Annotated in this window: 44 protein-coding genes (1 of these 44 running past the window's edge); 33 read left to right on the forward strand and 11 right to left on the reverse strand. The window is 60.5% G+C overall.

The features are described 5' to 3' along the window. From FHT29_RS10900 to folD, 18 genes are all read left to right on the forward strand, one after another. A protein-coding gene (locus FHT29_RS10900; protein WP_037203279.1) for a transglycosylase SLT domain-containing protein crosses the window boundary here: on the forward strand, nt 1–76 show its 3' portion. It extends 512 nt beyond the left edge of the window; the window shows 76 of its 588 coding nt (coding positions 513–588); its start codon lies beyond the left edge, outside the window; the stop codon is at nt 74–76. Between the two features lie 280 nt (nt 77–356). Beyond that, nucleotides 357–1,028 carry a winged helix-turn-helix domain-containing protein gene (locus tag FHT29_RS10905; RefSeq protein WP_037203280.1) on the forward strand — a complete coding sequence of 224 codons (672 nt, stop codon included), beginning with the start codon at nt 357–359 and terminating at the stop codon, nt 1,026–1,028. A gap of 272 nt (nt 1,029–1,300) precedes the next feature. Beyond that, nucleotides 1,301–2,566, forward strand: coding sequence for a flagellar hook protein FlgE (locus FHT29_RS10910; RefSeq protein ID WP_037203282.1), 1,266 nt, complete (start codon nt 1,301–1,303; stop codon nt 2,564–2,566). 37 nt (nt 2,567–2,603) lie between these two features. After that, complete coding sequence (gene flgK, locus FHT29_RS10915; RefSeq protein WP_047555967.1) at nt 2,604–4,079, forward strand: flagellar hook-associated protein FlgK; 1,476 nt, start codon at nt 2,604–2,606, stop codon at nt 4,077–4,079. A 3-nt stretch (nt 4,080–4,082) separates the two neighbouring features. Further along, on the forward strand, nt 4,083–5,126 hold the full coding sequence (locus FHT29_RS10920) for a flagellar hook-associated family protein (RefSeq protein ID WP_047555963.1): 1,044 nt from the start codon (nt 4,083–4,085) through the stop codon (nt 5,124–5,126). Nucleotides 5,127–5,163: 37 nt separating this feature from the next. Next, nucleotides 5,164–5,511 (forward strand): flagellar biosynthesis regulator FlaF, encoded by a 348-nt coding sequence (gene flaF, locus FHT29_RS10925; RefSeq protein ID WP_037203287.1) that lies wholly within the window; start codon nt 5,164–5,166, stop codon nt 5,509–5,511. Continuing rightward, nucleotides 5,508–5,960, forward strand: coding sequence for a flagellar biosynthesis repressor FlbT (gene flbT / locus FHT29_RS10930; RefSeq protein ID WP_037203289.1), 453 nt, complete (start codon nt 5,508–5,510; stop codon nt 5,958–5,960). Before flaF ends, flbT begins: the two co-directional genes overlap by 4 nt. Next, entirely contained in the window at nt 5,948–6,424 is a 477-nt protein-coding gene (gene flgD / locus FHT29_RS10935) for a flagellar hook assembly protein FlgD (protein WP_037203290.1), read from the forward strand. Before flbT ends, flgD begins: the two co-directional genes overlap by 13 nt. 45 nt (nt 6,425–6,469) lie before the next feature. After that, on the forward strand, nt 6,470–6,736 hold the full coding sequence (gene fliQ, locus FHT29_RS10940) for a flagellar biosynthesis protein FliQ (RefSeq protein ID WP_037203292.1): 267 nt from the start codon (nt 6,470–6,472) through the stop codon (nt 6,734–6,736). A gap of 149 nt (nt 6,737–6,885) precedes the next feature. Then, nucleotides 6,886–8,973 carry a flagellar biosynthesis protein FlhA gene (gene flhA / locus FHT29_RS10945; protein ID WP_037203293.1) on the forward strand — a complete coding sequence of 696 codons (2,088 nt, stop codon included), beginning with the start codon at nt 6,886–6,888 and terminating at the stop codon, nt 8,971–8,973. Beyond that, nucleotides 8,970–9,722 (forward strand): flagellar biosynthetic protein FliR, encoded by a 753-nt coding sequence (gene fliR, locus FHT29_RS10950; RefSeq protein ID WP_037203295.1) that lies wholly within the window; start codon nt 8,970–8,972, stop codon nt 9,720–9,722. The genes flhA and fliR overlap by 4 nt, the downstream gene beginning before the upstream one ends. Before the next feature lie 72 nt (nt 9,723–9,794). After that, nucleotides 9,795–10,214, forward strand: coding sequence for a hypothetical protein (locus tag FHT29_RS10955; RefSeq protein WP_047555960.1), 420 nt, complete (start codon nt 9,795–9,797; stop codon nt 10,212–10,214). A gap of 132 nt (nt 10,215–10,346) precedes the next feature. Then, nucleotides 10,347–10,943, forward strand: a complete 597-nt coding sequence (locus tag FHT29_RS10960) for a rod-binding protein (protein WP_037203298.1) — start codon at nt 10,347–10,349, stop codon at nt 10,941–10,943. Nucleotides 10,944–10,956: 13 nt separating this feature from the next. Further along, nucleotides 10,957–11,325 carry a hypothetical protein gene (locus FHT29_RS10965; protein WP_037203300.1) on the forward strand — a complete coding sequence of 123 codons (369 nt, stop codon included), beginning with the start codon at nt 10,957–10,959 and terminating at the stop codon, nt 11,323–11,325. Then, nucleotides 11,322–11,849, forward strand: coding sequence for a hypothetical protein (locus FHT29_RS10970; RefSeq protein WP_037203301.1), 528 nt, complete (start codon nt 11,322–11,324; stop codon nt 11,847–11,849). The genes FHT29_RS10965 and FHT29_RS10970 overlap by 4 nt, the downstream gene beginning before the upstream one ends. A 261-nt stretch (nt 11,850–12,110) precedes the next feature. Further along, complete coding sequence (locus FHT29_RS10975) at nt 12,111–12,950, forward strand: WecB/TagA/CpsF family glycosyltransferase (protein ID WP_037203344.1); 840 nt, start codon at nt 12,111–12,113, stop codon at nt 12,948–12,950. A gap of 100 nt (nt 12,951–13,050) precedes the next feature. Further along, nucleotides 13,051–14,967, forward strand: a complete 1,917-nt coding sequence (locus FHT29_RS10980; RefSeq protein WP_047555954.1) for a succinoglycan biosynthesis transport protein — start codon at nt 13,051–13,053, stop codon at nt 14,965–14,967. Between the two features lie 117 nt (nt 14,968–15,084). Continuing rightward, complete coding sequence (gene folD, locus FHT29_RS10985) at nt 15,085–15,984, forward strand: bifunctional methylenetetrahydrofolate dehydrogenase/methenyltetrahydrofolate cyclohydrolase FolD (RefSeq protein WP_168599666.1); 900 nt, start codon at nt 15,085–15,087, stop codon at nt 15,982–15,984. A 7-nt stretch (nt 15,985–15,991) separates the two neighbouring features. On the opposite strand, the gene FHT29_RS10990 is transcribed toward folD, so the two are convergent. After that, nucleotides 15,992–17,017, reverse strand: coding sequence for a substrate-binding domain-containing protein (locus FHT29_RS10990; RefSeq protein ID WP_037199059.1), 1,026 nt, complete (start codon nt 17,015–17,017; stop codon nt 15,992–15,994). A gap of 308 nt (nt 17,018–17,325) precedes the next feature. Here FHT29_RS10990 and FHT29_RS10995 point away from each other — a divergent pair, with 308 nt between their 5' ends. The 6 genes from FHT29_RS10995 to FHT29_RS11020 all read left to right on the forward strand — a co-directional run bounded on the left by FHT29_RS10995 (nt 17,326) and on the right by FHT29_RS11020 (nt 24,347). Further along, complete coding sequence (locus FHT29_RS10995) at nt 17,326–18,687, forward strand: ABC transporter substrate-binding protein (protein WP_047560956.1); 1,362 nt, start codon at nt 17,326–17,328, stop codon at nt 18,685–18,687. 123 nt (nt 18,688–18,810) lie between these two features. Beyond that, complete coding sequence (locus FHT29_RS11000) at nt 18,811–19,827, forward strand: sugar ABC transporter permease (protein ID WP_037199056.1); 1,017 nt, start codon at nt 18,811–18,813, stop codon at nt 19,825–19,827. Nucleotide 19,828: 1 nt separating this feature from the next. Beyond that, a complete protein-coding gene (locus FHT29_RS11005; protein ID WP_037199054.1) occupies nt 19,829–20,992 on the forward strand; it encodes a carbohydrate ABC transporter permease in 1,164 nt (387 codons plus the stop codon). 36 nt (nt 20,993–21,028) lie between these two features. Further along, nucleotides 21,029–22,681, forward strand: a complete 1,653-nt coding sequence (locus FHT29_RS11010; protein ID WP_047560959.1) for an alpha-glucosidase — start codon at nt 21,029–21,031, stop codon at nt 22,679–22,681. Nucleotides 22,682–22,704: 23 nt separating this feature from the next. Next, nucleotides 22,705–23,796: a sn-glycerol-3-phosphate ABC transporter ATP-binding protein UgpC gene (ugpC, locus tag FHT29_RS11015; RefSeq protein ID WP_037199052.1), complete on the forward strand. Its 1,092-nt coding sequence runs from the start codon at nt 22,705–22,707 to the stop codon at nt 23,794–23,796. A gap of 197 nt (nt 23,797–23,993) precedes the next feature. Further along, a complete protein-coding gene (locus FHT29_RS11020) occupies nt 23,994–24,347 on the forward strand; it encodes a hypothetical protein (RefSeq protein WP_037199051.1) in 354 nt (117 codons plus the stop codon). A gap of 281 nt (nt 24,348–24,628) precedes the next feature. On the opposite strand, the gene FHT29_RS11025 is transcribed toward FHT29_RS11020, so the two are convergent. From FHT29_RS11025 to FHT29_RS11055, 7 genes are all read right to left on the reverse strand, one after another. Beyond that, complete coding sequence (locus FHT29_RS11025; RefSeq protein WP_131512198.1) at nt 24,629–26,683, reverse strand: glycosyl transferase; 2,055 nt, start codon at nt 26,681–26,683, stop codon at nt 24,629–24,631. Nucleotides 26,684–26,979: 296 nt separating this feature from the next. Then, complete coding sequence (locus tag FHT29_RS11030; RefSeq protein ID WP_168599667.1) at nt 26,980–34,875, reverse strand: hypothetical protein; 7,896 nt, start codon at nt 34,873–34,875, stop codon at nt 26,980–26,982. A gap of 430 nt (nt 34,876–35,305) precedes the next feature. Further along, nucleotides 35,306–37,126, reverse strand: a complete 1,821-nt coding sequence (gene edd / locus FHT29_RS11035; protein ID WP_037199048.1) for a phosphogluconate dehydratase — start codon at nt 37,124–37,126, stop codon at nt 35,306–35,308. Nucleotides 37,127–37,305: 179 nt separating this feature from the next. Next, nucleotides 37,306–38,004, reverse strand: a complete 699-nt coding sequence (gene pgl, locus FHT29_RS11040; RefSeq protein ID WP_047640443.1) for a 6-phosphogluconolactonase — start codon at nt 38,002–38,004, stop codon at nt 37,306–37,308. A 15-nt stretch (nt 38,005–38,019) separates the two neighbouring features. After that, nucleotides 38,020–39,495, reverse strand: a complete 1,476-nt coding sequence (zwf, locus tag FHT29_RS11045) for a glucose-6-phosphate dehydrogenase (protein WP_037199044.1) — start codon at nt 39,493–39,495, stop codon at nt 38,020–38,022. Between the two features lie 133 nt (nt 39,496–39,628). Further along, nucleotides 39,629–40,927 carry an FAD-binding oxidoreductase gene (locus FHT29_RS11050; protein WP_047640444.1) on the reverse strand — a complete coding sequence of 433 codons (1,299 nt, stop codon included), beginning with the start codon at nt 40,925–40,927 and terminating at the stop codon, nt 39,629–39,631. An 11-nt stretch (nt 40,928–40,938) separates the two neighbouring features. Then, nucleotides 40,939–42,375, reverse strand: a complete 1,437-nt coding sequence (locus FHT29_RS11055; protein WP_037199041.1) for a glutamine synthetase family protein — start codon at nt 42,373–42,375, stop codon at nt 40,939–40,941. A 137-nt stretch (nt 42,376–42,512) separates the two neighbouring features. Between FHT29_RS11055 and FHT29_RS11060 the strand changes: the two genes are divergently transcribed. The 3 genes from FHT29_RS11060 to FHT29_RS11070 all read left to right on the forward strand — a co-directional run bounded on the left by FHT29_RS11060 (nt 42,513) and on the right by FHT29_RS11070 (nt 46,850). Beyond that, nucleotides 42,513–43,694: an NAD(P)/FAD-dependent oxidoreductase gene (locus FHT29_RS11060; protein ID WP_047560979.1), complete on the forward strand. Its 1,182-nt coding sequence runs from the start codon at nt 42,513–42,515 to the stop codon at nt 43,692–43,694. Between the two features lie 155 nt (nt 43,695–43,849). Then, entirely contained in the window at nt 43,850–43,993 is a 144-nt protein-coding gene (locus tag FHT29_RS11065) for a hypothetical protein (protein WP_167669525.1), read from the forward strand. Nucleotides 43,994–44,312: 319 nt separating this feature from the next. Further along, a complete protein-coding gene (locus FHT29_RS11070; protein WP_047560982.1) occupies nt 44,313–46,850 on the forward strand; it encodes a methyl-accepting chemotaxis protein in 2,538 nt (845 codons plus the stop codon). Here FHT29_RS11070 and FHT29_RS11075 read toward each other — a convergent pair. Then, a complete protein-coding gene (locus FHT29_RS11075; protein ID WP_047560985.1) occupies nt 46,826–47,083 on the reverse strand; it encodes a hypothetical protein in 258 nt (85 codons plus the stop codon). The genes FHT29_RS11070 and FHT29_RS11075 overlap by 25 nt on opposite strands. An 87-nt stretch (nt 47,084–47,170) precedes the next feature. Between FHT29_RS11075 and FHT29_RS11080 the strand changes: the two genes are divergently transcribed. After that, entirely contained in the window at nt 47,171–48,043 is an 873-nt protein-coding gene (locus FHT29_RS11080) for a LysR family transcriptional regulator (protein WP_047560989.1), read from the forward strand. 33 nt (nt 48,044–48,076) lie between these two features. Here the strand turns inward: FHT29_RS11080 and FHT29_RS11085 are convergent, their stop codons facing one another. Then, entirely contained in the window at nt 48,077–49,075 is a 999-nt protein-coding gene (locus FHT29_RS11085; protein WP_037199033.1) for an aldo/keto reductase, read from the reverse strand. A gap of 324 nt (nt 49,076–49,399) precedes the next feature. Here FHT29_RS11085 and FHT29_RS11090 point away from each other — a divergent pair, with 324 nt between their 5' ends. The 4 genes from FHT29_RS11090 (at nt 49,400) to FHT29_RS11105 (ending at nt 53,593) form a co-directional block, all read left to right on the forward strand. Continuing rightward, a complete protein-coding gene (locus FHT29_RS11090; protein ID WP_234903768.1) occupies nt 49,400–50,488 on the forward strand; it encodes a polyamine ABC transporter substrate-binding protein in 1,089 nt (362 codons plus the stop codon). 229 nt (nt 50,489–50,717) lie between these two features. After that, nucleotides 50,718–51,860: an ABC transporter ATP-binding protein gene (locus FHT29_RS11095; RefSeq protein ID WP_168599668.1), complete on the forward strand. Its 1,143-nt coding sequence runs from the start codon at nt 50,718–50,720 to the stop codon at nt 51,858–51,860. Between the two features lie 2 nt (nt 51,861–51,862). After that, on the forward strand, nt 51,863–52,774 hold the full coding sequence (locus FHT29_RS11100) for an ABC transporter permease subunit (protein WP_168599669.1): 912 nt from the start codon (nt 51,863–51,865) through the stop codon (nt 52,772–52,774). Nucleotides 52,775–52,777: 3 nt separating this feature from the next. Further along, on the forward strand, nt 52,778–53,593 hold the full coding sequence (locus FHT29_RS11105; RefSeq protein WP_037199029.1) for an ABC transporter permease subunit: 816 nt from the start codon (nt 52,778–52,780) through the stop codon (nt 53,591–53,593). Nucleotides 53,594–53,614: 21 nt separating this feature from the next. On the opposite strand, the gene FHT29_RS11110 is transcribed toward FHT29_RS11105, so the two are convergent. Beyond that, nucleotides 53,615–55,519: an AsmA-like C-terminal region-containing protein gene (locus FHT29_RS11110; RefSeq protein WP_037199027.1), complete on the reverse strand. Its 1,905-nt coding sequence runs from the start codon at nt 55,517–55,519 to the stop codon at nt 53,615–53,617. A gap of 164 nt (nt 55,520–55,683) precedes the next feature. On the opposite strand from FHT29_RS11110, the gene FHT29_RS11115 reads away from it, so the two are divergent. Beyond that, nucleotides 55,684–57,636, forward strand: a complete 1,953-nt coding sequence (locus FHT29_RS11115; RefSeq protein ID WP_168599670.1) for an acetoacetate--CoA ligase — start codon at nt 55,684–55,686, stop codon at nt 57,634–57,636. The last annotated feature ends 35 nt before the right edge of the window (nt 57,637–57,671 follow it).

Genomic DNA, 57,671 nt, shown 5'->3' on the forward strand with positions numbered 1-57,671 from the left:
CCGCGTGATCGCCAATCTGGTTGCCACCGGCTATGGAAAATGGACGCCCAACGCGGCGACCTTCTGCCAGGACTAGACAACCTATAGGTTGCATACCCCTTCCGGTTAGCCGTCACTAACTCTTTCGATGGAGTTGACAGCCGCGAGATGGCCTGAATTACATATATTAATAATGTAATAACTAACTACTTTTTTATCGGTGTAAATTGCCGAGCACCTACTATATCTAGTGCAAATCGCCCCTCGAAAGTTAATCAATTATTAATTCCCGTCACTCATTTCCGACAGTTGTTCGTGATTCGCCCGATTCGTACCCATAGTTCATCGAAACACCACACTGATTCGGAGGCGGACGAATGATCGTAGTGGTTGATGAGCGAGAGCTTGTTAAAGACGGATATACTTCACTTTTTGGACGGGAAGGCATCCCATCCACGGGATTTGATCCTCGCGAATTTGGCGAATGGGTCACGACGGCGGCAGAGGGCGATATTGCGGCAGTCGAAGCATTTCTGATCGGGCAGGGACAGCACGTATACGAGCTTCCCAGGGCGATCCGTGATCGGACGATGGCGCCCGTCATCGCGGTCAGCGATCATCCCTCGCTCGAATCGACTCTTGCGCTTTTTGATTGTGGCGTCGACGATGTGGTCCGCAAGCCGGTGCATCCGCGGGAGATCCTAGCACGGGCCGCGGCAATCCGTCGTAGGCTCAAGGCAATCACCAACTATACCGATATCGGCGCGATTCGCATCTTTGCCGATGGGCGCGACCCGGAAATCAACGGTGATGTTTTTGCATTGCCGCGGCGTGAGCGGCGCATCCTGGAATACTTGATCGCCAATCGCGGCCGCCGGGTAACCAAGACGCAAATCTTCAATGCGATCTACGGCATCTTCGATGAGGAAGTCGAAGAAAATGTGGTGGAGAGCCATATCTCGAAGCTGCGCAAGAAGCTGCGCAAGAAGCTTGGTTTCGATCCGGTCGATTCCAAGCGCTTCCTGGGTTACTGCATCGATTGGAGCTGAAGCTCCCGATCCTGCCTCCAGTCAGTTGAATTCAAGCAGAAGCCCGAGAATCCAGCGATTCTCGGGCTTTTGCTTGAGCAGTCGTCAGGCTGTGTTTTCTTTCTAAGGTGCGTCGTCTCTTACCATTTGGCGTCTCGCTGATGCGCGGGCGGATGCAAGGCGACGCTCTTCGAAAAGTCGCCTCGCGATGAATGACTTTTCCTCCTCTCAGACAGCTTCACGCAAGGCCCGCCACCTACTCTCAGTCGCAAGAAGGAAAACGAGGATTCCAGATGAGCATTTTCGGTAGCATGAAAACCGCGGTTTCAGGGATGAACGCACAGGCGAATCGTTTGGGGACCGTTTCGGACAACATCGCCAACTCCAGCACGACAGGTTACAAAGAGGCGTCGACGAGCTTCTCCTCGCTCGTGCTGCCTTCTTCCGGCGGCAGCTACAATTCCGGCGGCGTGGAGACTTCGGTTCACTATGCGATTTCGCAACAGGGCAACGTGTCGGCCACCACTTCGAGCTCCGACCTTGCAATCCAGGGTAACGGCTTTTTCGTCGTTCAGAGCGCGGCGGGACAAACGTTTCTGACCCGCGCCGGCGACTTCTCGCCCGATGCCAGCGGCAACCTGGTCAATTCCGCCGGCTTTACGCTGATGGGCTATTCCGCCGCCGCTGGCTCCCCCTCGGTTGTTGTCAACGGCTTTGGTGGCATGGTGCCGATCAATGTCACCCAGAGTGGCGTAACAGCGGTCGCAACGACGACCGGCACCATGTCGGGCAATCTCAATTCCAATGCCAAGATCGCCACCAGCAGCGCGACCGGATATCTGCCGTCCGAAAACCAGGCGCCGGTCACCACCGACACGAGCAAGGCGTCGATCACAGGCTACGACAGTCAGGGCAACGCCGTCACCTTCGACGTCTATTACACCAAGACTGCGGACAACACCTGGGATGTCTCGATCTACAACAAGGCTGACGCCGCTTCGGGCGACACGCCGTTCCCCTATTCTTCAGGCCCCGTCGGCAGCACGACCCTGACGTTCGACAGCAATGGCGCGCTGACATCGGGCGGGACGTTCGACGTCACCTTCGGATCCAACTCGCAGACGATTGCCATGGATATGACCGGCTTCTCCCAGGTGGCCACCGATTTCAGCGCCACCGGCAAGATGAACGGTCAGGCTCCCAACCCGGTGACGAGCGTCACCGTCGGTAAGGATGGCACTGTCAACGCCGTCTACAAGGACAGCTCGACCAAGGCACTCTACCGCATTCCGCTCGCCACCGTGTCAAGCCCGGACAATCTGACCGTGGAAACCGGAAACGTCTATTCGGCGAATGGTGTGTCCGGCGTAACGGTCAGCGGTTGGCCTCAGAGCGGCGGGTTCGGTTACATCCAGTCCAACGCACTGGAGGAATCCAATGTCGACCTCGCAACGGAGCTGACGAATATGATCGTATCGCAGAAGAGCTACACCGCGAACTCGAAGGTCTTCCAGGCCGGTTCCGATCTTCTCGACGTTCTCGTCAACCTCCAACGTTAAACTCCAACGTTAAAACGGATAGGGTATCGAGTCAGTCATGTCGCTCACAACAGCACTCAATAACGCACAGGCGATATTCAACAATACCGGCGCGCAGAGCAGCGTCGTATCGAACAATATCTCCAATGCTAGCAACGCGGATTATTCGCGTCGCCAGGCGATGCTGACGACCGACATGTCTGGCGCGCAGGTGGTGAAGATCGCTCGCGCCGATGAGCCGGCGCTGCAGAAGGCCTATCTCGGCAACGCGTCGGCCGACGCTGCGCAACAACTGCTTCTGAAGGCCTATAACAGCCTTCAGTCAGCGACGATTGGCGGCAACGACAACGAGACCGCACCTGCGACCTACCTGTCTGCCTTTCAGACAGCGATGCAGACTTATGCGGGGTCGCCGTCCAGCACCACGGCGGCTCAATCCGCCATCAATGCAGCTCAAAGCCTTGCTACGGGGCTCAACGACGCCACGACCGTGGTGCAGAGCACCCGGGCCGATGCCGACAAGCAGATCGCGTCCGATGTCGATACGCTGAACGGTCTGTTGAATCAGTTTCAGACGGCAAACGACGCGGTCAAGTCCGCGACGGCAACCGCCGGGCCTACATCGAGCGCGGTCGCCGATGCGCTCGATCAACGCGATTCCGTCTTGAAGCAGATCTCGCAGATTGTCGGTGTGACGACGGTGACGCGCGCCAACAACGACGTGGCGCTCTACACCACAAACGGTGCGACCCTCTTCGAGACCATTCCGCGCTCGGTGACCTTTACGCCGACGAATTCCTACACGGCAGGCACTCCCGGCAACAATGTCTACATCGACGGTGTTGCATTGCCTGCGGGTCAGGGCGCCGCCACCACGGCGCAGGGTAGCCTCCAGGCGTCGTTGCAGGTTCGAGACGACGTCGCTCCGACCTACCAGAAACAACTCGATGAAATCGCGCGCGGTCTGGTAACGGTCTTCTCGGAGAAGAACCAGACGGATCCTACCGCAGCGGCGCAGACCGGTTTGTTTACCTGGAGCGACGGCACTGTTCCAACCAGCGCATCCGTCGTCACGGGTATGGCCGGCTCGATCACCGTCAACCCGGCATTGATCGCGTCGCAGGGCGGCAATCCGAACCTCCTGCGCGACGGCGGTATCAACGGGACGGACTATGTCGTCAACGCCAGCGGCGATAGCGGTTATTCCACCCAGCTGGATGCCTACATCACCGCCATGAACACGAAGATGGATTTCGACTCCACTGCGGGCTCCGACACCAGCGCCAGCCTCATGGATTACTCGTCCAGCTCTATCGGCTGGCTCGAGGGGCAGCGCAGCGCGGCGACGACGGCGGGTGAAAACACGTCTGCGGCACTGTCGCGCTCCTCAAGCGCCTATTCAAACGCGACCGGTGTCAATCTCGACGAAGAGCTGACGCTGATGATGGATATCGAACAGTCCTACAAGGCTGGAACCAAGATATTGAATGCAGTCAACGAGATGCTTCAATCGGTACTGGATATTGCGAGCTAAGCCATGAAACTTTCTTTCATTTCGAGCACAGCCATTCAGAACTCCATGCGTCAGACGATCCGTCAAGCGCAGAACGAGATGACGGATGCATCGACTGAGGCCACGACAGGTACCTATGCGGATATTGGCGTTTCGTTGGGCAGCGGCACGACGCAGAACGTTAATCTGACGAGGGAAGTGACGCGCATCGATTCGATCCTCAGCAGCAACTCGATCGCAAACCAGCGAATGACGTCGTCGCAGACTGCCTTGAGCGACATGAGTTCCCAGGCCCAGAAGTTCATGGATCAGTTGGTAGCGCTGCGCGGCAATACCGACGGTAGTAGCGTGTCGCTGACGCAGCAGACGGCCACGGCGACCATGTCCAGCTTCATTGCGGACGCCAATACCATGGTCAACGGCGAATATCTTTTTGCAGGCACCAACACCGACGTGCAGCCCGTGACAGACAACTCCGCGGCGGCGACCACGGCGATCCAGACAGCGTTGACGCAGTATGCCACGGACAATGGCACAACCGTTGACCAGCTCAGCGGCGCCCAGATGAAGGACTTCATCACGACCATTGTCGAGCCGATGGTCACGTCCGACAGTAGTTGGTCCAGCTGGTCGAGTGCGTCGGATCAGAACATGACCAACCGGATTAGTAACTCTGAAGTCATCGATTCGTCGACAAATGCGAATTCGTCGGGTATGCGCTATCTGGCACTCGCAACGACCGTTGCCAATTCGCTGATGAGTACGACGCCCAGTCTTGGTCAGGATGCATTGAATGCAGTCACCGACCAGGCGACCAGCTATGCGCGCCAGGCGATCGACGGACTTAACACCCAGGCGAGCCAGCTCGGCCTCTCTCAGTCGCGCCTGACGGATGCAAACACCGCTCTGAATGCCCAGAAGACCATTCTCAATACCAATATTGGCGACCTGACGGGAGTGGATCCCTACGAGGCTTCCACCAAGGTCAATAGCCTCGAGACGCAGCTTCAGACCGCTTACACCATCGTCTCGAAGATCCAACAGTTAAGCCTTGTAAATTACCTTTGATGATCAAAGGGAAGTAATGACCAGGAAGGATGCATGAATGTATCAGTTCTCATATGCGGAAGTCATGCAGGATGCAGTGGCCGACGCCAAAGAGCGAGAACGACAAGTTCTGGACCGGTCGATTGCCCTTCTCTCTGCGGCCCGTGATGCGGGGAAATACGGCCGTGAAGCGATTGAAGCCCTGTTCTATACGCGGCGCGTATGGGTCAGCTTTGTCGAGGACCTGAAAAGTCCGGAGAACCAGCTCAATGTCGAACTGCGCGCCAACTTAATTTCGATCGCCATCTGGATATTGAAGGAATGCGATCGGATCCGGCGGCGCCAGTCGGAAAACTATCAAGGCATCATCGATGTCACCACCATCATCAGGGATGGACTTAAATGAAAAGTACGCTTCGCATATCGCTTAAAGCCGGGGAAAAGATCTTTATCAATGGGGCTGTTCTGCGTGTCGATCGCAAGGTCGCCCTGGAATTCCTGAATGATGTGACCTTCCTCCTTGAAAACCACGTGCTTCAGCCAGAGGACGCCAACACCCCGCTGCGCCAGCTCTATTTCATCGCGCAGATGATCCTCATCAATCCCGAAGGCAAGGAACAGTCGACGACGATGTTCCGCAAGTCGATCGTCATGCTGCTGTCCTGCTTCCATAATGAGGAAGTGCTGGCCGAGTTGAAGCGTATCGACGGCCTCGTGGCCACCGGCCGCGCCTTCGATGCATTGAAGGCGATCCGCGGGCTCTATCCGGTCGAGGACAATATTCTGAATAATCAGGAGATGCCCGCGGCCACGATCGAACACATTCGCCGGGAGATTGCCCCATGGCAGCGGTAGATGCCGTCAACAGCAGCACGAGCGGTTCCTCCAAAACCGCTGCCGCAGCCTCGGCGAGCGCCACCCTGAATTATAACGACTTCCTGCAGCTCCTCATCGCACAGATGAAGAACCAGGATCCGACCTCTCCGATGGATGCCACCCAGCAGATATCACAGCTTGCCAGCTTCTCTCAGGTCGAGCAGCAGATCCAGACGAACTCACACCTCGAAACGGTGTTGCAGAACCAATGGATCTCGCAGGCGTCCGACTATATCGGCAAGCAAATCCAGAGCGCCGACGGCAAGGTCACGGGCACGATCAAGGAAGTAACCGTCTATTCGGACGGTGTCATCGCCCAGACCACGGCGGGCGACAAGGTCCTGATCCAGGCCGGTGTGACGATTGCCCCGGCTGGCACGGCCATTGATACGACGACATCATCGAGCGATACTGGCACCGGCGATTCGTCGAGTACGAACTAGAGCAGCAGCTCATGAGGAGCTGGCTGAACCTGAGGTGAAGATGTCATGAATGAAGCCGATGCATTGGATATCTTCCAGGCGGCGATCCGAACGGTGCTCGTGGCTTCCGGCCCGGCGGTTCTCGCGGCCATGATTGTCGGTCTGGTGATCGCCTTGATTCAGGCGCTGACCCAGGTGCAGGAGGCGACATTGACCTTCGTGCCGAAGATCGTCGCCGTCATGGTGACCATCGGCATCACGGCCCCTTTCGTCGGCTCGCAGATCTCGATCTTCACCAATCTTGTCTTTTCCCGAATCCAATCGGGCTTCTAGATCGGGGCCGGAGGCCGAAATGGCTTTCGGCTCATATGTTTCGCTGGCTGTAAGCCATTCTCGCACAAGCTTCGCCTCTTAAAGATCGGTTCGAATAGGGCAGGCGGATCAGCCGTTTGCCCCCTCTCATGAAGAGACGGAACCGGTCGATGGCACAACCACCCGCATTAGCACTCCCCAAAGCCAATCCAAGCGTTCGTGATATCGGGTTCGCCCTCGGTATCATGGTCATTCTTTGCGTGCTGTTCCTGCCGATCCCGCCGTTCCTGATCGATCTCGGGCTCGCCTTTTCGATCGCGCTTTCGGTGCTGATCCTGATGGTGGCATTGTGGATCAAGAAGCCGCTGGAGTTTTCGTCCTTCCCGACGATCCTTCTGATCGCCACGATGACGCGTCTGGCGCTGAACATCGCGACGACGCGTGTCATCCTCTCGCATGGCTATGAGGGGCATGACGCCGCGGGCGGCGTCATTGCGGGCTTCGCCAGCCTGGTGATGTCGGGCGATTTCGTCATCGGTCTGATCGTCTTCATGATCCTGATCACCATCAACTTCATCGTCATCACAAAGGGCGCGACGCGTATCGCCGAAGTCGGCGCCCGCTTCACCCTGGATGCCATCCCCGGCAAGCAGATGGCGATCGACGCCGATCTTTCGGCGGGCCTGATCGATGAGAAGGAGGCGCAGCGACGCCGTCGGGAACTGGAAGAGGAAAGCTCCTTTTTCGGCGCCATGGACGGTGCCTCCAAGTTCGTGCGCGGTGACGCGGTTGCCGGCCTTTTGATCACCTGCATCAATATCTTTGGCGGCATCATCATCGGCTATTTCCGTCACAGCATGCCGATCGGCCAGGCTGCGGACGTCTTCGTCAAGCTTTCGGTCGGCGATGGTCTGGTGTCGCAGATGCCGGCGCTGATCGTGTCTCTGGCCGCCGGCCTCCTCGTCTCGCGCGGCGGCACCTCCGGCTCCACCGATCAGGCCGTCATCAACCAGTTGAGCGGCTATCCGCGCGCGCTCGCCGTCTCGGCGGTCCTGATGGGTATTCTGGCCATCATGCCCGGCATGCCATTCGTGCCCTTCGTGTTCCTTGGCGGCCTGATGGCGGCCGGCGCCTGGTTCATTCCGCGCCAGGTCGAAGCCGAGAACAAGCTTCGCCGCGACGCCGAGGAACAGAAGGTGATGCAGACGAAGGAGATGGAGAAGGATTCGGTCAAGTCGGTTCTGAAGACCGCCGAGATCGAGTTGGCGCTTGGCAAGATCGTCTCCACCCGCCTGCTCGGCGCCCATCAGGAACTGGCCTTCCGTGTCGGCAAGATGCGCAAGAAGTTCGCGACGCAATACGGCTTCGTCGTCCCGGAGATCAAGGTGATCGACGACATGGCCATCGCCGACAAGTCGTATCAGATCCGCATCCACGGCACGACGATCGCCTCCAACGTGCTGCGCGTCGGCGAAGTGCTTGTCGTCACCGGCGCGGGCCGCAAACCCACCGTTCCGGGCGATGACATCCGCGAACCCGCCTTCGGCATGCCGGCCGTGTCCGTTCTCGAAGCCTTCACGGAGGATCTGAAGCGCGAAGGCTTCCAGCCGATCGACAATGTTTCCGTCGTGCTGACCCATATGAGCGAGGTCATTCGCAACAACCTGCCCGCACTTCTGTCCTACAAGGACGTGAAGATATTGATCGAACGTCTCGATCCCGAGTACAAGAAGCTCGCCGACGAGATCTGCTCGTCGCATATGTCCTATTCGGGCTTGCAGGCGGTGCTGAAGCTGCTGCTTGCCGAGCGCGTCTCGATCCGCAACCTGCATCTCATCCTTGAAGCCGTGGCCGAACTTGCGCCGCACGTGCGCAAGACGGAGCAGATCGTCGAGCATGTCCGCGTGCGCATGGCGCAGCAGCTCTGCGGCGATCTGGCCGACAACGGCGTATTGCGAGTGCTGCGCCTCGGCAGCAAATGGGACCTGGTCTTCCACCAGGCGCTTAAGCGCGATCAGAAGGGCGAGGTCGTCGAGTTTGACATCGATCCGCGCAGCCTCGAGGAGTTCAGCGAGCAGGCAGGCAAAGTTATCCGTGAATATATGGACCGAGGCATGCCCTTCGTTCTTGTCACGTCGCCGGAAACGCGCTCCTATGTGCGCATGATCATCGAACGCTTGTTCGCGACACTTCCGGTTCTGTCGCATGTGGAATTGGCCAAGGGGATCGAGATCAAGATTCTAGGTTCCATTTCATGATATCTGACCCCCAGGGTACCATTCTGGCGCTGTTCGTCGCCTTCTGCCGCATCGGCGGCTGCATGATGGTGCTTCCGGGGTTTTCGTCGGGCCGGGTGCCGACGCAGATTCGGCTGCTTATCTCGGTGGCCTTGTCGATGGCGATCCTGCCGCTGCTCTGGAATACGATCTATCCCGAAGTGTCGAAGAGCGGCGCGAGCTATATAGCGTTGATCTTCACCGAAGCGATCATCGGTCTGATGTACGGCATGATGGCCCGGATCTATACGCTGGGCCTGCAGTTCGCCGGTACGGTCATATCAATGATGATCGGCTTCAACGCTCCGGCCGGCGCTGATATGATCGAGGATTCAAGCGAGACCTCGATGACCAGCCTCATCAGCTTTTGCGGGCTGATGATTCTCTTCATCCTGGATTTTCATCACTACGTTCTGCAGGCGTTGGTCGATTCCTATTCCCTCATTCCCTTCGGCGGGCATATCGAGCCTCGGACCGCGCTGATCTCCATTACGGACGCGCTGGAAGCGACTTTCTTCATCATGCTGCGGCTGGCGAGCCCTTTTCTGCTTTACGGCCTGATGTTCCAGATCTCGATCGGCTTCATCAACAAGCTGGCGCCGCAGATACCGATCTATTTCATTTCCACGCCCTATCTTCTGATGGGCGGTTTGTTCATGCTCTATCTCAGTATGGCGACGATGATCAGCCAGTTCTCCAATGCGTTCCTCACCGTCTTCAACGGGCATTAGCGGATGAGCGGAAAGGCTGCGCATCGCACCTTGGACGGGCTCGGGAACGCACAGACGGTGGGCAGGTAGGCCATGGCGGAAAGAAGTCGTTCTGAAAAACTGAAGCGCCTCGTCGCGGTGCAGCGGCATCTGGAACGGATAGCCGAAAACGAGCTTGCCGATACGACGCGTCAGCGCGACGATGTCACCGCATCGATGGAAAGGGTGATGGATGCGATCAGCTCCGCCGACCCCATTCATATGGCGTTCTCCATACAGTATGCCGACCGCTATGGCCGCCTGACGATCAGGGATCAGCAGCTTGAAGGCATTCAGGAGCTGATTCAGATGAAGGTCCAGCAGGAACGCACCAAGGCTGACCGGCTGGAAGAGCATATGAACGACGCTCGGGAGCTCGAAACGCGTGAAGCTGACGATAATGCGGTCTACGACATCGTCGATCAGCACTTCGCCGCTGCAACGCCAGCCTCCAGCAAGGTTCAAAAACCATAATCACCGCGATCATGGAGCAGGATGTGCATCGTTGGGTTGCCCGCCTGCTCTGACCGTTTGATTCGACATGCCCTCCACGCGATCGATGCATCGTGTGTTTCCGGGGCATGCGATAGCAGAAGGAGACGTGACGTGGCTATTTCGCCTCCGAGTGATTTGGTTCTGGATGTCGTCAAGGCCGCCAATCCGACCGATGTCGAGGCCGCCCAGGCCAAGCTCGCCGCCAACAAGGCCGCTTTCGCCGCCACCAGCCTCGCCGAAAACGGCAATGGCTTCGGCGCGACATTCGATGCCCTTAATAGCGCTGCAACCCAGGCCGGCCTCAGCAACGCCAATACCCACACTGGCCCGACGAAGGTACCGCAGGTCTATCGCAAGTTCGAAGCCATGATGCTGCAGAATTTCGTGAAGAACATGCTGCCGAGCAGCGAGACGCTCTACGGCAAGGGTTCGGCTGGCGAGATCTGGAAAGGCATGATGGCCGAGCAGCTCGGCAACACGATCGCCAAGAATGGCGGCGTCGGCATCGCCGAAAAGATGTATCAGGAACAGGTCACCAAGATGCGCAATACCGGCGCCATCAATTCCGCGACCAATGAGAACGACAAGAAGATGGCCTTGAGCGCCGTCACGGATTTTCAGCGCAAGACGCTGGCCGCCGCTGACGACAGTAGCGATAGCGATACCAGCATCACCAATCAGAACACGCTGACGTCCCAGAAAGCATAAGCGAGGTAATACCATGGAAGTGATGTCGCAAGACTATCGGATCAAATCGGTCCTTGGCCGCCTGGAGATGATTATCGATAACGAGAACAATCGGATCGGCACCGACCCGGAGTTCGATCTGAAGGTGTCGAACGCTCACAAGAGCCGCTGCCTCTACGAATTGTCGATGCTGTTTCGGGATACCGATCCGGCGGAACTCGCCGTCGCTCATATCGAGCAACTTCATGGCCTGAAGAAGAAACTGGTTGTGAACGCGCGTCGCGTCGAGGCTCATCTCGAGGCCGTGCGCGCGGTCGCCGACATTCTGCGGAACGCGGTGCAGAACGCCGATGCGGACGGCACCTATTCGCAAGAGCAATTCCGCGTCCGTGAGGCTGGATGATCAAGCTCGTTCTCACCGGCCTGTGGGTCTGCGCCGTAACATTGGCCTCGGTCTATTTTTCGGTGCAGACGGCGACGGCGCCCGCGACCAGTCCTGACGATGCCAAGAAGGCACAGCAGGAACTGGTCAAGGGCGAATCGATCAATGTTCCCGTCATCGCCAACGGCCAGGTGACCGGCTATTTCCTGACCCGTATCTCCTTCATGATGGAGAAGGGCAAGGTAAACGCACTGCAGATACCCTTGCCGGAACTGACGACCGACGAGCTCTTTTCGCTGCTGATCGGCAACAAGGCGATCGATATCGCCCACGTCGAGAGCTTCGATGTCGCTGCCTTTCGCAGCGATCTGAAGAAGCGGATGAACGAACGGCTCGGCGGCGACTATGTTGCCGACGTGCTGATCGAACAGCTCGACTACCTCTCCAAGGAGGAAACTCATGGCGGCGAAAGCATCGGCAGGAAAACGGTCAAGCCGGTGAAGATCGTGAAGGATGCCACGACCGACAGCGCGACTGCTCACTAGATATCGGCTTGCCAAGGCGATAGCGCCGCCCCATCCGAGCGGCGGCAAACAACGATTTGCCGCCCGACGACAAAGTTAACAAACCCCTGACAATTTCAAGCAATTTAAAGGATTTATTCTAACGGAAGGTTGGAATTGCCTTGCTATAAGCACCTCCTGTGCATGCCTCTCTAGTTGCCGCGCCGACGAACGGCCGGGGAGGCGTGCCTTGTATCGCCGGCGCCGGATATGGTTGAGCGCTGCCGGCAGGAGGTTGTTGGATTGAATCCGGTCGCTGATTTTGCCGTACTCGCGTCACGCCGCATGATCTTCGATCTGCCGGTCTGCGATCTTGATTGGGAAGACGCGCTGACCTTCATCGATGAGCTCGCATCCCTGCCGGTCGGACATACCGCGATTTCCTTCGTCAATGCCCACAACATGCTGGTGATGCTGCGCGACGAGAGCTATCGCGAGGTTCTGGAGCGCAATCTCGTTTTGCCTGATGGCGTGGGTCTCGATATCGCCTCCCGGGTTGCCCACGGAGAGCCCTTTCCCGCCAATTTGAACGGCACCGATTTCGTACCGGCGCTGCTGACCTTCATGGAGCGGCCGAAGCGCATCGGTCTCGTGGGTGGCCGTCGCGCGATCGTCGAGAAGGCCGCGGAGAGAATGCGGCGACACGCGCCTTGGCATGAATTCATCGTCATCTCGGACGGCTTCTTCGATCCGGCGAGAAGCGACGCGGTAACCAGGGAAATCAGCCGACAGAAGATCGATGTGCTGATCGTCGGCATGGGAACGCCGCTGCAGGAAAAATGGGTTGCCGAAAATGTCGGTCCGCAGCATGCGCGGTTGGTGCTGACCGTTGGCGCGCTGTTCGATTTCTTTTCCGGAACGGTGCCGCGCGCTCCGGGGCTGGTACGCGCATTGCGCAGCGAATGGATGTTCCGCCTGCTGTTGGAACCGAACAGGCTGTGGCGGCGCTATGTCCTCGGCGTGCCGCTGTTCTTCTACCAGGTGATTCGGCACCAGTTCGGCCGCAAGGAGCGTATCCTTCGCGCAGAACCACAGGAAGCGCCGCAGCCGCTGCTCGTATCGCGAGATAAACTCGCGAGTTGATCACGCGCTGACGTGGCGTTAACCTTTTCTTTGGCATGAAAATTTAGAGTGGGTTAACCATTCGCATCGGTCCCCGACCATGCGCGCGAGATGACCTACCATGTCGGAAAGCAAAGCAAGGCTCGGATTTTACCCTGACGATGCGGAAGCCTTAGAGGTTTCGCGCCGGCCGCACCGGCGTGTCGCCTCCGATCGGGAAGACAATATACCCTCTGTTGCCTCCCATCTGCGTGCGGCCAACTCTGACGATCCACGCGATGTGGAGCTGCGCGCGATTCTGCGCAGAATGCTCCGCGGCGATCCCTATCCTGTCTCGGGTCGAAAGGCATTCGTGGAGGAAGGTGCGCAGCAGGCCCAGTCCCTGACCGAGCATATCACGAGCATTCTGAGCCATCGCTACATCGACGAGCCGGTCAGTCATCCGTCATCGGAGGCCGACGTCGATCTGCTGGAATTCGTGCCCGACCTGCTCGATGGCGGAACCGGGCTGCCGGCTCAGATCGCCACACCAGTCTCGCGCGAGCAAATCCCCCCGCGTCCTCGGACTTTTGGTGTTGGCTCCATCGGTTTTGTCATCGCAGCTTCGCTGGCGGGAGCGGCCATTCCGACGATGCTCGCGCCACCGCCGCTCTATATGTCGCAGACCGTCCTGCATGTTGAAGGGAAGGAGGGCCGCGCGCGCCAGGCATTGCTGGATGTAGCGGCAAAGCGCGCGGTCGCCCCTTCAGCCCTTTCCGACGTCGTCGCCAGGCTGAAGCTGGATCGCGATCCGGAATTTACCGGCAGCCGGGCGGGCGCTCTTGGCGTTGCCGTCGAACTCCTGTCCGGCAACGGCAATGCCTCCGATGCGCCGTCGCGCGCGCAAGCCGCTCTTCGCAAGGGCGTCGCCGTGAGCGTCGATGGCGCGGCCGGCCTCCTGCGCTTGGCTGTCACCACGGGCGATCCGGTCAGGTCCGCCGAGATCGCCAATCGGCTGGCTGTGGCCACGACGCATGATGCCGCCGTCGCGCAGGCGGCGGGAACACCAGCCGTTGGCGATATGGCAGCCGATAACAGTCGCAAGGAGCTCGAGCGTGCCTCGGCCGCACTCGCCGGCTTCAAGGCGCAGTATGGCGAAGACAGGATCGCGGCGGCACTGGCGTTGCAGGAGCAGCGGCAGCAGTTGGATGGCGACATCAAAGCGGCCGGTCTGGCGGTGCGTAGCGCCAAGGCGCGCGTTTCGGCGGTCAAATCCGCGACACCTGCTTCCGTCCTCGGCGGTGCATTGCCGGGCGATCTGGCATCGGCCGCCCTCGATGATCTGCGCAGCCGTTACAACGCCGCGAAGGCGCAGCTTACGCAGCTCTCGACGCAGCTTGGTCCCCGCCATCCCCGCCTGCTCGCGCAGCAGGCAACCGTCGATGATCTCACGGCCAGCATCCGCAGCCAGCTGCAACGGCTCGTCGTCAGCAGCGATGCAGCCTTGAAGACCGCCCTTGAAGACCAGCAGGCCCTTTCTGCGCGTATGACCGCTCTCAGCCAGAAGAGCGTCGATATTGACGTCGTCCGTCTCGCGCAATTGCAGGATGCCGTTGCCGCCGCGCAAAGCCGCTACGAGGCCGATCAGCAAAATCCCGTTATTGCTCCGCCAGAAGCCGGGGCGCCGTTGACCGTGGTGTCGCAGGCCGTCGCAGCCGCAGCGCCGCTGGACGACGGTCTTGTCGAGAATCAGGCGATCGGCTTCCTGGGAGGGCTCTGCCCGGCTCTTTGCCTGGTTTTCCTGCGTAAATGGCTTACTGGTGCCGCGCCGACGGAGCACGATACGGTCGTCGATACCACCACCGCTCTTCAGCAGGATATCGAGCTGGAGTTTCCGTCAACGCATGATGCTCCCGACGAACCTGTTGCGGCCCCTATGCCGGAAATTGGAAGCCAACCGGCCGGCGCCGATGAATGGACGCGTGTCCGTCAGGAACTGGCGTTCCTGCGTGCCAAGGTTCAAACCTATGCCGCGCACAGGCATGTCGGCCGCGGTTGATCGGCCCGCCGTTTTCTCCTTGCAATTACCACTTTCAGACACCATAGGGCGTTTGCAGGCAATTCCATCAGGCTGACGGCTTGTAGATTGCTGCCGAATTCATATCGGGAGACGAGCGTGACGACAGTGATCGACGGAAAGATTGCGGCGGCTTCGGTGATCGAGGCGGTGAAGGTTGCCGCCGGCGGGCTTGAGACGGAGACCGGTGTGAAGACCGGACTTGCAGTCGTCATCGTCGGCGACGATCCGGCCAGCCACGCCTATGTGAACTCCAAGAGCAAGATGGCCAAGGAATGCGGCTTCAACTCCATCCAGCACACGCTGCCGGCGGAAACGACGCAGGAAGAGCTGGCAAGGCTGGTGGCCTCCCTGAACGAGGATCCGTCCATTCACGGCATTCTGGTGCAGCTGCCGCTGCCGAAGCATCTGGATGCCGATGCGATCATCCAGTCGATCCGGCCGGAGAAGGATGTCGATGGGTTGCATGTGGTCAATGCCGGCAAGCTTGCGACCGGCGATCTCTCAACCGGACTGATCTCCTGCACGCCGGCCGGCGCCATGCTGTTGGTGCGGCGCATTCATGGCGAGGACCTGTCGGGGCTGAATGCCGTCGTCATCGGCCGCTCCAACCTGTTCGGCAAGCCGATGGCGCAATTGCTGCTCAATGCCAATGCAACGGTTACGACGGCGCATTCGCGCACCAAGGATCTGGCATCTGTGGCTCGCGGCGCTGATATCCTGGTGGCCGCGGTCGGTCGGCCTGAGATGGTCAAGGCCGATTGGATCAAGCCGGGCGCAACGGTCATCGATGTCGGCATCAACCGCATTGCCGCACCGGAGCGCGGCGAGGGCAAGACGCGGCTGGTCGGCGATGTTGCCTATGCGGAAGCCTCCGATGTCGCCGGCGCCATCACCCCGGTTCCGGGTGGTGTCGGGCCGATGACGATCGCCATGCTGATGGCCAATACCGTCATCGCCGCCCATCGGGCCGCCGGAAAGCAGCCGCCGAAGTTTTGAGCCTGCGTCAGTCGGCCGGCGCGACGCCGGTCGAAGCACGAACGATCAGCTCCGTCTTCCAGAGTTCCTGCGCCGGAAACGTCTCGCTATGCTTGATCTCACCGATCAGGCGTTCGGCAATGCGTATGCCGGCGGCGCGCAGCGACGAGCGCGTCGTCGTCAGCGGTACGGTGAAGCTTTCCGGCTTGAGCAAGGTCAGCACGTCGTCATGGGCGATCAGCGATATATCCTCGCCCAGCTTTAGCTTCGCCTGGTTGATGGCGCGAACCGCGCCGAGCGCCAGCACGGTACTGGAACAGAGAACTGCCGTGGGGCGCTGTTCGAGCTGCAGGATGCGCTCCATCTCGAACAGGCCCTGCTCATCGGTCATGGCAGTGTGACTGACGCGGGCTTCGTCCAAAGCCAGACCCCACTCGGCGAGCGCCGCCTCGACGCCGTTTTTCCGCCGAATGGCGAAATCGAGATAGATGGGGCCGTTCAACAGCGCAAAGCGCCTGTGCCCGAGCTGCAGCAGCAGCTTCGTGGCGTCATAGAACGCGGCTTCATTGTCGATGTCGAGGTAGGGATAATCCGGTTCCGAGCCGATGGACCGCCCATGCACGAGGAAGGGCATGGAGAGCGTCTTCAGCATTTCCAGGCGGGGATCGTGGCCGCGCATATAGTTGACGAACAGGGCATCGACATTGCCGCTGGCCGCCAGCCGCTTCAAGGCACCGACTTCGTCATTCGGATCCGCGGGCGTGAGCACGAAATGGAAATCGTGCCGCAGGGCCTCCTCGCCAAGCCCGGTCAGGAACTCGCTGAAATGTACGTCGGAAGAATTGCCTGGCGATGTCGGCATGACCAGCCCGATCGAGCCGGCCTTGCCCGTCGCGAGCCTTTGCGCCGCCTTGTTGGGCCGGTAGCCGGTTTCCCGAACCGCTTTGAGCACTCGCTCGCGGGTCTCGCGATTGACTTCCGGATATCCGTTCAAGGCGCGGCTGACTGTCGTCTGCGACAGCCCCAGCATTTGCGATAGCTGTTTCAGATTCACGTAATTCGGCTCCCAACTCCTCGCCCGCTAAGATGCCAACGTAACCTCCCGCGACGTCCACGGCTTCCAAAGCGCTTTCAAATATGTAGCAGGCGACGCGCCTGAAACAAGACAATTAGCAAAATATTGGGGCTTATTTTATGCTGCAGCGCGAGAAATGCTATGTATATTAGCCAAAATCCGAAAATCACTTGACTTTGTCCCGTCCTCAATGGATGAGAGAAGCAGCCAAAGCGCTTTGAGGAATGGAGCGCGCAGCGCGACAATGTGTTTCGGCTCGTGGATTTTATGTTTGGGAGGACAACCACATGAAGAAGTTGTTTTTGATGACTGTCGCTGTCGCCGCTCTGGTGGCGGGTACAGCGATGGCGGCCGATCTGAAGTTCCAGCCCGGCCAGGACTCCAAGTTCAATTGGAAGAGCTATGACGAATTCAAGGCCGCTCACGCCGATCTGAAGGGCGAGACGCTGACGATCTTCGGCCCCTGGCGGGGTGAGGACGAGGCACTCTTCACCAGCGTCCTGAATTATTTCACCGAAGCGACAGGCGTAAACGCCAAGTATTCGTCCTCGGAAAACTACGAGCAGCAGATCGTCATCGACACGCAGGCCGGTTCGCCGCCAAACGTCGCCATCCTGCCGCAGCCGGGTCTTTTCGCCAACCTGGCCAGCAAGGGCTATCTGACGCCGCTCGGTGACGAGCTGGGAAGCTGGGTGAAGACGAACTACGGCGCCGGCGACAGCTGGGTCGGCTACGGCACCTACAAGGGCAAGGACGGCAAGGACGCCTTCTACGCATTCCCCTACAAGGCCGACCTGAAGTCCCTTGTCTGGTACGTGCCTGAGAATTTCGACGAGGCCGGTTATAAGGTTCCCACCACTATGGAGGACCTTTTCAAGCTTTCCGACCAGATCGTCAAGGACGGCGGCACGCCCTGGTGCATCGGTCTCGGTTCGGGTGGCGCTACCGGCTGGCCGGCAACCGACTGGGTCGAGGATCTGATGCTGCGCTTGAACGCGCCGCAGGATTACGATCATTGGGTCGACAACACGCTGAAGTTCAACGATCCGAAGGTCGTCTCCGTCATCGAGGAATTCGGCAAGTTCGCCAAGAACGCGAAATATGTCGCCGGCGGCGTCGCAGCGGTTGCTTCGACCGATTTCCGTGATAGCCCGAAGGGTCTCTTCACGGTTCCGCCGAAGTGCTATCTGCACAAGCAGGCCTCCTTCATCCCGTCCTTCTTCCCGGAGGGCACCAAGCTTGGCCAGGATGCGGACTTCTTCTATTTCCCGCCCTATGCCGCGCATCCTGAACTCGGCAAGCCGGTCGAGGGTGCTGGCACGCTTGCTGCCATCACCAAGGACTCGAAGGCTGCCCGTGCCTTCATCCAGTTCCTGCAGACGCCGATCGCTCAGGAAGTCTGGATGGCGCAGTCCGGCTTCCTGACGCCGTACAAGGGTGTCAACACGGCGGCCTATGCCAACGATACCCTCCGCAAGGAAGGCGAAATCCTGACCACTGCGACGACCTTCCGCTTTGACGGATCTGACCTGATGCCGGGCAAGATCGGCGCGGGCTCGTTCTGGACCGGTATGGTCGACTTCGTCGGCGGCAAGTCCGCCAAGGACGTTGCCGACGAGATCCAGAAGTCCTGGGACGCCATCAAGTAAGACATCGCAAGCCAAGCGTCGCCGGCAGATACCGGCGACGCCATGCACCATGTTACGGCGCGCCCGCGAGGCGCGGTTGATGTCGGGCGGGTGGCCTCAAGCAGGTAAATTCGGGAGGGAAGGATGTTTTCGCAGATACTGTCGGCGATTGGGGCCATGATATTCGGCGTTGCCTTTTGCGCCGCTTATTTCTGGTTCTCCAACAAGCTTCTGGACATAATTTTTCCGGCAAAGGAGGGGACCGAGGTCCATACTGCCGCCGTCAACCTGACCCGCCGCGGCCTGATTCGGCCCTGGCTCTTCTTGGGTCCGGCGCTCTTCCTGCTGGCCGTCTACCTCGTCTATCCGGTGGTCGCGACCCTCATCCTGTCCTTCTACGGGCCTGACGGCAATCAGTTCGTCGGCGGCGCCAATTATCTCTGGGCCCTCAACGACACTGAATTCCGCCAGTCGATCTTCAATAATATCCTCTGGCTTGCTGTCGTGCCGGCCGCCTGCACCTTCTTCGGCCTCGTGATCGCCGTCATGACCGACCGTATCTGGTGGGGCAACATCGCCAAGGCCGTCATCTTCATGCCGATGGCGATCTCCTTCGTCGGCGCCTCGGTCATCTGGAAATTTATCTACGAATATCGCGGCGGCACCGACGCTCAGATCGGCCTTTTGAACTCTGTCGTCCAGTTGTTCGGCGGCACGCCGGAAGTCTGGATCACCATTCCCTTCTGGAACAATTTCTTTCTGATGGTCATGCTGATCTGGATCCAGACAGGCTTTGCCATGGTGATCCTGTCGGCGGCGCTGCGCGGCATTCCTGAGGAAACCATCGAAGCTGCCGTCATCGACGGCGCCAACGGCTGGCAGATCTTCTGGAAGATCATGGTGCCGCAGGTCTGGGGCACGATCGCCACGGTCTGGACCACCATCACCATTCTCGTGCTCAAGGTTTTCGACATCGTGCTCACCATGACCAACGGTCAGTGGAACACGATGGTGCTCGCGAACCTGATGTTCAACTGGATGTTCCGCGGCGGCGGCGATTCCGGCCGAAGCGCGGTCATCGCCCTCGTTATCATGGCGGCGGTGACGCCGATCATGATCTGGAACATTCGTCGTGCAAACGCAGAAACGAAGGGGCGCTGACATGCTTGGAAATCTCGGTCGCATCGGTCCCGCCCGCATCTTCGTTCATGCCGCGGTGTTGCTTATCGTCCTCCTCTGGCTGCTGCCGACGCTCGGCATCTTCGTCACCGCGCTGCGCGACAAGGATCAGATCGTCGTCTCCGGCTGGTGGACGGCTTTTTCCGGCTCCTCGCAGACCGCCGCCGTGCGCCTCGATGGGCCGGACAAGGCAAAGCAGGATGGCGCCAACTATGTCATCGCCGGTACGGTTGCCGGAGAAGGCAACAGCGGTAACGGCAGGATCGAGTCCTTCGGCCTGCGCGTGCAGGAACCGTCCACCTACAAGGTCGGTTCGTCCGCCGATCTCGGCAATGGCGAGACGCTCACCGTCAATGCGGACGGCAGCTATCGCTACCAGAAGAACGGGCCTTTCGGTGCCGATGCCCGCAGCAAGCGCATCTATCTGACCATCGCCACGCCGCCGCAATTCACGTTCGATAATTATCGCAGCGTGCTGGGCGGCGAGGGCATCGGCCAGTCCTTCATCAATTCGCTGACGGTGACGATCCCGGCAACGGTGATCCCGATCCTGATCGCCGCCTTTGCAGCCTATGCGCTGGCCTGGATGGAGTTCCCTGGGCGCGCCTTGTTGATCGCGCTCGTCGTCGGCCTGATCGTCGTGCCGCTGCAGATGTCGCTGATCCCGCTTCTGCGCATCTATAACGAGATCGGCCAGATCTTCGGCGTGCCGTCCAAGACCTATCCGGGCATATGGCTGGCGCATACGGCTTTCGGTCTGCCGCTGGCCATCTATCTGCTGCGCAACTACATTGCCGGCCTGCCTAAGGAGATCATCGAATCCGCCCGCGTCGACGGCGCCAGCGATTTCGACATCTTTGTCAAGATCATCCTGCCCCTGTCCTTTCCGGCGCTCGCCTCCTTCGCGATCTTCCAGTTCCTCTGGGTATGGAACGATCTGCTGATCGCCATGGTGTTCCTCGGCACGGACAAGGATCATCTGGTCCTGACGGCGGCCCTGAATGCGCTGCTGGGCTCGCGCGGCGGCAACTGGGAGATCCTGACGGCATCCGCCTTCGTCACCATCCTTATCCCGCTCTTCGTCTTCTTCGGTCTGCAGCGCTATCTCGTGCGCGGTCTGCTCGCCGGGTCGGTGAAGGGGGGCTGATCCAAGACTATTCCATTCTAACGGGACCTATTCAGCATGAGCATTGCCCCTCAATCGATTTCGGCAGTTGACAAGGACTGGTGGCGTGGCGCGGTGATCTATCAGATCTATCCGCGCTCCTACCAGGACTCCAATGGCGACGGCATCGGCGACCTTAAGGGCATCGCCATCCGCCTGCCGCATGTCGCGGCCCTGGGTGTCGACGCAATCTGGATATCGCCCTTCTTCACCTCGCCGATGCGCGATTTCGGCTATGACGTCTCCAACTATGAAGACGTCGATCCGATTTTCGGCTCACTCGCCGATTTCGATGCGATGATGACGGAAGCCCACCGCCTCGGCATCAAGGTGATGATCGATCTCGTGCTGTCGCACAGCTCGGATCGCCATCCCTGGTTCGTCGAAAGCCGCTCGAGCGAGGACAATCCCAAGGCCGACTGGTATGTCTGGGCCGATGCCAAGCCGGACGGCACACCGCCCAACAACTGGCTGTCGATCTTCGGCGGCTCTGCCTGGGCGTGGGATCCGACCCGCATGCAATATTACATGCACAACTTCCTGACCTCGCAGCCGGATATGAACCTGCACAATCCGGAAGTGCAGGATAGGCTGCTGGACGTCGTGCGTTTCTGGCTCGATCGTGGCGTCGACGGTTTCCGGCTCGATACCATCAACTTCTATTTCCATGACAGGGAACTGCGCGACAACCCGGCGCTGGAGCCCGCGCGTCGCAACGCCTCGACCGCGCCGGCGGTCAATCCCTATAATTTCCAGGAGCATCTCTACGACAAGAACCGCCCGGAAAACCTGAAGTTCCTGCAGCGTTTCCGGGCCGTCCTCGACGAATATCCGGCGATTGCCGCTGTCGGCGAAGTCGGTGACAGCCAGCGTGGTCTCGAGATCGTCGGCGAATACACGTCCGGCAACGACAAGATGCACATGTGCTACGCCTTCGAGTTTCTGGCGCCGGATGCGCTGACGCCCGATCGCGTCGAAGAGGTCATGAAGGATTTCGCCGCTGCTGCCCCCGAAGGTTGGGCCTGCTGGGCATTCTCCAACCATGACGTCGTGCGCCACGTTAGCCGTTGGGGCAATCTGGTCGCCGATCGCGATGCCTTCGCGAAGCTCTATGCAGCGCTGCTGCTGACCCTGCGCGGTTCCGTATGCATCTATCAGGGCGAGGAACTGGCACTCACCGAAGCCGATCTTGCCTATCAGGATCTGCAGGATCCCTACGGCATCCAGTTCTGGCCGGAATTCAAGGGCCGCGACGGCTGCCGAACGCCGATGGTCTGGGACAGCCAGGTGGCACAGGGCGGCTTTTCCACAGTCAAGCCATGGCTGCCTGTGGCCGTCGAGCACATCCTGCGCGCTGTCAGCGTTCAACAGGGCGACGAAAATTCGGTGCTGGAGCAGTACCGCCGCTTCCTCGCCTTCCGCAAGCAGCATCCGGCCTTTGCCAAGGGTGAGATTGCCTTTGCGGATCCGCAGGGCGACATACTCATCTTTACCCGCACCTATGACGGCGAGACCATTCTCTGCGCGTTCAACATGAGTCCCGCCGAAGCGATGGCGGCCTTGCCTGAAGGGAACTGGCAAGCGTTGACCGGGCACGGCTTTACCACCAACAACTACGGCAACAAGATCGATATTCCGGCCTGGAGCGCTTATTTCGCGCGTCTTGCCTGAGCCCTTGGGAGGAGGAAGAATAGATGACGGGACTTGTTCTGAAGGATATAAGAAAATCCTACGGCAGCGTGCATGTGCTGCATGGCATCGATCTGGAGATCAATGAAGGCGAGTTCATCGTCTTCGTTGGGCCGTCCGGCTGCGGCAAATCCACATTGTTGCGCATGATCGCCGGGCTCGAGAGCATCACCTCGGGCGACATGCTTATTGCCGGGCAGAAGGTGAACGAGGTACCGCCCTCCAGGCGCGGCATCGCCATGGTCTTCCAATCCTATGCGCTCTATCCGCATATGACTGTCTACGACAACATGGCCTTCGGCATGCGGATTGCCGGCGAAAACAAGCAGGAGATCGACCGTCGCGTCCGCGCGGCGGCCGCCAGCCTGCAACTCACCCAATATCTCGAGCGCCTGCCCAAGGCCCTTTCGGGCGGCCAGCGCCAGCGCGTCGCGATCGGTCGCGCCATCTGCCGTAACCCGAAGGTCTTCCTGTTCGACGAGCCGCTGTCGAACCTGGACGCCGCCCTGCGCGTCGCCACACGCATCGAGATCGCCAAGCTCAGCGACTCCATGCCCGAGACGACGATGATCTACGTCACGCACGACCAGGTGGAGGCGATGACGCTTGCCGACCGGATCGTGGTGCTATCCGCCGGCCGCGTCGAACAGGTGGGTGCGCCGCTCGAACTCTATGAGCGCCCGGCCAACCTCTTCGTCGCCAAGTTCATCGGCTCTCCGGCGATGAACATCATCCCGGCGACCGTGACCGAAACCGGCACGACGACGACCGTGACGCTGAAGGGCGGCAAGTCGGTGACGCTCGACTTGCCGACCGAGGCTTCCGAGAGGGGTAAGCAGGCGAGCTTCGGCGTTCGTCCGGAAGATTTGCGCATCGCGACCAACGAAGATTATCTCTTCGAAGGCGAGGTCGCCATCGTCGAGGCGCTCGGTGAAGTGACGCAGCTCTATATCGAAGGTCTGGTTGATGGCGAGCCGATCATCGTCAAGATCCCCGGCATTACCGATATCCACCGCGGCCAGAAAATGCGCTTTGCCGCCGACAGGCAGAAGCTGCATCTCTTCAATGCCGACGGCCATACCTATCGAAAGCAGTAGCAGATTGCGCCTATGAGACGACGCCGGCTCAAGCAAAGACGAGCAACAAAATTCAACTTGAGCTGGCGAACTCAAACTTTCTGTTAAAGACCCGCTGATAGTCTTGTCTTCGTAATATACGTCAGGGGTTTATTAAGATGGCTGCTTTCGGCAGGGCTAATTCAGGCCAACATTTCCTCAATAAAGAAGAATCCTTCATGTATGACCGCGAAGTGCGGTTCCGAATGGAGGATACGATGAACGCCGCGCGGCTCGAATACACGGAAAAGGGTGTGATGAACCTCGCGTCGCGCCGCTGCGACATCACCCGCATCTCGCAGAGCGGCGCCATCCTGGCGATCCTCACTCAGTATAATCTGCCGAAGCAGTTCTATCTGGATATCCCAGACGCGCGCATCACCAAGGTTGGTTGCGTGCTGATGAAGGTCTTCTCCAACAACACGGTGGAAGTGCGTTTCCTGCGTCTGCTCACGGAGAAGGAAATGAACAAGATCTTCGTCTACAGCACGCACCCCGCCCATCGCGACCGCGTACTCGACATCCGGGCCTAGAGCAATTCCAGGAAAAGTGCGTAGCGGTTTTCCGCCCGGAATTGCGCAAAAACAATAAGCTAGAGCGGTTAGGCGATTCCGTGAAACGCGCAACCGCTCTAGGCAGCAAAACCGGTCGACGGTCTCCGCAGCCAAAGGGCCGAGACATAAAGCACCCGCAACGATCCTGCCTCTGTTCGCTACCTTAAAGTGGCGGACGTGAGGCTTGTTTCCATTTCCGGTCTTTTGGCCCGGTCGGAAAAGCCTTGAACTGACTCAGGCAATTTGATTATACGCCTCGGTCATTGCTGCGCGGCATCTTCCTGCAGCCACAGGCGTCTGTCGTGTGGCAATGGTGCATAATCGTGCCATGCGGCCAGCTTGTCGTGGTAAGCTTTTCTGTAGGCCTGATGGTCTAAGAAGCCGGTATTCTCCTGAACAAGCTCCGTACCAATGTCGTAATAGATGTCGAGATTGTTCAAGTCAGGCACCGGGGTCTTGCCACGTTCGCTCTCTGCCTGCATTTGCCAGAAAAGCTCTTCGAGACGGCGGGCCAGCGCCGGAATGTCGCGCAGCGCCGATGTCTCCCGTTTAGCCTGCAGGATCTCCCTGACCTTCGCGAGGCTCCGGGGAATTTTTGCAAAGCCGACGGCCTTGTCGATGTAGGATTGCGGGTCCGAACATATCAACTCCGGCACGCCGGCTGCGGCAACGATGCTGTGGCAGAAGCGCGCAGCAAAGCTCTTGCCGGGGAATGTAAGGACAGGCAACCCCATGGTCAGGGCATCGGCTGCGGTCGAATGCGCCCCGTAGGGAAATGTGTCGAGGAACAGATCGGCGAGCGAGATCCGGGCGAGATGTTTGGCATTCGGTGCCTTGGGCGCGAAAATGAGGCGCTCCGGCGCAACGCCGGCATTCTCGGCCACCTGGCGCAGGCGCTTATCCACATCGTCGCCCCCCGTGAGCAGCCAAAGCACGCTGTCGGGCGTCGCGGCAAGGATCTTCATCCAGTACGCAAAGCTTTCCTGCGTGATTTTCTGCATGCCGTTGAAGCAGGCAAAGACGAAAACATCTTCCGGCAGCCCTGCCTCTCTGCGTGACGGCTTTTCGGCAATCGCCCTCTTGCGATCAATCGGCTGGTTACAGGCGATTCTGAGCACTTTCTCCGAATAGTAAATCTCGCTCTCGGGCGGGATAATGTGTTCGTCCGCAATGATGTAGTGATGGAACGGACTGCCCATCGTGCCTGGATAGCCGCAGAAGTTGACGATAACGGGCGCCGGCCTGTAGGCGAAGATCTTCGTTCGCGCATGCTTGGTATAGCCGTTGACATCCACCAGAATGTCGATGTCGTCGTCGGCGATCTGCCGAGCCGCCTCGGCGTCATCGAGCCCGGCGATATCGCGCCAGCAATCGACGACGGCCTTCATGCGCGTCTGCGTCGGGTCACCCGTCACAGGGTCGCCGCAGTAGTAGGCGTAGATTTCAACGCTGCGTTTGTCATGCAGTTCCAGCACTTCCCGGAGCGCAAAGCCGACCGCGTGATCGCGCAGGTCCGAGGAAACATAACCCACACGAAGGCGCTGGCCGGTTCCCGTCTTCTGCTTTGGCGTCTTGCGCGGGAAGCCGCTGGTATCCGGACGTCCGACGAAAGACTTGTTGTAGCGATAGGCCTTGGCGAGCTGGAACAGCGGATCGTCGGAAAAGCAGGCAAGTGTCAGGGGCGACATCGCATCGAGCAGTTGGCGCATGGACACATGGTCCGATGTCACCAGAGTCGGCCATTTGCACTGGCGCTGGCGCAGCGCACTCCAATGTTGTCCAGCCTCGGTCTTATCAGGCCGAAGTTCGATTGCTTGCCACAAAACGGCTTCCGCATCCTCCATCAGGCCGGCGTTCTCCATGACACGGCCGATGTGCTGAAGTGCCAACAGGCGATGCGTGAGCTTGTCCGGCGTGCTGTCCGCGGTCATGTCCACGAAACTCCGCCATTGCAGGATTGCCTGGGTGGCGATGCCGCTATCTTCCAGCGCCCGTCCGAGATTGATGTGCGCCGGACCAAAACGCGAATCGAGCTTGAGGCAAGCGCGCAAGGCATTAATCGATCCCGCCACGTCGCCCAACTGCCGCAAGGTAACGGAATAATTGAAATAGACGAGATGCAGGTAGGGATGGGTTTCGTTGAATGCGATCCAGACCTTATAGGCCTCTACCGCCTCGATCTTTTGTTCCGCACCACTTCGGGCTTCTGCGAACTGGAACAGCTCGTTGAAAGGAAGGCGCTGAGTGCGCGCTAACTCCAGAATTTCGGCAAGAGACCGAGCGGAAACTGTAGCTGATGCATTGTTGGTGACCATGGACATCCCACGAATTGGCGGCAGGCATTGCAACCATTTAAGAAATGGTCATCGGTAGTGTTAACTGTGCTAGCTTGCCTTGAACATGTCACGCCATGCCTCCTGAAATCGGTGGAGGCCCTGTCAGCCATCAACAGATTTATGCGGTCTCGAACTACGCCGGGAAACCGCGTGCAATCCTGACGGTGGCTGCGAGTCCTCGGTCACACGTTCTCGCCCGGGCCAGGGTCGAGCCGGTCTCTTGTGCGAGCTTCGAAACACGGCTTCGAGATCGTGAACTGGTCAAAAAGCGCGGATCAGGCACTCACATAGTTCGAGATGACGGCCGCGATCTGATCTGGACTGAGATACCCCATCTGGGATTTCATGAGAGTGCTCAATTGTGTGCTCGACAGGCTCGCTATGTCTTCCGTGGATAGTCCCGCCACGCCGTTCGAACTGAACGACGCGATATCGCCGGTTGAGAACGTCGCCAGCTCTTGCGTCGACAGTGCCGCAACTTGCGCTGACGTCAGCCCGCTCACCTGGCTCGTGGTCAAGGCCTCGGCTTGTGCCGTCGTCAGGGAGGCGATGGCCCTGGTGCTCAATCCCGCGATCGCCTTCGAATTGAGGGCGACGATATCATCCGTGGTGAACACGGCGATGTCATCGGTGTCCAGTGCAGCGAGCTGCAATGCATTCAGTGCATTGATCTGCGATGTCGACAGAGCCGCGATTTGATCGGTGCTCATCGCTGCGATCTGATTGAAACCCAGCGAGGCGAGCTGGCTGGTCGACAGGGCTGCGATCTGGTCGCTCGTCAGAGCTGCGACAAAGGTCGTGGACAGACCTTGTATCGAGTCCGAGCTGATCGCCGCGAGTTCGGCGGTGGAGAAGGTTCCCAGATCTTCCGTCGTCAAGCCTGCTGCACCTGAGGAACTCAAGGCTGCGATCTGGGCGGTCGACAGCGCCTCAACTTGCTCGATGCTCAAAGCCCCGACCTGCACACTGCTGAGGCCGGCGATGCTGGCTGTGCCTAGCGCTGCGATTTGCGCGGTGGAAAGCGATGCGACAAAGTCCGTGGACAACCCCTGGATGGAGCCGGAACTGATCGCGGCGATATCGCTGGAGGAGAACTTTGCGAGGTCGCTCGTGCTCAGCCCTGCGATGCCCGTCGAACTCAAGGCGGCAATTTGGGCCGTGGAGAGCGCCTCGATCTGCTCGACGCTCAGGGCGGCAACCTGTGCACTGCCCAGGCCCGACACGCCCGCCGTGCTCAGCGCCGCCACCTGCGCCGTTGACAGGGCTGCGATATCGTCGGTGCTGAGGACAGCGATCTGTTTGGATCCGAAAGCACCGATTTGAGCTGTCGTCAAAGCCTCGACCTGGTCGGTGCTCAGAGTGGCGACCTGCGCCGTCGTCAGTCCCGCGATGCCATCCGTGCCGAAAGCGGCGATCTGCGCCGTTGACAGCGCTGCAATAACGGCCGTCGACAGACCGGATATGGCGCTCGCGCTGATCGCTGCGATATCGGCGGTCGAAAAAGTCCCGAGAGCGTCGGTTCCGAGGATCGCAATCTGCTTGGAACTGAGGGCTGCCACCTGGGCAGGCGTCAAGGCCTCCGCTTGGTTCATGCTCAGCGCCGCTATCTGGTCGGTGGACAAGCCCGCAATGCCGCCTGTGCCAAGTGCCGCGATTCGCGCGGTTGTCAGCGCCGCAATAACGGCTGTGGACAGGCCCGATACGGCGTTCGAACTGATCGCCGCTATGTCGGCGGTCGAGAAAGTGTCGAGATCATCCGCCCCGAGGGCTGCGATCTGCTTGGAACCGAGGGCGCCGACCTGGGTCGGCGTCAAGGCCTCGGCCTGATCCGTACTGAGCGCGGCCATCTGGTCGGTGGTCAGGCCCGCGATACCGGACGTGCTCAACGCTGCGATCTGCGCCGTCGACAGAGCCGCGATCCCTTTCGTACCGAGTATCACGGTTTGTTTGGAACCAAGCGCCCCGATCTGCGCCGTCGTCAAAGCTTCGAGCTGGTCGGAGCTCAAAGCGGAGATCTGAGCCGTGGTCAGGCCCGCGATACCGGCAGTGCTGAGCGCCGCGATCTGGTCTGTCGAGAAGGCAGCTATCGTAGCCGTGGACAGGCCCGCTATGCCATTCGAATTAATCGCCGCGATATCGGCGGTAGAGAAGGTCTCAAGATCGTCCGTTCCCAAGGCTGCGATCTGGGTCGAGCTCAACGCGGCAACCTGGGGTGTCGTGAGGGCCTCGGCCTGGTCGGAACTCAGAGCCCCTATCTGAGCCGTGGTCAGGCCGGCGATGCCGGCCGTGCCGAGGGCAGCGATTTGCGCGGTCGACAGCGCAGCGATACTTGCGGTGCCAAGGGCGGCAATCTGGGTGGAGGCGAGGATAGCAACCTGCGCGGTGGTCAGGGCCGCGAGCTGGCCGGTGCCCAAGGCGGAAATCTGTCCTGTCGTCAAACCTGCGATGCTGGCTATGCCCAACGCCGCGATCTGGTCCGTCGAGAAGGCGGCAAGCGTGGCCGTGGACAATCCCGATATGGCGCTCGAACTGATTGCCGCCATATCGGCGGTCGAGAAAGTCTCCAGAGCATCCGTTCCCAGGGCCGCTATCTGCTTCGAGCTCAGCGCGCCGACCTGCGTAGCCGTCAGGGCCTGGGCCTGATCGGTGCTCAATATGGCGATCTGCGCGGTGGTCATGCCCGCAATGCCGGCCGTGCTGAGCGCCGCGATCTGATCCGTCGTCAGGGCGGCGATGTCATCTGTGCTGAGGGCAGAGACCTGCTTGGAGCTGAGAGCGCCGATCTGGGCTGTCGTCAGGGCCTGCGCCTGACCGGTGCTGAGGACGGGAACCTGCGTGGTGGTCAGACCCGTGGTGCCGGATGTGCTGAGTGCGGCGACTTGCGCAGTGGAAAGGGCAGCGATAACGCCTGTGCTCAATGCCGCGACCTGGGTCGGGCTCAGAGCCGTAATCTGCTTGGTAGGCAGGGCATCGACCTGACTGGTGGTCAGGACCGCGATCTGCCTGGTGGAAAGGCCGGTGATCCCTGCCGTGCTGAGTGCGGCGATCTGCGCCGTCGACAGTGCGGCAACGGCTGCCGTGGACAAGCCCGATATGGCGCTGGAGCCGATCGCTGCGATGTCCTTGGTCGAGAAGACAGCTATGTCGTCGGCTGTCAGGGCTGCAAGCTGCGTAGAACTGAGGACAGCGACCTGAGCAGTCGTCAACGCCTCGGCCTGACCGGTATTCAAGGCCGCGATCTGTTTGGTGGTAAGGCCGGCAACGCCGGATGTACTGAGCGCGGCGATCTGCGCCGTCGATAGTGCGGCAATGGCAGCGGTGGACAGGCCGGATATGGCGCTGGAGCTGATCGCGGCGATACCATTGGTGGACAGAGCAGCCATGTCGTCCGTCGTCAGCATTGAAAGCTGGGCCGAATTCAGCGCCGCGATCTGCGTCGTGGTGAGAGCCTGAAGCTGGCCAGTGCTCAAAGCGACAATCTGCCTGGTGGTCAGACCGGCAATGCCGGAGGCACTGAGCGCGGCGATCTGCGCCGTCGACAGCGCGGCAACGGCGGCCGTGGACAGGCCCGATATGACACTCGAGCCGATCGCCGCGATGTCCTTGGTCGAGAAGGTCGCGATGTCGTCCGTACTCAGGACTCCAACCTGTTTGGAATTCAGAGCGCCCACCTGGGCGGCCGTCAGGGCCTCGGCCTGTGTGGTGCTCAGCGCCGCGATCTGTTTTGTGGAAAGGCCGGCGATACCCGAGGTGCTTAGAGCCGCGATCTGCGCGGTGGAAAGCACAGCGATAACGCCTGTGCCCAAAGCCGCGACCTGTGTCGAACTCAACGCTGCAATCTGCTTGGTAAGCAGGGCACCCATCTGATCGCTGTTCAAGGCGAGAATCTGGTCGCTTGTCATCCCGGCAACGCCGGCGGTGCTGAGGGCGGCGACCTGGTTTGTCGACAGGGCTGCGACGGCAGCCGTGGACAAGCCCGAAATGGCAAGCGAACCGATCACCGCGAGATCGGCGGTCGAGAAGGTTGCTATATCTGCCGTGCTCAACGCGGCGAGCTGGGTTGAACTCAGTGTTGCGACCTGGCTCGTCGTCAGCGCTTCGGTCTGTGCCGTGCTGAGGGCCGCAATCTGATCGGTGGTGAGGCCGTCGATGCCGGCGGTGCTGAGTGCCGCTATCTGGCCGGTGGAAAGCGACGCGATAACTCCCGTGCTCAACACGGCGACCTGGCTCGAGCTCAGCGCCGCAATTCGCGCCGTGGACAAGGCGGCAATCTGCGCCGTGGACAAGGCGGCGACCTGATCGGTTGTCAGGCCTGCAATGCCGGTCGTACTCAGAGCTGCGATCTGGCCGGTGGAGAGTGCGGAGATGACGGCCGTGCTCAGGCCGGGGACGGCGGTATTCGAAATCGCCGCTATGTCGGCAGTCGAGAACGTGGCTATGTCGTCTGCACCCAACGCAGCCATCTGGGTCGAACTCAGCACCTTCACCTGCGCGGAGGAAAGTGCCTCGACCTGCGCCGTGCCAAGGGCGGCGATCTGGCTCGTCGTCAGACCCGTGATGCTGAGTGTGCTCAGGGCGGCAATCTGGTCAGTGGAGAGGGAGGCTATGATATCCGCATCCATAGCGGCAATCTGCGATGAACGCAGAGCCGCCACCTGTTTCGTGACCAGAGCATCGACCTGGCCGGTACTCAATGCATCGATCTGCGTCGTGTTGAGGCCGGCGACGCCCGCTGTGCTCAAGGCTGCGATCTGCGCGGTCGACAGAGCGGCAATCGCAGCCGTGGACAATCCCGATATCGCACCTGAACTGATCACCGCGACATCGGCGGTGGATAGAGCGGCGATATCATCCGTCCCAAGAGCGGAGAGCTGGGTGGATTTCAGGGCCGCGAACTGGCTCGTCGTCAATGCTGCCACTTGATCGGTGCTCAGAGCGTTGACCTGATCTGTGGTCAAGCCGGCAACACCGGAGGTGCTTATGGCTGCGAACTGCGTTGTGGAAAGCGAGGCGATGACATCCGTGCTAAGCGCCGCGATCTGCGCCGAGCTGAGCGCCGTGACGCGCACCGTGGGCAGGGCGGCGATCTGCGCCGTGCTCAGGGCCGCGATCTGGCTGGTCGTCAACCCGGCAATTCCGACCGCGCTCAGAGCAGCGACCTGATTCGTCGAGAGCGCCGCGATGACGTTCGTGCCCAAGCCCGATATGGCCTTGCTTGAGAGCGCCGCGATCTCCTCGGTCGAGAAGGTGGCGATATCATCCGTTCCAAGAGCGGCAATCTGGGTAGAATTCAGCGCGGCAACCTGGCTCGTCGTCAATGCCTGCATCTGCGCCGTACTCAGCGTGTTGATCTGATCGGTCGTCAGGCCTGTAACGCCGGATGTACTCAGTGCCGCAATCTGCGCCGTGGAAAGGGATGTGATCACGCCGGCATTCAAGGCGGAGACCTGTGTCGACGTCAGCACTCCAATTCGCGCAGTGCTCAACGCCGCGATTTGGCTGGTGCTCAACGCTGCGATCTGACTGGTGGTCAGGCCGGCGAGCGCGCTTGTGCTCAGGGCGGCAATTTGCGCTGCGGAAAGATCTGCGATGACGCCGGTGCTCAAGCCCGCGGCGGCTTTGCTTGATATCGCCGCTATATCCGCGGTCGAGAAGGCGGCTATATCATTCGTCCCGAAAGCGGCCATCTGAGTTGAGCTCAGTACCGCGACCTGGGTCGTGGTCAGCGCCGCAACCTGGCTGGTGCTCAAGGTCGCAATCTGGCCGGTCGTCAGGCCGACGATCGCACTTGTGCTCAGCGCCGCAACCTGCTCGGTGGAAAGCGATGCAATGACACCGGTGCTCAGCCCGACTATGGCTTTGCTTGATATCGTTGCAATATCGGCGGTCGAAAACGTGGCTATGTCATCCGGGCTCAAGGCGGCAAGCTGTGTTGAACTCAGCACCTTGACCTGTGAGGACGACAGCGCCTCGGCCTGCGCTGTGCTCAACGCCGCGATCTGGCCGGTCGTCAGGTTCGCAACGGCACTGGTGCTGAGGGCAGCGATCTGCGCGGTCGAAAACGCCATGATGTCGTCCGTACCCATGGCGGCAACCTGAGCTGCTTTCAGGGCGGCAGCCTGGGTGGTCGTCAAGGTGGCGACCTGCTCCGTGCTCAGGGTAGAGATCTGGCTCGTCGTCAAGCTTGCAATGGCACTTGAACTGAGGGCGGCGATCTGTGCGGTCGAAAGCGCAGCAATTTGGCTTGTCGTCAGGCCGACAGCCGCGCTTGTGCCCAAGGCGGCAATCTGATCCGTGGAAAGAGATGCAATAACATCGGTACCCAGGCCTGCCATGGCTTTGCTGGAAAGCGCCGCGATCTCGGCGGCCGAGAACGTGGCTATGTCGTCCGCACCCATGGCGGAAAGCTGGGTCGAGCTCAGTGCTTTTACTTGAGCGGCGGAAAGCGCCGCAGCCTGCGTCGTGCTCAAGGCGGCGATTTGGCCAGTGGTCAGGCCGGCGATGCCGACCGTACTGAGCGCGCTGACCTGTTCGGAGGAGAGGGATGCGATGACATCCGTACCCAAAGCCGCAATCTGCTTGGAACTCAGCGCGGCGACTTGGGTCGTCGCCAGGACGGCCGCCTGTGTCGTGCTCAACGCCGCGATCTGATTGGTGCTCAGACCTGCAATCCCGGTCTTGCTCAAAGCAGCAATCTGGGTGGACGAGAGGGCTGCTATGACGTCCGTGCTCAGGCCCGATATCGCTCTGCTGGAAATCGCCGCGATATCGGCGGTCGAGAAGGTCGCGATATCGTCCGTTCCCATGGCGGAAAACTGTGTCGAACTCAGTGCCGCGACCTGCGTTGTCGTCAACGCCTCGGCTTGTGCCGTGCTCAAGGCGGCAATCTGGGTCGTCGTCAGGCCGGAAAGACCGGTTATGCTTAGGGCGGCAATCTGTGCGCTCGATAGCGCCGCGATTTCGGTCGTGCTCATGACCGCGACTTGCGCCGCCTTGAGGGCGTTGACCTGTGTCGTCGTCAAGGCTGTGACCTGCATCGTGCTCAAAGCAGCAATCTGGGCCGTGGTCAGGCCCGCGACTGCGGTCTTACTCAGGGCGGCCATCTGCGTGTTTGACAGCGCCGCGATGTCATCTGTACTCATAACAGCGACTTGCGTCGCCTTGAGAGCGCCGACCTGCGTCGTCGTCAGGGCAGCGACCTGCTCCGTGCTCAACGCTCCTATCTGGGCTGTCGTCAGACCGGAGATCGCGCCGGTGCTCAAGGCAGCGATCTGATCGGTCGAGAGGGCCGCGATAACGGCCGTGGACAAGCCGGGCACCGCCGAAACGGTGATTGCCGCCATATCCGCGGCGGAGAATGTAGCGACGTCATCCGTCCCGAGTGACGCAAGCTGGGACGAACTCAGCACCTTGACCTGCGTGGAGGAAAGCGCCTCGGCCTGATCCGTGCTCAGCGCTGCGATCTGGCTCGTCGTCAGGCCGGCGATAGCACTCGTACTCAGGGAGGCAATTTGTGCGGTGGAGAGCACCGCAATATCGTTTGTCCTCATCACCGCGATTTGCGACGCTTTGAGAGCAGCGATCTGAATTGTTGTGAAGGCGGCGACTTGAGCCGTGCTCAGTGCTGCGATCTGGCTCGTCGTCAGGCCGGTAATCCCACTGCTGCTCAGGGCGGCAACCTGATCGGTGGAAAGCGCTGCAATGGCGCGCGTATCCAGGCCCGATATCGCTTGGTTGGTGATCGCAGCAATATCATCAGTGGAGAAAGTCGACACGTCCGCAGCGCTTAGAGCCGCCAACTGCTTTGAGCCAAGGGCTTTGACCTGAGACGTGGTCAAGGCTTCCGCCTGATCTGTCGATAGAGCGCTGATCTGCGCTGTGGTGATCGCGGCGATCTGAAGCGTGCTCAGACTTTCGATGTCCGAACCGGTAAGAACAGCGAGCTGATCAAGCGTCAAGCCGACGATGGCGTTTTGTGAAATGGCGTTCAACTGCTGCGAACTGAGGACATCAACGTCTTCCGTATCCAACGCGGCAATTTGAGCCGAAGAAAGGACGCTAATCTGCTTTGTAGACAGTGATGCTACGTCCTCCGTCGTCCAGGCCTTAACCGCAGCGGTCGAAAGAGACCTGATCTGAGTGGTGCTTAGGGTGGTGACGATCGAAGTCATACGTGCAGCTCTTAATGTTAGCTAATACGGAAAGCCATTCACCCGATAACCAGCATCGCGTGAATGTTCGGGGCCCGAAAACTGACAGTCATAAAAATTCACAGCCTGACAAAGCGGGTGTAGTCAGACTAGCTTGCCCGAACCTGAGGTTGGTGTACCCAGCGGGATTTCACCCGGCGACGTCGAGCAGCGTTCCATTCGGAACGTGCCCTCCATGCTGTCCGGAGCGAGGCTGCGTGCGCTCGTTGGACACGCAGCGAAATATGGAAATATAAGGCGCTAGGAAAATCGCCGGACGTGGCAGGCTTTATCGGAGAAGCCATCGGGCTTCTGCCCGAACCAACCGATAAAGCCGCCGCCAGTCTTCGTTTGAGCAGACGTTGCTTATCGCCCGCTGCTGGCGCTTCACGGCGCTAAGCCGTGAGACGCTTCAGTGGAACAGGACGCTTGCGCCCTGATCGGCCGGACCCGCGGCACGGCGGAACGGGGCGAAGAGCTCGCGCCCCATGCCGAATTCGTTCCCGGAGAGATCTGCGGTGACCGGTTCGCGCTCGGCCATATCGGCGGCGTCCACCAGCACCTCCAGCGTGCCGGCGATCGCGTCGATGCGGATGATGTCGCCCTCCCGGATGCGGGCGATAGGGCCGCCTTCGACGGCTTCCGGCGTGACATGGATTGCGGCCGGAACTTTGCCGGATGCGCCGGACATACGGCCGTCGGTCAGAAGCGCCACGCGGAAGCCGCGATCCTGCAGCACGCCGAGCGCCGGCGTCAGCTTGTGCAGCTCCGGCATGCCGTTGGCCTTCGGGCCCTGGAAGCGGACGACGGCGACGAAGTCGCGGTTCAGCTTGCCGTCCTTGAATGCCTGCTGCATCTCCAGCTGATCGTGGAAGATGACGGCCGGCGCTTCGATGATGTGGCGTTCCAGCTTGACGGCGGAAATCTTGATGACCGCCTTGCCGATGTTGCCGCGCAGCATCTTCAGGCCGCCATTGCCCTGGAACGGCGTCTCGATGCTCGCCAGCACCTTCGGATCGGCGCTCTTTTCAGGTGCCGGTTCGCGCGCGACATTGCCGTCGGCGCCGAGCTTGACGTCGATGGAATAGGAGCTGAGGCCATGACCGTAGACGGTACGCACGTCATCGTGAAGCAGCCCCTTCTTCAGCAGCTCCTTGATGAGAAAGCCCATGCCGCCGGCGGCATGGAAGTGGTTCACGTCGGCAAGCCCGTTCGGATAGACGCGGGCAAGCAGCGGGATGATGTCGGAAAGCTCCGAAATATCCTGCCAGGTCAGCACGATGCCGGCGGCGCGCGCCATGGCGACCAGGTGCATCGTGTGGTTCGTCGAGCCGCCGGTGGCGTGCAGGCCGACGACACCGTTGACGATCGAACGCTCGTCGATCATCTCTCCGGCCGGCGTGAATTCGTTGCCCATGGCGGTGATGGCGAGCGCCCGCTTGGTGGCCTCGCGGGTCAGGGCCTCGCGCAGCGGCGTGCCGGGATTGACGAAGGACGCGCCGGGCATGTGGAAGCCCATGATTTCCATCAGCATCTGGTTGGAATTGGCCGTGCCGTAGAAGGTGCAGGTGCCGGGGCCATGATAGGACTTCGATTCCGCCTCCAGCAGTTCGGGGCGGCCGACCTTGCCTTCGGCGTAGAGTTGGCGCACGCGCGACTTCTCGTCGTTCGGCAGGCCTGACGTCATCGGCCCGGCCGGAATGAAGACGGCCGGCAGATGGCCGAAGGAGAGGGCGGCGATAACGAGGCCCGGCACAATCTTGTCGCATACGCCGAGGAAGACGGCCGCATCGAACATGTTGTGCGACAGGCCGACGCCGGCCGACATGGCAATCAGGTCGCGCGAGAACAGCGAGAGCTCCATGCCCGGCTGACCCTGCGTGACGCCGTCGCACATGGCAGGCACGCCGCCAGCCACCTGGGCGATGCCGCCGGCCGCGGCTGCTGCCTCGCGGATGATCGCGGGATAGGTCTCGAAGGGCTGATGCGCCGAGAGCATGTCGTTATAGGAGGTGATGATCCCGAGATTGGGCACGCGGTCGCCCGCCAGTGCATCCTTCTCGGAGGGGGAACAGACTGCGAAACCATGCGCCAGGTTGGCGCAGCCGAGCACGGAGCGTTGCGCACCCTTCATCGCGGTATTGCGCAGGCGGTCCAGATAGCGCTCTCGCGTCGGCTTCGAGCGCTCGACGATGCGTGCGGTAATCTTGGAAATGCGGGCGTCAGCGGCCATGGTCGATCTGCCTCCGTCTGTTCTGCGCGGTGCCCCGGAAGATCGGCTTCGATCTGTTTTGGTAGAGGGCGTGGCGCGTGGTTCGAATGTCAATGCGATGCCGATACGCCCTTGCGGGCGCCCGGCGCAGCAGCTGTTGCTGGTCTTTCAGAGTTCGATGACGAGGCCTGTCGGCTGCGTCAGGGAGCCCAATAAATCTCGACTGGAGAGGCGGCCCGGCGCAGCACGGCGCGGATCGGCATCTCGGTTTCTTCGCCCGGCGCTTCCGCCTTGGCCAAAACGTCCTTCTTGCCCTCTCCCTCGATATGGAGCACCAGCAATCGGGCATCCTGAAGGCTGGAGAAGGTAAACGTCAGCCGCGGCTCACCGGCACCTTCCGCTTCCATCGTGATGATACCGCGCGGTGTCTTCGGATCGAGAGCGGTCAGGAGATTGCTGCCGCCCGGAAAGAACGAGGCCGTGTGGCCGTCATTGCCCATTCCGAGGATGGCGACATCGAAGGGCTGGCTGACGACTTTGGTCTTCTCCGTGGCGATGGCTGCGGCCTCCTCGACGGAAGCCACGGCCTGATAGAGCGGGAGGAACTTGGCCGCAGCGGCCTTGTCCCTCAGCAGGTTTTCCTGGACGAGCAGGTGGTTCGAGCGCGGATTGTCTGCCGGCACAAACCGTTCGTCGACCAGGGTGATGGTCACCTTGCCCCAGTCAATCGAACGCGAGGACAGCACCTGGAAGAAGGCCTTCGGCGTCGAGCCGCCGGAGACCGCTATGCTTGCGGAGCCGCGCGCGGCGATGGCGGCCGAGAGGGCCTCGGTCACCTTGTCCGCGAGCTTGCCGGCGAGTTCGGCGCCATTGGCGAAAGCATGCATATTCGCTGTCATCGTTGTCGTCCCGGATTAAATATCGTCATGCCAGGTGCGGCCGTCGCGCTCGATCAGCGCGATGGCCTGGCTCGGACCCCATGTGCCGGCCGTATAGCCCTGCACCTGCTGACCGGCCTCTTCCCAACCCTTGAGGATCGGATCGACCCACTTCCACGCCGCTTCCACTTCGTCGCGGCGCATGAACAGCGTCTGGTTGGAGCGGATGACGTCCATCAGCAGGCGCTCGTAGGCATCCGGATTGCGGACGTTGAAGGCCGAGGCGAAGCTCATGTCGAGCGAAACGTTGCGCAGGCGCATGCCGCCCGGACCGGGGTCCTTGATCATCAGCGACTGCTTGACGCCTTCGTCCGGCTGCAGGCGGATGATCAGCTGGTTGGCGACGGTGCGGCCAGCGGCCTGATCGAAAATATTGTGCGGGATCGGCTTGAAGGTGATGACGATCTCCGACATGCGGCCTGCCAGACGCTTGCCGGTGCGGATGTAGAAGGGAACGCCGGCCCAGCGCCAATTGCCGATCTCGGCCTTGATGGCGACGAAGGTTTCGGTGTTGGAGACGCCGCCTTCGAGTTCATCGAGGTAGCCCTTGACCGGGCCGCCCGAGGATGCGCCGGCGCGGTACTGGCCACGAACCGTCGCCTGCTCGACGTTGGAAGCGTTGATCGGCTTCAGCGCGCGCAGCACCTTCAGCTTCTCGTCGCGCACGGCTTCGGAATCCATCGAGGAGGGGATTTCCATCGCGGTCAGGCAAAGGAGCTGCAGGATGTGGTTCTGCACCATGTCGCGCAAGGCGCCGGCGGTGTCGTAGTAGCCGGCACGGCCTTCAAGGCCAACCGATTCCGCAACCGTGATCTGCACATGGTCGATGTGATTGGCGTTCCAGAGCGGTTCGTAGAGGGCGTTGGCGAAGCGCAGCGCCATCAGGTTCTGCACGGTTTCCTTGCCGAGGTAATGGTCGATGCGGAAGATCTGCTCTTCCTTGAAGACCTTGCCGATCGTGTCGTTGAGCTGCAGGGCCGAAGCGAGGTCGCGGCCGATCGGCTTTTCGACGACGATACGGGTCTGCTTGGTGATCAGCTTGTGGTCGTGGATCTTCTGCGAGATGTCGCCGAAGATGCCCGGAGCGACGGCCAGGTAGAAAGCGCGGACGCGCTCCTTGCCCTCGTCGAGAATCTTCTTGAGCTGATCCCAGCCGGCATCACTGCGCGCGTCGACCGGAACATAGAACAGACGGGCGAGGAACTTCTTGACTTGCGCCTCGTCATATTCGCCCCCCTTCAGGTGTTCCTTGAGGGCGGCGTCGGCGAATTTGCGGTATTCCTCGTGCGAAAGCGCGCTACGCGAAGCGCCGATGACGCGGGTCGGTTCGGAGAATTGGCCTTCGATCTGGCGATGATAAAGAGCGGGCAGAAGCTTGCGCTCGGCAAGGTCGCCACTGCCGCCGAAAACGACATAATCAAATGGTTCAACGGGAATGATTTGGCTGCTCATGAGGTATCTCTCAATCGGTCTTGGTTGAGGTCCCTTTTAATCTAATCGATTTAAAAAGGCCAGTGTGCATCGCAAAATTCAGACTCGGCTTTTTATAGTGGATTGCCGGCGGAAGAAATCCATCTTCCGATTTTTAGAACCTGTCGCGCAACGCAAACCACGAGAGCGCCAGGAAAAGCAGAGGCGCCCGCATGCGCGCGCCGCCGGGGAAAGGTGGAACATTCAGCTCCTTGAAGAGGTGAAGCTCGTCCGCATTCCCGAGAACTGTTTTCGCATAGAGTTTACCGCAATAGTTTGACAGCATGACCCCATGCCCGGAATAGCCGCCGATCGAGGTGACGCCCGGCATGACCTCCCGCACGAAGGGCTGGCGCGGCATGGTGATGCCGACCGATCCGCCCCAGGCATAATCGATGTTGATATCCGCCAGGGCCGGATAGATCTCGGCGATCTGCCGGCGGATGTGCTGCGTTATGTCGCGTGGATTGTCTGATGTATAGGCCTCGCGCCCGCCGAACAGCAGGCGCCCGTCTTTCGATTTGCGGAAATAGCGCACCACGAATCGCGAATCCGCGACGGCTTCGTTGCCGGGAAGCACGGTCGGGAAGCGATCGAGCGGTTCGGTGGCGCCGATGAAGGAGCGGATCGGCATGACATGGCTCGCGGTCACCGGCTCGAGGTTGTCGATATAGCCGTTGCAGGCAATCAGCACCCGTTCGGCGGTGATTTCGCCGCCGTCCGTCTGGATGATGGTCTTGCCGCCCGATTGCCGGAAGGCCTGCGCCCTGGTCATTTCGAAGAGGGAGGCGCCTGCCTCGGCGGCGACCCGCGCCAAGCCGATGAGCAGCTTCAGTGGGTGGATATGCCCCGTGCCCATGTCCCTGACGCCGTAGAGATAGAATTCGGAGCCCAGCCGTTCCTGGGTCTCGGTCCGATCCATGAATTTGACGTGCGGATAGCCGTAGCGCGTCGCGGCGATCTCCGCATTTTCCATATAGGCGTGCTTGTAGCTCGGCTTGTGCGTGACATTCATCTGGCCCGGCAGGAAGTCGATGTCGATACCGTGCTCGGAGGCGAAATCGAGAAGATGGCGCTTCGCATCCTCGGCAAGATCGAAAAGAGCCTTCGAGCGCTCGTAGCCGATCTTCTCTTCGAGCTCCTCGGGCCATGAGCGCTGGCCGGTACCGAGCTGACCGCCATTGCGGCCCGAAGCGCCGTCGCCGAAGCGGTTGCCGTCGATCAGCACCACTTCGGCACCACCCTTGGCGAGATTGTAGGCCGCCTGCAGGCCGGTATAACCGCCGCCGATAATCGCGACATCGGCCCGGCGCGAACCATCGAACTTCGGATAGATCGGGCGTGGGCCGACGGTTGCCTGATAAAAGGAAAGTCCCGGCGCGATCGGGCTCTGCCATGTTTCGTGCAGTGTCATGGGCGATCCCTTCACACGTTGAGCAGAAGGAATTCCCGCTCCCACGGGCTGATCACCTGCATGAAGGTTTCGAACTCGCCGCGTTTGACACCGGCATAGATGTCGATGAATTCCTTGCCGAGGACCTCCTGGAAGGCCGGTTCGCCCTCCAGGAGCGCGATGGCTTCAAGCAGGCCGCGCGGCAGGTCGATCGAGCCTTCGTTGGCCGAATCCTCGGTCGGTGCCGTCGGCTCCACCTTCTTCATGATGCCGAGCAGGCCGGAGGCGAGCGAGGCGGCGAGCGCGAGATAGGGGTTGGCGTCGGAGCTCGGCAGCCGGTTTTCGACGCGGCGGGCCTGCGGATCGGAGACCGGCACGCGGAAAGCCGTGGTGCGGTTGTCGTAGCCCCAGGCATTGTTGACCGGGCAGGACATGTTCGGCGCCAGCCGCCGATAGGAATTCACATAGGGCGCAAGCATCGCCAGCGCATTCGGCACATAGCGCTGCATGCCGCCGATGAAGTGGAAGAATTCCTGCGACGGACTGCCGTCCGGATTGGTGAAGACGTTCTTGCCGGTCTCGATGTTCACGACGGACTGATGAATATGCATCGCCGAGCCCGCCTGGCTCTGCATCGGCTTGGCCATGAAGGTGGCATAGATGCCGTGCTTCAGCGCTGCCTCGCGAATGGTGCGCTTGAACATGAACACCTGGTCGGCAAGCTCGATCGGGTCGCCATGGCGCAGGTTGATTTCGAGCTGCGCCGGACCCTCTTCATGGATCAGCGTGTCGATCTCGAGACCCTGCTTCTCCGAGAAGTGATAGATATCGTCGATCAGTTCGTCGAACTCGTTGATGCCTGCGATCGAGTAGCCCTGACCGCCGAGAATCGAGCGGCCGGAGCGACCTTTCGGCGGATGCAGCGGATAATCGGGGTCGTCATTCTTGGCGACGAGATAGAATTCGATCTCGGGCGCCACCACCGGCTTCCAGCCGCGGTCGCGATAGAGTCCCAGAATCTGCTTCAGCAGGTTGCGTGGCGTATAGGAAACCGCGTGTCCTTCGGAATTGACGATATCGCAGATCACCTGCGCTGTCGGGTCGGTTTCCCAGGGGACGACGGAAAGCGTCGAGAGGTCCGGCACCAGCTTCAGGTCGCTGTCGCGCGGCTCGTAGCGGAAGCTCTCGGTTTCCTCCGGATACTCGCCCGAAATCGTGTGGCGGTAAATCGCGGAAGGCAGTGCCAGCGACGTATTGGAGGTGAATTTCGAGGTCGGCATCATCTTGCCGCGCGGCACGCCCGCAAGGTCCGGAGTGATGCATTCGATGTCCTCGATCCCGCGCGCCCGCAGCCACTGGGCTGCTTCCTTCCAGTTTGCCACGCCGCGTGCCGATCTCAGGCTAGGAGGTACCGTAGGGACTTTCGAGACAGGCACGGAAGCTTTCAGCGGGGTCTTTCTCGCAGGCATAAAACACCGTATTTGGATTGATCGGTGATTGCATCATAACCGCAGTTTGCCAATTGGCGAGGGGGAAAACCGCTCGGACTTTCGCCGTATGATGGAAAAATGATCAGTGAGCGCGGCGAATGATTAGGGGTTGAAGCGTGGTCGGCAGGTATGATGTGATCGTTCTCGGAGCGGGCGCGGCAGGCATGATGTGCGCCATCCGCGCCGGCCAGCGCGGGCGTTCCGTCGCCGTGCTCGACCATGCCGCGGCACCCGGCGAGAAGATCCGCATTTCCGGCGGCGGCCGCTGCAATTTCACCAATATCCATGCCGGCCCGAAGAACTTCCTGTCCGCCAATCCGCATTTCGCCAAATCGGCGCTGGCTCGCTTCACGCCTCGGGATTTCCTCGCCATGGTCGAGCGCCATGGCATCGCCTGGCATGAGAAGACGCTTGGCCAGCTCTTTTGCGACAACAGCGCCAAAGACATCATCCGCATGCTGACCGACGAGATGCGCGCGGCCGGCGCGCAACTGTTGTTGCGCACGGAAACAAGCGGGGTGGAACAGATTGACAGCGGCTATCGCATCAGCACTTCGGAGGGCACCTTCGAGGCACCCTCGCTGGTTGTCGCGACCGGCGGCAAGTCGATCCCGAAAATGGGCGCGTCCGGCTTTGCCTATCGCATCGCCGAGCAATTCGGATTGCCGCTTGTCGAGACGCGGCCGGGCCTGGTGCCGCTCACGCTCGATCCGCAGCTCCTTCAGCGCATCGCGCCGCTTTCCGGCATCGCCGCGCCTGCCGAAATCCGCCACGGCAAGACGGCATTTCGCGAAGCCCTGCTCTTTACCCATCGCGGCCTCAGCGGGCCGGCCATCCTGCAGATTTCCTCCTACTGGCGGGAAGGGGAGGAGATTACCGTCGCGATCGAGCCTGACGTCGATGTCTTTGCACTTCTCAAGAAAGCAAAGCAGGCCAACGGCCGGCAATCGGCGCAAACAGCCCTTGCCGAGCTCCTGCCGAAGCGGCTGGCGCAGCACTTCGTCGAGGCTGAGGGCGTGTCAGGCAATCTGGCTGATCAGTCCGACAAGCGCCTGGAGCAGCTTGCGGCTGCCATTCAGTCCTGGCCGGTAAAGCCGTCCGGCTCGGAAGGGTATCGCACTGCGGAGGTAACGCTCGGCGGCATCGATACCAGCTGCCTCGATTCGAGGACCATGCAGGTGAAAGCCGCGCCCGGCCTCTTCTTCATCGGCGAGTGCGTCGATGTGACCGGCTGGCTCGGCGGTTATAATTTTCAATGGGCATGGGCGTCCGGTCATGTTGCCGGCGAGGCTGCGTGAGCCTCCATATTCAATGCCTTGTGCGCTCCGTCAGAAAATGGAACCGGCCTCTGGTTCTCGCGTTTTCCTTTCCTACATGTTTACTGAATACATTGGCAGTTGCCGAACAGACTATTTGCCGGTTATCGTGTCAGTGCGAAAATGGGAATATGCTCATGAACAAAACCAATCGTCGTGCTCGCGCCATTGCAATCGCTCAAACCCGGGATAACGCCAAGCTCCTGGCCGCGAGGCTTTTGATGCTGGCGATGGGTGCTACCGCGGCCTGCATCGCGTATCTGGCCGTGCGCGGCTATTGAGTTTAGCCGCTTTAGATGTCTTAGCCGTCATTGTCATGGCGGCTTTTGTCTGCGCGTCAATATTCTTTTCGACGCCTTCTTACTCGCATCTGTTCAGCTACGAGGCGCCCCGCCGGTGCCTTATCTGAAAATTAATCTATCAGACCGACAATTCCCGCAGTTTTATGGGGCGCTCGTCTGCGAGACCGAGCCGATGCAATGATTGCTTCCTGACACCACTCAGGACCCCGCCTGCGAAGATTTTCAAGATTGACGAGGATACGTCCGGCCAGCGCTGCGGAGGCGTCGGCGAGGGGAGCGGTGAGAGGTCTGAGCCACCATGTTGATTGATAGGATACTGTCTCGTTTCAAGATCAAGACGAAGGTTCTCATATTCGTCCTGCCCTTCGTCATCAGCATTTCCGCCGTCGGGCTCACCGGGCTCTATGCTTCCGGCCTGCTGCAGGGACGCATGGAAATCTCCAACAGCGTGCTGCAATCGCTGACTGGCTTCAAGAATCTCTATGGTTCCATGGATGACTTCCTGCGCATCACCAATACGCAGCAACGCGACAAGCTCTACGGGGATATCAAGTCCCAGCAGGGCGTGCTCAATGCGACGCTCGGCCAGCTCGGCGCGGATTCGGAGGGCCGCGACAATCTGACCGACGCAACCGCCAAAACGGCCGACACGGCCAATCTCGTCGGCAGGCTTTGGACGCTCCACGAGCAGGAGGTTGCGTACCGCAAGACCATCGACGACGCACAGCGAGCCTTGATCAGCGCCCGTTTCAACGTCAATTTCAACAGCCAGCAGCTGGAAGATCAGATGCGGCAGGATCAGGCCGACGCGACCTCGACATTGCGCGCCGCCGACCGCCTGCTGAAAGGCGGCGATCTGCTTGCCTCGGTTGCTGAGGATTTCAACAAGGGAGCGACGCCGGCCGACAAGGTCAAGCTTCTCAAGGACCGGCTGCCGGATCTGAACAAGGCCCTGCGTTCCATCGACCTTGCGCTGCCGCAGAACCAGAAGAGTGTCGTTCAGTCGCTGACAAGCACGATCAAGGATCTGACCACTTTCACCGAAAGCACCGATGCGCCGACCGATGACACCATTACCAATATCGGCCGTCTTCTCTCGCGCTTCCGCCAGACATCGACCTACACGCAGCTGACGGCGACGCAGATGATGCGTCAGGCGACCACGACCTTCGTATCGCTGGATGCCCGCGTCGCGCAGACCAATTCCGTTCTGCAGGATACCCGCCGCCTCGAAGATTCGGTCTACTCGCTGCAGCTCGTCCTCGCCGAGTTCAACGCCAATACCAACAAGGACAATCTCGTCCGCCTGCGCCAGGAAATCGCAAAGCTCGGCGGCGATATCGATACGCTGAACCAGAGCGCCAAGAGCATGGATTTCGCCGGTGATATCGATGCGGCCATCCGCCCGGCGATCAAGTCGATGGACGACGCCGGCGGCAAGCTGGTCGATACGATCACCCAGCGGGTTGCCGAATATGCAAGCGCCCGCCAGCAACTCGACCAGGTGTGGAGCCAGCTGACCGCCTTTGCCGAGACGCAGAAGCAGAGCGCCGGCTCCGAACGCGACCAGGCGAACTACATATCCATCCTGGCGACGGCTTTGGGTATCATCCTCTCGGTCGCCGGCGGTATCGCGCTGGTCCTCACCCTGCAGCGTCCGATCGGCCAGATCACCGCCGCCATGCGCCGGATCGCCGATGGCATGCTCGAGACGGCGATTTCCGGCGAGCAGCGTCACGACGAAATCGGCGACATGGCCCGCGCGCTCGGTATCTTCAAGGAAAACGCCATTTCGAAGATCCGCATCGAGGAACAGAGCGACGAGGAGCGCGCTGCCTCCGAACACGAACGTCAGCGCAACGACGCTGAAAAGCGCGAACTCGACCGCCAGATCGATTTCGCGGTCAGCGAGCTTGCAGCCGGTCTCGAACGCCTCGCGCAAGGCGATATTTCCGCCACGATCGAGACACCCTTCATCGGCCGCCTCGAACAGCTCCGTCAGGACTTCAACAGCTCGCTGTCGCGCCTGCAGGAGACGCTGAGCCAGGTCCGCAGCAATGTCGAGATGATCCAGAGCAACGGCAACCAGATGGCGGCCTCCGCCGAGGATCTGTCGAAGCGCACCGAGCAGCAGGCGGCTTCGCTGGAGCAGACCGCCGCCGCCGTCGACGAGATCACCGTCACCGTCCGCTCGTCCGCCGAGCGTGCCAAGGACGCGGATGCCATCGTGCGCGAAGCCAAGCGCAGCGCCGATGACAGCTCCGTGGTCGTCGGCAACGCCATCGATGCGATGGCACGCATCGAGGGCGCCTCGCGCCAGATCGAGCAGATCATCGGCGTCATCGACGAGATCGCGTTCCAGACCAATCTCCTGGCGCTCAACGCCGGTATCGAGGCGGCGCGCGCCGGTGACGCCGGTAAGGGCTTCGCCGTCGTCGCCATGGAAGTGCGCGAGCTGGCGCAGCGCTCAGCCGCCGCCGCGAAGGAAATCAAGGGACTGATCAACAAATCGACCCAGGAGGTCAATTCCGGCTCGCAGTTCGTGCAGGAGGCCGGTTCGGTCCTGGCGCAGATCAGCAGCCAGATCGTCACGATCAGCCAGCATGTGGAAATGATTGCCCGCGCCAGCCACGACCAGGCAAGCGCGCTGCAGGAGGTCAACGCCTCGGTCAACCACATGGATCAGATGACGCAGCAGAACGCCGGCATGGTGGAAGAGACCACGGCGGCAAGCCGCGAGCTGGCCACTGAAGCCGACGCGCTGTTGCATCTCATCCAGCAGTTCAAGATCGAAGCCGGATACAGCTCAGGCTATATGCGGGAAGAAGCGGCCTGACCGCAGCAACCATCATCATCGCAGGCGGACCGGTTGATCTCCAGCCGGTCCGCTTTTTTTGTCGCCTTGTAAGCGGCATACAGACGGTCGAGCACACGCCCGCCCCAGGGGAAAAGCGGCCAGGGATCGTGCCCATAGTCGAGGTAGAACAGATCCTCGTTGCGGCGCCATTGCTCCTCGCGCGCCCGGCATTGTAGTTCGATGGCCTTGGCCAAAGCGATGCTGTCCATCATGAGACATCTCCATGTTGTGGGCATCTCTTCAACTACACACAGAAATTTGCTTTATAAACAGCCGTTTTCGCCTTATGTTTTTCAATTATGAAAAACACGGCATGGGATTCCTATCAACTTTTCCTCGATGTCGCCCGTGGCGGCGGGCTGACGGGAGCGGTCGCGACCAGCGGTTTGAGCCCGGCAACGATCGGCCGGCGCATGCTGGAGCTCGAAGGGCAGATCGGCCGCCTGCTTTTCGAGCGCAGCCAGGCCGGCTACACATTGACCGGCGATGGCCAGGCGCTGTTCGACCAATTGCTGGAGATGGAGGCCGCGGCTCGCAAGGTGGATAGCTGGCAGCGCGATGCCCAGGGCGGCGCCGTCGTCCGGATCGCCGCCGGCACCTGGGTCGGCTGGCTGCTCAGCCAGAACATGCCGGTGATCTGCTCGGAGCGGGACGGCTTTCGCATCGATCTGCATCTTGGCGAGCGCCGCGCCAGCCTTGCCCATCGCGAAAGCGATATCGGTATCCGCGCCTTCGAGCCGGAGGAAGCCAATCTTGCCGCCATCAAGACCGGCGATGTCGCCTATGCCGCCTATCAGGCCCGCAACATGCGCTTTGCCGGACCGCAGCGCTGGATCGCCGTGGCGGAAGACGAGGCGGTTTCGGCCTATCTGCGCTGGCCGCATCAGAACCGGCGGCAGGAGATCGCCTTCACGGTCAGCCGCCCGCGGTCGCTTCATGATCTGGTGCTGGCGGGGTCTGGCATCGCGGTTCTGCCCTGCTTCGTCGGCGATCAGGAGCCGAGACTGGAGCGCGTCGGCGAGGAAATAGCAGCCCTCCGCCACCGGCAATGGATCGTCATGAACAATGCCGATCGCCATCGCCGGGAAATCCGCACCGTGGTCGATCGCATGACCCGGCTGTTGAAGAGTCATTCGGAGCTGTTTGCCGGCAAGCGCCCGACCTACGCGTGAACCGGCGGCGATGAACCGCCGGTTTGCTCTTGTTCAGCGAGCCGCGTCGCCCCAGCGATATTCGACGGTGGCGTCATCCAGCTTGGCTTTCAGCTCCGGATCGAGCTTGAGATCGATGGCGGCGAGCGTGTCCGTCAACTGATCCGGGCGGCTAGCACCGATGATGGCTGACGTAATGACCGGATTGGCGGCGACCCAGGCGACGGCGAGCTTGACGAGCGACTGGCCTGCCTCTTCGGCGATGCCGCGCAGCTTCTCGATCGTCGCGAATTCGCGTTCGTGCCAATAGCGTTGCAGGTAGTTGGTACCGGCGCTGCGCAGTTGCGAGCTGAAGCGGCCTTCGGTCGGTGCGACATCGTGCCTGTGCTTGCCGGTGAGAAGGCCACCGGCGATCGGATTGTAGGGGATGACGGCGATGCGTTGTTCTTCGGCAAGTGGCAGCAATTCCCGCTCGATTTGGCGGAACAGCAGATTATAGCGCGGCTGCACCGAGACGAAGCGGGCGGTGCGCAAAAAGTCAGCGCGGCCAAGCGCCAGGGCCAGCCGATAGGCCAGGAAGTTCGACACGCCGACATAGCGGGCCTTGCCGGAGCGTACGATGATATCGAGCGCTTCCAGCGTCTCGTCGATCGGCGTTTCGCGATCGTCGGAATGCAGCTGGTAGAGGTCGACGTAATCGGTGCCGAGACGCCGCAGCGAAGCGTCGATGGCATCGAGAAGGTGCTTGCGCGACGCGCCCTGATCCCAGGATGACGGGCCGACCTTGCCGACGGCTTTGGTCGCGACGATGAAGCGGTCGCGCTTGCCCTTCAGCCAGCCGCCGACGATCTCTTCGGTGCGGCCGGCAAGCTGCTCGTCGCCGCCAAGCGGGTAAACGTCGGCCGTGTCGATGAAGTTGACGCCGGCGTCGGCCGCCTTGTCGAGAATGGCGTGGGCTGTGTCTTCCTGCTCGATCTGCAGGCCGAAGGTCATCGTGCCCAGGCATAGGCGCGAGACGCTGAGGCCGGTATTGCCGAATTTTTGGTACTGCATGATGCACCCTTGAATTATGGGTTGGGTTTGCCCGCTGGGCAGGGCTGCGAAACGGGCGTGAGACTATTCTAGGAGTGAGACGCTACGATGTTAGCAAAGCTGGTTTCCGCATTCACGCAGGAAGCGGATCTTGAGTTCACAATCGCGTGCAAGCAGGAAGCGTCACCCTTTGCAATGCCGTTTCTCGGCAAATCCGCCAAAGCTCGTAATGGCTTGCTTTTCCCCCTTGTGGCGTTCCGATTTCCTTTCTAGTCTAACGGGAAAAACAGAGGGTTGGGTGTCGCCAAGATGCCCTTGAACAAAACAGGAGTGACTATGAAGTCCATGTTCGCACGGCTCGCAGCAACGGCTTTCGCGGTCGTTTCGCTGGCGACGGCCGCTCAGGCAGAAGACAAGGTCGTCAATATCTACAACTGGTCGGATTATATCGACGATTCGATCCTGACCGATTTCACCAAGGAAACCGGCATCAAGGTCGTCTACGATACGTTCGATCAGAACGAGACGCTGGAAACCAAGCTTCTGGCCGGCAAGACCGGTTATGACATCGTCGTGCCGACGGCATACTTCCTGCAACGCCAGATAAAGGCCGGTGTCTTCCAGAAGCTCGACAAGTCCAAGCTGCCGAATATTTCGAACATGTGGGATACGGTGCAGCAACGCATCGCCACCTACGACCCAGGCAATCAATACGCCATCGACTACATGTGGGGCACCAGCGGCGTCGGCTACAACGTCGACAAGGTGAAGCAGATTCTCGGCACCGACGAAGCGCCCGATATCGACGTGATCTTCGATCCCAAGCTCGCCGCCAAGTTCAAGGATTGCGGCATCTATATGCTGGATTCGCCGACGGACGCCATTCCGGCCGCCCTGCGTTATCTCGGCCTCGATCCGAATTCGACCAAGGCCGAGGATTTCAAGAAGGCCGAGGCGCTGCTGACCTCGATCCGGCCCTTTGTCCGCAAATTCCATTCCTCTGAATATATCAATGCGCTCGCCAACGGCGATATCTGCATCGCCTTCGGCTATTCCGGCGATGTGCTGCAGGCACGCAACCGAGCCGTAGAAGCCAAGAACGGTGTGAACATCGGCTACTCGATCCCCAAGAAGGGCGCGCAGATGTGGTTCGACGTCATGGCGATTCCCGCCGATGCGCCGCATGTCGCGGAAGCGCACGCCTTCCTCAATTACATCATGAAGCCGGAAGTCATCGCCAAGGCCAGCAACTTCGTCTCTTACGCCAACGGCAACAAGGCGTCGCAGCAGTTCGTCAACAAGGACGTGCTTGAAGATCCGGCTGTCTACCCGACGGATGAGGTCAGAAGCAAGCTGTTCACGCTCACCCCTTGGGATCCGAAAACACAGCGCGTCGCCACGCGCTTGTGGACAAAGGTCACCACTGGCCAATAATTCGAAGAGGCCCGGACGGCAACGTCCGGGCCTTTCCTTAGGAGGATAAGGTAAGAATGAAGAGCGTGCCGGGTAGGGGACGAGCCGGTGCTAGAGCATTTCCAGGAAAAGTGCGCAGCGGTTTTCCGTCCGGAATGCAAAAAAACAAGAAGATGGAGCGTTTTCGCGATTCGAAGAAAAGCGGAAATGCTCTAGGACAGCCCGCCCGGCATCCATTTGGGGATAGATGATGAAGTCACTCGGTAATATCCGGCGTTCCTTTGCTCCTTGGAACGATCCTTCGGCCAAGCCGTACATTTCCTTCAAGAACGTGACGAAGAAGTTCGGTGATTTCACCGCCGTCGACAATCTCTCCCTGGATATCTACAACCGCGAATTCTTCGCTCTCCTCGGCGCATCGGGCTGCGGCAAGTCCACGTTGCTGCGCATGCTGGCGGGCTTCGAACAGCCAACGACGGGCGAGATCGTGCTCGATGGCCAGAACCTTGCCGGCACGCCGCCCTATCGCCGCCCCGTCAACATGATGTTCCAGTCCTACGCGCTGTTTCCGCATATGTCGGTGGAAAAGAATATCGCCTTCGGCCTGCGCCAGGACGGCATGCCGAAAGCCGAGATCGACGATCGCGTCGCGCAGATGCTGAAGCTCGTAAAGCTCGAGCAATTCGCCAAGCGCAAGCCCAACCAGCTTTCCGGCGGCCAGCGCCAGCGCGTGGCGCTGGCCCGCTCGATTGCCAAGCGTCCGAAGGTGCTGTTGCTCGACGAACCGCTCGGCGCGCTCGACAAGAAGCTGCGCGAGGAGACGCAGTTCGAACTCATGGATCTGCAGCAGAGCCTCGGCCTCACCTTCGTCGTCGTCACCCATGACCAGGAAGAAGCGATGACCATGGCGGACCGCATCGCCGTCATGAGCCACGGCAAGGTGGTGCAGGTGGCGACACCGGCGGAAATCTATGAGGCGCCCAATTGCCGCTTCGTCGCCGACTTCATCGGCGATGTGAACATCCTCGACGGCAATGTCACCTCCGCGCAGTCCGGCATCGTCGAAATCGCTGTCGATTCCGCCCTCACGCTGCGCACCGCCTCCAGCGAGGCACCGGCCGCGGGAAGCCGCGCCAGCCTCGCTATCCGGCCTGAGAAGTTGAGGGTCACGCCGCGCCCGCCGGCCAACGCGTCGGTCAATGCCACCGAAGGCGAGATCTGGGATATCGCCTATCTCGGCGACATGACCGTTTTCCATGTGAAGCTGAAGAGCGGACAGGTGCTCAAGGCCTCGTCGCTGAACGCGGTTCGCGCCGTGGAAGAACCCTTCGCCTATGACCAGAATGTCTGGGTGTCCTTCGACGAAAATGCCGGCGTATTGTTGAAGGACTGATCATGAGAGCGCTCGGTTCCTCCCTCTATCAGCGCCTCGTCATCATCATTCCCTATGCTTGGCTGCTGATCTTCTTTCTCGCGCCCTTTCTCATCGTCTTCCGCATCTCGCTGTCGACCAAGGCGCTGTCCGTCCCGCCCTACGATCCGTCTTTCGCCTGGGCCGACAGCTTCGCCGACTGGTGGGACAAGCTGCAGACCATGTCGTTCGACAACTACGTATGGCTGACCGGCGATCCGCTCTATATGAATGCCTACATTCAGAGCCTTCAGATTGCCGGCATCTCGACGTTGTTGACGCTGATCATCGCCTATCCCATCGCCTACGGCATGGCGCAGGCGCCGCGCACGATCCGGCCCACTTTGCTGATGCTGGTCATCCTGCCCTTCTGGACGAGCTTCCTGATCCGCGTCTATTCCTGGATGTCGATCCTCAGCACCACGGGTCTGCTGAACCAGCTGTTGATGGCGCTCGGCATCATCCACGAACCGCTTGTCATCCTCAACACCAATACGGCCGTCTATATCGGCATGGTCTATTCCTATCTGCCCTTCATGATCTTGCCGCTCTATTCCGCGCTGGAGAAGATGGACGACACGCTGATCGAAGCGGCGCAGGATCTCGGCTGTACGCGGATCGGCGCCTTCTGGCGCGTCACCTTTCCGCTCTCCATTCCCGGCGTCATTGCCGGCTGCATGCTGGTCTTCATTCCGGCCGTCGGCGAGTTCGTCATTCCCGACATGCTCGGCGGCTCTGAAACCCTGATGATCGGCAAGGTGCTCTGGACCGAATTCTACAGCAATACCGACTGGCCGCTGGCATCGGCGGTGGCGACCATCCTGCTTCTGGTATTGGTGGTGCCCATCGTCTTCTTCCAGCATTTCCAGGCCAAAGCCGACGAGAAGGGGAGATAGTCAATGATCCGCTGGTCTCGTTTCAACATCGTCTCGGTCACCCTCGGTCTGGCCTTCCTCTATCTGCCGATCCTGCTGCTGGTCATCTACTCCTTCAACAGGTCTCGGCTGGTCACGGTCTGGGGCGGTTTCTCGACGCAATGGTATGTGCATCTGTTCAGCAACGACACCATGCTGAGCGCCGCCTGGCTGACGGTGCGCATTGCGCTGCTATCGGCGACCATCGCCACCGTGCTCGGCACTATGGCGGCACTCACCTTGGTGCGTTACACGCGTTTCCGCGGCCGAATCCTGTTTTCGGGCATGATTTATGCGCCGCTGGTCATGCCTGACGTCATTACCGGCCTGTCGCTGCTGCTGCTGTTCGTAGCGTCCGGCGTCGACCGCGGCTTCTGGACGATCGTCTTGGCCCACACGACACTGACCATGTGTTTCGTTGCCGTCGTCGTGCAATCGCGCCTGCTGACTTTCGATCGCTCGATCGAGGAGGCGGCGCTGGATCTGGGCGCTCCGCCGGTGCGCACCTTCTTCGAGATCACGCTTCCGATCATCGCGCCGGCCGTGTTTTCGGGCTGGGTCCTGGCTCTGACGCTGTCGCTCGACGATCTGGTAATCGCGACCTTCGCGTCCGGCGCCGGTGCCAAGACGCTGCCGATGCTGATCTACAGTCAGGTCAAGCTCGGCGTCACGCCGGAGATCAACGCCATCTGCACCATCCTGATCGGCGTCGTCGCCATCGGCGTCATCTGCGCTTCCATTGCGACCAAGCGTCGCGAGGTCCAGCGCCAAAGGGACGAGCACGCGGCGGCCGCAGCTTGAGACAAGGTTGCTTGGAGCGGACTATTGCTCTTGCGGCTGGGCCGGTTTCTGCAAAAGCGTCGTCACAGGCGAGACGACCGGATCCGGCCAAGTGCCGCCAATGAAGAAGGGCAGCATCGGCAGCTCCTCCGAATCGGCGGGCGCGGTTGCGTCGATCGCGCCTGACAGCGCCAGGCCATTGCTGCGGAAGGGAACGACACCATTCAATGTCACGGTTTCGTTCCGCCCGGCGATCGTGGCGTTCTGGACCTCGGCCGATCCCTTTGCGAAGCTTGCATCGACATTGATGCTGTCGAAATCGAAGGATCCGCCGGCAATGTCACTCATTCGGAAGAAGGCTTTTTCCGCCGCCAGACCCCGGAAGGTCGATATGTCGAATTGGCGGAAGGAGCCGGTGGTCGACTGGAAATGCATCTTTCCGGCGACGTCGCTGAGCGTGGCGACCCAGATCGGCTTGGAGGTGCTGAGCGCGAGGTCCAGCGACCCTGCTGTCATCAACGGCAGCGGGCCTGGCAGCTTCAACCGGGTAAAGAGCCCGCCGAAATCCGCATTGCGGATGGATATCTGCAATTTGCCGCCGCCATCGAAGTCTCCTGGAGCGACCTCCAGATGGGCGGTCAGCGAGCCCCCCTCGAAGCCGCTGTCGCCGATGTCGAATTTCGCCTTGCCGCCGGCGACGAGCAAGCTCGCGCCGATATTGTCGAACTGGAAGGGGCCGAGCGCCGCCTTGTTGGATGAAAGCGTCATATCGAGATCGAGCCGCTGCAGCGGATTGCCGTTCAGCAGCGCATCGAAGGCGGTCTCGGCGGCGAGACGCATGGAGAAGGCGGCCAGGAACGGATTGAGGTTCATCTGGTCGAAGGCGAGCGTGCCGGAAATCTTCGGCTTGCCGGCCGTGGTGTAGCTCAGATCCATGACGCCGGAGGCAGCGGAATCGTTGACCTTGAAATTCAGATTGTTGAAGCGCAGGCCGTTCTCGATCGCTGCTATATCGGCGTTGAGCGAGACGTTCTTCAGCGCATCGGCGGCCGGCAGGTGCTGTCCGCTCCACGCCAGGAAGGAAGGCACGTTGGGCACGCTGAGCTCGAGATTGCCGGCAAGCGTCGAAAGATCCGAGATGCTGGTGACGCCCGCATAAGTCCAGCTGATCAGCGGCGAAGAGAAACTGGTCCTGGCATCAACGCTCTTGCCGGCGAAAAGCAGCAGAGGCTGGGTGGAATCGAAGTTGAGCTTGATGTCCTGCCCATTGAAACGGGCGAGAATGACAGCCGTCATCGGGCGGGACAGCCGTGGCCACGATATGTCCGCATTGACGCCGTTCATCTTGTAGACGTTGCCGCTGCGATCGTCCGTCATCTCGACGCTGCCATCCTCGATGGTCAGCATGCCGATGGCGGCATCCTGGTCCTTGGGTATCGACACACCTTGGCTGGACGAGGACGCGTCCACCTGCTCGATCGCCTTGGAAAGGCGGCCTTCGTTCGTCCAATCGATGAGGCCGTTCTCGTCGCGCCGGATGTAGAGGGTCGGGCGCAGGAAATGGAACTCATGAAAATGCGCGCGTCCGCGGATGGCTGAAAGCAGTGAGAAATCCGCCGATAGGCTGTCGACATGGCCCAGTACCTTGCCGTTCTTCGTCGGCTCGCGGATCGTAACCTGATTGAGCGTCACGCGCGGCGTCGGCCAGAAATCGAGAGTGGGATCGCCCTCGATCTGGGCGCGGTATCCCGTCCATTCCGAAAGCGCCTTTTCGATGCCGGAGCGAACCAGCCCGCTGGAGATCAGGAAAGGCGCCGTCGCTCTGAAGACAGCAAAGATGATGAGGATTGTTAGAAGAATGATACCGGTTGTGCGAACGACGCTCGGCAGCCAGCGCGAGGCCGATCGCATCGTCAACCACCATTTATTGTTTCTCGACGCTCTCATATCCCGTGGAAACTCTCAAACTGATAGGGACGATCTGCCTATGCTTGCCGGATATAGGAAATGTTTAGCGGATGCAAACATTGCACACTGGAAATGCCCACAACTCCATGACTTTATAGTGCGCTGCAACATTGGTATATAAGGCGAGAAGCAGGGAGGGAAATATGCAAGATCAACAGCCACTTTGGACGCCATCGGAAGAATTTCGCCGCCAGAGCCCGATGTTTTCCTTCATGCAGGAATGCAACCAGCGTTTCGGCCTGTCAATGCCCGATTTCTGCGGCCTGCATGCCTGGTCCATCGCCGATCGCGAGAACTTCTGGACAGCGGTCTGGGATTTCTGCGGCATCAAGGGAAAGCGTGGAGAGAGGGCGCTGATCAATGGCGACCTCATGCTGGAAGCCCGCTTCTTTCCCGATGCCGAACTGAATTTTGCCGAGAATCTGCTGTCGAGAAGCGGCGAGGGCGATGCGCTGGTGTTCTGGGGCGAGGACAAGGTGCGCGATCGCTGGTCGTGGGACCGGCTGGCGGCGATGGTATCGCGCCTGCAGCAGGCCTACCGCGCCCTCGGCATCGGCAAGGGCGATCGCGTGGCGGCAATGATGCCGAACATGCCCGAAACCATCGCCTGCATGCTGGCGGCCGCGTCGATCGGCGCGATATGGTCCTCCTGTTCTCCGGATTTCGGCGAGCAGGGCGTCATGGATCGGTTCGGCCAGATCGAACCGAAGCTTTTCATCGCCTGCAGCGGCTATTGGTATGGCGGCAAGCTGCAGGATGTCACGTCGAAGGTCAGCGCCATTGCACAGCGGCTGAATGTACCCACCCTCGTCGTGCCCTATGCCGGCAGCGCCGACGCGGTCGTGGCAGCGACGCCTGATGCGCGAACCCTTGATGCGTTTGTCGCGCCGTTCGAGGCGAAGGCGGTCGAGTTCGTCGCGGTGCCCTTCTCTCATCCGCTGTTCATCCTGTTTTCCTCCGGCACCACCGGCGTGCCGAAATGCATCGTCCATTCCACCGGCGGCGCGCTTCTGCAACTGATCAAGGAGCATCGGCTGCATTGCGGCGCCGTTCCCGGCGAAAAGGTCTTCTATTTCACCACCTGCGGCTGGATGATGTGGAACTGGCTCGTGACCGGGCTTGCCGCCGGCGCGACGCTCTGCCTCTACGATGGATCGCCCTTTGCGCCCGACGGCAACATCCTGTTCGACTATGCGCAGGAAGAGAAGTTCGCTCTGTTCGGCACCTCGGCCAAATATATTGATGCCGTTCGCAAGAGCGGCCTGACCCCGAGGACATCGCATGATCTTTCAAGCCTGCGATTGATGACCTCCACCGGCTCACCGCTGTCTCCGGAAGGCTTCTCCTTCGTCTATGAAGGCATCAAGGACGATGTCCAGCTCGCTTCCATCTCCGGCGGCACCGATATCGTCTCCTGCTTCGTGCTCGGCAATCCGCTGCAGCCTGTCTGGCGCGGCGAGATCCAGGGGCCAGGTCTCGGCCTTGCCGTCGACGTCTGGAACGAGGACGGCAAGCCGGTGCGCGGCGAGAAGGGCGAGCTGGTCTGCGCCAAGGCCTTTCCCTCGATGCCTGTCATGTTCTGGAATGATCCAGAGCGCGCCAAATATCATGCCGCCTATTTCGAGCGTTTCGATAATGTCTGGTGCCATGGCGACTTCGCCGAATGGACCGAGCACGGCGGCCTGATCATTCACGGCCGCTCGGACGCCACGCTCAATCCCGGCGGTGTGCGCATCGGCACGGCCGAGATTTACAATCAGGTCGAGCAGATCCCGGAGATTCTGGAGGCGCTCTGCATCGGTCAGGATTGGGACGACGATGTCCGCGTCGTCCTTTTCGTCCGCCTCGCCGCCGGCGCTTCGCTGACGGAGGAGCTGGTCAAAGCGATGAAGACGCTTATCCGTACCGGTGCTTCGCCTCGCCACGTGCCGGCCAAGATCATCGCCGTTGCCGATATTCCGCGCACGAAATCCGGCAAGATCGTCGAGCTTGCGGTGCGCGATGTCGTGCATGGCCGGCCCGTCAAGAACAAGGAGGCGCTTGCCAATCCGGAAGCGCTGGATCTCTTCGCCGGGCTGGAGGAGCTGAAGACTTGAGCCGTACCCTAAAACTGAGGGGCAAACGATGACCC

Origin of the sequence: Rhizobium sp. SG741 (assembly GCF_012275435.1) — a bacterium.
Taxonomy (GTDB): Bacteria; Pseudomonadota; Alphaproteobacteria; order Rhizobiales; family Rhizobiaceae; genus Rhizobium; species Rhizobium lusitanum.

Bases quoted from the DNA above. Each gene is read 5' to 3' on its own strand.
- FHT29_RS11065 (WP_167669525.1), top strand. From the start codon at position 43,850: ATGAACAAAACCAATCGTCGTGCTCGCGCCATTGCAATCGCTCAAACC.
- FHT29_RS10980 (WP_047555954.1), top strand. From the start codon at position 13,051: ATGTCGGAAAGCAAAGCAAGGCTCGGATTTTACCCTGACGATGCGGAA.
- FHT29_RS10995 (WP_047560956.1), top strand. From the start codon at position 17,326: ATGAAGAAGTTGTTTTTGATGACTGTCGCTGTCGCCGCTCTGGTGGCG.
- FHT29_RS11070 (WP_047560982.1), top strand. From the start codon at position 44,313: ATGTTGATTGATAGGATACTGTCTCGTTTCAAGATCAAGACGAAGGTT.
- FHT29_RS11030 (WP_168599667.1), bottom strand. From the start codon at position 34,875: ATGACTTCGATCGTCACCACCCTAAGCACCACTCAGATCAGGTCTCTT.
- edd (WP_037199048.1), bottom strand. From the start codon at position 37,126: ATGGCCGCTGACGCCCGCATTTCCAAGATTACCGCACGCATCGTCGAG.
- FHT29_RS11010 (WP_047560959.1), top strand. From the start codon at position 21,029: ATGAGCATTGCCCCTCAATCGATTTCGGCAGTTGACAAGGACTGGTGG.
- ugpC (WP_037199052.1), top strand. From the start codon at position 22,705: ATGACGGGACTTGTTCTGAAGGATATAAGAAAATCCTACGGCAGCGTG.
- flgD (WP_037203290.1), top strand. From the start codon at position 5,948: ATGGCAGCGGTAGATGCCGTCAACAGCAGCACGAGCGGTTCCTCCAAA.
- FHT29_RS10905 (WP_037203280.1), top strand. From the start codon at position 357: ATGATCGTAGTGGTTGATGAGCGAGAGCTTGTTAAAGACGGATATACT.
- zwf (WP_037199044.1), bottom strand. From the start codon at position 39,495: ATGAGCAGCCAAATCATTCCCGTTGAACCATTTGATTATGTCGTTTTC.
- flaF (WP_037203287.1), top strand. From the start codon at position 5,164: ATGTATCAGTTCTCATATGCGGAAGTCATGCAGGATGCAGTGGCCGAC.
- flgK (WP_047555967.1), top strand. From the start codon at position 2,604: ATGTCGCTCACAACAGCACTCAATAACGCACAGGCGATATTCAACAAT.
- fliQ (WP_037203292.1), top strand. From the start codon at position 6,470: ATGAATGAAGCCGATGCATTGGATATCTTCCAGGCGGCGATCCGAACG.
- FHT29_RS10920 (WP_047555963.1), top strand. From the start codon at position 4,083: ATGAAACTTTCTTTCATTTCGAGCACAGCCATTCAGAACTCCATGCGT.
- FHT29_RS11055 (WP_037199041.1), bottom strand. From the start codon at position 42,375: ATGCCTGCGAGAAAGACCCCGCTGAAAGCTTCCGTGCCTGTCTCGAAA.
- pgl (WP_047640443.1), bottom strand. From the start codon at position 38,004: ATGACAGCGAATATGCATGCTTTCGCCAATGGCGCCGAACTCGCCGGC.
- FHT29_RS11005 (WP_037199054.1), top strand. From the start codon at position 19,829: ATGCTTGGAAATCTCGGTCGCATCGGTCCCGCCCGCATCTTCGTTCAT.
- FHT29_RS11115 (WP_168599670.1), top strand. From the start codon at position 55,684: ATGCAAGATCAACAGCCACTTTGGACGCCATCGGAAGAATTTCGCCGC.
- FHT29_RS10910 (WP_037203282.1), top strand. From the start codon at position 1,301: ATGAGCATTTTCGGTAGCATGAAAACCGCGGTTTCAGGGATGAACGCA.
- flbT (WP_037203289.1), top strand. From the start codon at position 5,508: ATGAAAAGTACGCTTCGCATATCGCTTAAAGCCGGGGAAAAGATCTTT.
- FHT29_RS11110 (WP_037199027.1), bottom strand. From the start codon at position 55,519: ATGAGAGCGTCGAGAAACAATAAATGGTGGTTGACGATGCGATCGGCC.
- FHT29_RS11080 (WP_047560989.1), top strand. From the start codon at position 47,171: ATGAAAAACACGGCATGGGATTCCTATCAACTTTTCCTCGATGTCGCC.
- FHT29_RS11020 (WP_037199051.1), top strand. From the start codon at position 23,994: ATGTATGACCGCGAAGTGCGGTTCCGAATGGAGGATACGATGAACGCC.
- flhA (WP_037203293.1), top strand. From the start codon at position 6,886: ATGGCACAACCACCCGCATTAGCACTCCCCAAAGCCAATCCAAGCGTT.
- FHT29_RS11100 (WP_168599669.1), top strand. From the start codon at position 51,863: ATGAGAGCGCTCGGTTCCTCCCTCTATCAGCGCCTCGTCATCATCATT.
- FHT29_RS11075 (WP_047560985.1), bottom strand. From the start codon at position 47,083: ATGATGGACAGCATCGCTTTGGCCAAGGCCATCGAACTACAATGCCGG.
- FHT29_RS11025 (WP_131512198.1), bottom strand. From the start codon at position 26,683: ATGGTCACCAACAATGCATCAGCTACAGTTTCCGCTCGGTCTCTTGCC.
- fliR (WP_037203295.1), top strand. From the start codon at position 8,970: ATGATATCTGACCCCCAGGGTACCATTCTGGCGCTGTTCGTCGCCTTC.
- FHT29_RS10970 (WP_037203301.1), top strand. From the start codon at position 11,322: ATGATCAAGCTCGTTCTCACCGGCCTGTGGGTCTGCGCCGTAACATTG.
- FHT29_RS10965 (WP_037203300.1), top strand. From the start codon at position 10,957: ATGGAAGTGATGTCGCAAGACTATCGGATCAAATCGGTCCTTGGCCGC.
- FHT29_RS11085 (WP_037199033.1), bottom strand. From the start codon at position 49,075: ATGCAGTACCAAAAATTCGGCAATACCGGCCTCAGCGTCTCGCGCCTA.
- FHT29_RS11095 (WP_168599668.1), top strand. From the start codon at position 50,718: ATGAAGTCACTCGGTAATATCCGGCGTTCCTTTGCTCCTTGGAACGAT.
- FHT29_RS10955 (WP_047555960.1), top strand. From the start codon at position 9,795: ATGGCGGAAAGAAGTCGTTCTGAAAAACTGAAGCGCCTCGTCGCGGTG.
- FHT29_RS11000 (WP_037199056.1), top strand. From the start codon at position 18,811: ATGTTTTCGCAGATACTGTCGGCGATTGGGGCCATGATATTCGGCGTT.
- FHT29_RS11050 (WP_047640444.1), bottom strand. From the start codon at position 40,927: ATGACACTGCACGAAACATGGCAGAGCCCGATCGCGCCGGGACTTTCC.
- FHT29_RS11090 (WP_234903768.1), top strand. From the start codon at position 49,400: ATGTTCGCACGGCTCGCAGCAACGGCTTTCGCGGTCGTTTCGCTGGCG.
- FHT29_RS11105 (WP_037199029.1), top strand. From the start codon at position 52,778: ATGATCCGCTGGTCTCGTTTCAACATCGTCTCGGTCACCCTCGGTCTG.